Annotated in this window: 49 protein-coding genes (2 of these 49 only partly in view); 26 read left to right on the forward strand and 23 right to left on the reverse strand. The window is 63.6% G+C overall.

Features of this window, described 5'->3' with window-relative positions; all coding sequences use genetic code 11:
* Positions 1-18, forward strand: partial view of an HNH endonuclease gene (locus PD284_RS07980; protein ID WP_274627681.1) — the 3' end only. 540 nt of this gene lie to the left of the window's left edge; 18 of the gene's 558 nt are visible here — the last part of the coding sequence; the start codon falls outside the window, past its left edge; the stop codon is at positions 16-18.
* Positions 19-161: 143 nt separating this feature from the next.
* Here the strand turns inward: PD284_RS07980 and PD284_RS07985 are convergent, their stop codons facing one another.
* The 5 genes from PD284_RS07985 to PD284_RS08005 all read right to left on the reverse strand — a co-directional run bounded on the left by PD284_RS07985 (position 162) and on the right by PD284_RS08005 (position 2,932).
* The gene (locus tag PD284_RS07985) at positions 162-689 is read right to left on the reverse strand and encodes an inorganic diphosphatase (protein ID WP_274627682.1); all 528 of its coding nucleotides are present in this window, start codon (positions 687-689) and stop codon (positions 162-164) included.
* 352 nt (positions 690-1,041) lie between these two features.
* Positions 1,042-1,197, reverse strand: a complete 156-nt coding sequence (locus PD284_RS07990) for a hypothetical protein (protein WP_274627683.1) — start codon at positions 1,195-1,197, stop codon at positions 1,042-1,044.
* Between the two features lie 191 nt (positions 1,198-1,388).
* Positions 1,389-1,781 (reverse strand): low affinity iron permease family protein, encoded by a 393-nt coding sequence (locus tag PD284_RS07995; RefSeq protein ID WP_274627684.1) that lies wholly within the window; start codon positions 1,779-1,781, stop codon positions 1,389-1,391.
* Between the two features lie 21 nt (positions 1,782-1,802).
* The gene (locus PD284_RS08000) at positions 1,803-2,324 is read right to left on the reverse strand and encodes a YciE/YciF ferroxidase family protein (protein WP_274630568.1); all 522 of its coding nucleotides are present in this window, start codon (positions 2,322-2,324) and stop codon (positions 1,803-1,805) included.
* Positions 2,325-2,455: 131 nt separating this feature from the next.
* On the reverse strand, positions 2,456-2,932 hold the full coding sequence (locus PD284_RS08005; RefSeq protein WP_274627685.1) for a KGG domain-containing protein: 477 nt from the start codon (positions 2,930-2,932) through the stop codon (positions 2,456-2,458).
* 170 nt (positions 2,933-3,102) lie between these two features.
* Here PD284_RS08005 and PD284_RS08010 point away from each other — a divergent pair, with 170 nt between their 5' ends.
* The 8 genes from PD284_RS08010 (at position 3,103) to PD284_RS08045 (ending at position 13,103) form a co-directional block, all read left to right on the forward strand.
* Entirely contained in the window at positions 3,103-3,831 is a 729-nt protein-coding gene (locus tag PD284_RS08010; protein WP_274627686.1) for a Crp/Fnr family transcriptional regulator, read from the forward strand.
* Positions 3,832-3,994: 163 nt separating this feature from the next.
* Positions 3,995-6,106: a catalase gene (gene katE, locus PD284_RS08015; protein WP_274627687.1), complete on the forward strand. Its 2,112-nt coding sequence runs from the start codon at positions 3,995-3,997 to the stop codon at positions 6,104-6,106.
* An 18-nt stretch (positions 6,107-6,124) separates the two neighbouring features.
* Positions 6,125-6,733, forward strand: a complete 609-nt coding sequence (locus PD284_RS08020) for a cysteine hydrolase family protein (RefSeq protein WP_274627688.1) — start codon at positions 6,125-6,127, stop codon at positions 6,731-6,733.
* 29 nt (positions 6,734-6,762) lie between these two features.
* Complete coding sequence (locus PD284_RS08025; RefSeq protein ID WP_274627689.1) at positions 6,763-7,401, forward strand: DUF6766 family protein; 639 nt, start codon at positions 6,763-6,765, stop codon at positions 7,399-7,401.
* Between the two features lie 127 nt (positions 7,402-7,528).
* Positions 7,529-8,599, forward strand: coding sequence for a hypothetical protein (locus PD284_RS08030; RefSeq protein WP_274627690.1), 1,071 nt, complete (start codon positions 7,529-7,531; stop codon positions 8,597-8,599).
* 273 nt (positions 8,600-8,872) lie between these two features.
* On the forward strand, positions 8,873-11,503 hold the full coding sequence (ligD, locus tag PD284_RS08035; RefSeq protein WP_274627691.1) for a DNA ligase D: 2,631 nt from the start codon (positions 8,873-8,875) through the stop codon (positions 11,501-11,503).
* Entirely contained in the window at positions 11,497-12,510 is a 1,014-nt protein-coding gene (locus tag PD284_RS08040) for an ATP-dependent DNA ligase (RefSeq protein WP_274630569.1), read from the forward strand. The genes ligD and PD284_RS08040 overlap by 7 nt, the downstream gene beginning before the upstream one ends.
* Positions 12,507-13,103 (forward strand): DNA-3-methyladenine glycosylase, encoded by a 597-nt coding sequence (locus tag PD284_RS08045; protein WP_274630570.1) that lies wholly within the window; start codon positions 12,507-12,509, stop codon positions 13,101-13,103. The genes PD284_RS08040 and PD284_RS08045 overlap by 4 nt, the downstream gene beginning before the upstream one ends.
* 120 nt (positions 13,104-13,223) lie before the next feature.
* Here the strand turns inward: PD284_RS08045 and PD284_RS08050 are convergent, their stop codons facing one another.
* Both PD284_RS08050 and PD284_RS08055 read right to left on the reverse strand, forming a co-directional pair.
* Entirely contained in the window at positions 13,224-14,546 is a 1,323-nt protein-coding gene (locus PD284_RS08050) for a glucoamylase family protein (RefSeq protein ID WP_274627692.1), read from the reverse strand.
* Positions 14,547-14,803: 257 nt separating this feature from the next.
* Positions 14,804-17,254 (reverse strand): phosphoketolase family protein, encoded by a 2,451-nt coding sequence (locus PD284_RS08055; RefSeq protein ID WP_274627693.1) that lies wholly within the window; start codon positions 17,252-17,254, stop codon positions 14,804-14,806.
* A gap of 583 nt (positions 17,255-17,837) precedes the next feature.
* Here PD284_RS08055 and PD284_RS08060 point away from each other — a divergent pair.
* Entirely contained in the window at positions 17,838-18,137 is a 300-nt protein-coding gene (locus tag PD284_RS08060; RefSeq protein WP_274627694.1) for an Hpt domain-containing protein, read from the forward strand.
* A 21-nt stretch (positions 18,138-18,158) separates the two neighbouring features.
* On the opposite strand, the gene PD284_RS08065 is transcribed toward PD284_RS08060, so the two are convergent.
* The 10 genes from PD284_RS08065 to PD284_RS08110 form a co-directional block, all read right to left on the reverse strand.
* A complete protein-coding gene (locus tag PD284_RS08065) occupies positions 18,159-19,568 on the reverse strand; it encodes a glycosyltransferase family 2 protein (RefSeq protein ID WP_274627695.1) in 1,410 nt (469 codons plus the stop codon).
* A 14-nt stretch (positions 19,569-19,582) separates the two neighbouring features.
* Positions 19,583-20,623 (reverse strand): HEAT repeat domain-containing protein, encoded by a 1,041-nt coding sequence (locus PD284_RS08070; RefSeq protein ID WP_274627696.1) that lies wholly within the window; start codon positions 20,621-20,623, stop codon positions 19,583-19,585.
* 2 nt (positions 20,624-20,625) lie between these two features.
* Complete coding sequence (locus PD284_RS08075; RefSeq protein ID WP_274627697.1) at positions 20,626-22,368, reverse strand: YaiO family outer membrane beta-barrel protein; 1,743 nt, start codon at positions 22,366-22,368, stop codon at positions 20,626-20,628.
* Complete coding sequence (locus PD284_RS08080; protein WP_274627698.1) at positions 22,368-22,760, reverse strand: response regulator transcription factor; 393 nt, start codon at positions 22,758-22,760, stop codon at positions 22,368-22,370. The genes PD284_RS08075 and PD284_RS08080 overlap by 1 nt, the downstream gene beginning before the upstream one ends.
* Before the next feature lie 35 nt (positions 22,761-22,795).
* The gene (locus PD284_RS08085; RefSeq protein ID WP_274627699.1) at positions 22,796-24,415 is read right to left on the reverse strand and encodes a hypothetical protein; all 1,620 of its coding nucleotides are present in this window, start codon (positions 24,413-24,415) and stop codon (positions 22,796-22,798) included.
* Between the two features lie 4 nt (positions 24,416-24,419).
* The gene (locus PD284_RS08090) at positions 24,420-24,806 is read right to left on the reverse strand and encodes a response regulator (protein ID WP_274627700.1); all 387 of its coding nucleotides are present in this window, start codon (positions 24,804-24,806) and stop codon (positions 24,420-24,422) included.
* Between the two features lie 8 nt (positions 24,807-24,814).
* Positions 24,815-27,253 carry an ATP-binding protein gene (locus tag PD284_RS08095; protein ID WP_274627701.1) on the reverse strand — a complete coding sequence of 813 codons (2,439 nt, stop codon included), beginning with the start codon at positions 27,251-27,253 and terminating at the stop codon, positions 24,815-24,817.
* Positions 27,254-27,491: 238 nt separating this feature from the next.
* A complete protein-coding gene (locus PD284_RS08100) occupies positions 27,492-29,375 on the reverse strand; it encodes a PAS domain-containing sensor histidine kinase (protein WP_338036640.1) in 1,884 nt (627 codons plus the stop codon).
* A gap of 140 nt (positions 29,376-29,515) precedes the next feature.
* On the reverse strand, positions 29,516-30,904 hold the full coding sequence (locus PD284_RS08105) for a glutamine synthetase family protein (protein WP_274627702.1): 1,389 nt from the start codon (positions 30,902-30,904) through the stop codon (positions 29,516-29,518).
* Between the two features lie 136 nt (positions 30,905-31,040).
* The gene (locus tag PD284_RS08110; RefSeq protein WP_274627703.1) at positions 31,041-32,417 is read right to left on the reverse strand and encodes an aspartate aminotransferase family protein; all 1,377 of its coding nucleotides are present in this window, start codon (positions 32,415-32,417) and stop codon (positions 31,041-31,043) included.
* A gap of 118 nt (positions 32,418-32,535) precedes the next feature.
* Between PD284_RS08110 and PD284_RS08115 the strand changes: the two genes are divergently transcribed.
* Positions 32,536-32,988: a hypothetical protein gene (locus tag PD284_RS08115; protein ID WP_274627704.1), complete on the forward strand. Its 453-nt coding sequence runs from the start codon at positions 32,536-32,538 to the stop codon at positions 32,986-32,988.
* A 126-nt stretch (positions 32,989-33,114) separates the two neighbouring features.
* Here PD284_RS08115 and PD284_RS08120 read toward each other — a convergent pair whose 3' ends face one another.
* On the reverse strand, positions 33,115-34,089 hold the full coding sequence (locus PD284_RS08120; protein ID WP_274627705.1) for a WD40 repeat domain-containing protein: 975 nt from the start codon (positions 34,087-34,089) through the stop codon (positions 33,115-33,117).
* Between the two features lie 32 nt (positions 34,090-34,121).
* Positions 34,122-35,204 carry a CobW family GTP-binding protein gene (locus PD284_RS08125; protein WP_274627706.1) on the reverse strand — a complete coding sequence of 361 codons (1,083 nt, stop codon included), beginning with the start codon at positions 35,202-35,204 and terminating at the stop codon, positions 34,122-34,124.
* A gap of 187 nt (positions 35,205-35,391) precedes the next feature.
* On the opposite strand from PD284_RS08125, the gene PD284_RS08130 reads away from it, so the two are divergent.
* From PD284_RS08130 to PD284_RS08155, 6 genes are all read left to right on the forward strand, one after another.
* Positions 35,392-36,558, forward strand: coding sequence for a fumarylacetoacetate hydrolase family protein (locus PD284_RS08130; RefSeq protein WP_274627707.1), 1,167 nt, complete (start codon positions 35,392-35,394; stop codon positions 36,556-36,558).
* A 188-nt stretch (positions 36,559-36,746) separates the two neighbouring features.
* A complete protein-coding gene (locus PD284_RS08135) occupies positions 36,747-37,217 on the forward strand; it encodes a MarR family winged helix-turn-helix transcriptional regulator (RefSeq protein ID WP_274627708.1) in 471 nt (156 codons plus the stop codon).
* An 86-nt stretch (positions 37,218-37,303) separates the two neighbouring features.
* Positions 37,304-38,236, forward strand: coding sequence for a DMT family transporter (locus PD284_RS08140; protein WP_274627709.1), 933 nt, complete (start codon positions 37,304-37,306; stop codon positions 38,234-38,236).
* Positions 38,237-38,304: 68 nt separating this feature from the next.
* Complete coding sequence (locus tag PD284_RS08145; protein ID WP_274630572.1) at positions 38,305-39,327, forward strand: LacI family DNA-binding transcriptional regulator; 1,023 nt, start codon at positions 38,305-38,307, stop codon at positions 39,325-39,327.
* Positions 39,328-39,356: 29 nt separating this feature from the next.
* On the forward strand, positions 39,357-40,331 hold the full coding sequence (locus PD284_RS08150) for a 2-hydroxyacid dehydrogenase (protein WP_274627710.1): 975 nt from the start codon (positions 39,357-39,359) through the stop codon (positions 40,329-40,331).
* Between the two features lie 76 nt (positions 40,332-40,407).
* Positions 40,408-40,812, forward strand: coding sequence for a hypothetical protein (locus PD284_RS08155; protein ID WP_274627711.1), 405 nt, complete (start codon positions 40,408-40,410; stop codon positions 40,810-40,812).
* On the opposite strand, the gene PD284_RS08160 is transcribed toward PD284_RS08155, so the two are convergent.
* Positions 40,813-41,586 carry a gamma-glutamyl-gamma-aminobutyrate hydrolase family protein gene (locus tag PD284_RS08160; RefSeq protein ID WP_274627712.1) on the reverse strand — a complete coding sequence of 258 codons (774 nt, stop codon included), beginning with the start codon at positions 41,584-41,586 and terminating at the stop codon, positions 40,813-40,815.
* 292 nt (positions 41,587-41,878) lie between these two features.
* Between PD284_RS08160 and PD284_RS08165 the strand changes: the two genes are divergently transcribed.
* Together PD284_RS08165 and PD284_RS08170 are read left to right on the forward strand one after the other, a co-directional pair.
* Positions 41,879-42,985 carry a TRAP transporter substrate-binding protein gene (locus PD284_RS08165; RefSeq protein WP_274627713.1) on the forward strand — a complete coding sequence of 369 codons (1,107 nt, stop codon included), beginning with the start codon at positions 41,879-41,881 and terminating at the stop codon, positions 42,983-42,985.
* Positions 42,986-43,157: 172 nt separating this feature from the next.
* On the forward strand, positions 43,158-44,264 hold the full coding sequence (locus PD284_RS08170; protein ID WP_274627714.1) for a TRAP transporter substrate-binding protein: 1,107 nt from the start codon (positions 43,158-43,160) through the stop codon (positions 44,262-44,264).
* Positions 44,265-44,384: 120 nt separating this feature from the next.
* Here the strand turns inward: PD284_RS08170 and PD284_RS08175 are convergent, their stop codons facing one another.
* From PD284_RS08175 to PD284_RS08185, 3 genes are all read right to left on the reverse strand, one after another.
* The gene (locus tag PD284_RS08175) at positions 44,385-46,193 is read right to left on the reverse strand and encodes a TRAP transporter large permease (RefSeq protein ID WP_274627715.1); all 1,809 of its coding nucleotides are present in this window, start codon (positions 46,191-46,193) and stop codon (positions 44,385-44,387) included.
* A complete protein-coding gene (locus PD284_RS08180; RefSeq protein WP_274627716.1) occupies positions 46,190-46,774 on the reverse strand; it encodes a TRAP transporter small permease subunit in 585 nt (194 codons plus the stop codon). Before PD284_RS08180 ends, PD284_RS08175 begins: the two co-directional genes overlap by 4 nt.
* Positions 46,775-46,901: 127 nt before the next feature.
* Positions 46,902-47,807, reverse strand: coding sequence for a branched-chain amino acid ABC transporter permease (locus PD284_RS08185; RefSeq protein WP_274627717.1), 906 nt, complete (start codon positions 47,805-47,807; stop codon positions 46,902-46,904).
* A 95-nt stretch (positions 47,808-47,902) separates the two neighbouring features.
* Here PD284_RS08185 and PD284_RS08190 point away from each other — a divergent pair, with 95 nt between their 5' ends.
* The 7 genes from PD284_RS08190 to PD284_RS08220 form a co-directional block, all read left to right on the forward strand.
* Positions 47,903-48,520, forward strand: a complete 618-nt coding sequence (locus PD284_RS08190; RefSeq protein WP_274627718.1) for a CGNR zinc finger domain-containing protein — start codon at positions 47,903-47,905, stop codon at positions 48,518-48,520.
* On the forward strand, positions 48,507-49,034 hold the full coding sequence (locus tag PD284_RS08195) for a hypothetical protein (RefSeq protein ID WP_274627719.1): 528 nt from the start codon (positions 48,507-48,509) through the stop codon (positions 49,032-49,034). Before PD284_RS08190 ends, PD284_RS08195 begins: the two co-directional genes overlap by 14 nt.
* A 136-nt stretch (positions 49,035-49,170) precedes the next feature.
* Positions 49,171-52,650, forward strand: coding sequence for an indolepyruvate ferredoxin oxidoreductase family protein (locus tag PD284_RS08200; RefSeq protein ID WP_274627720.1), 3,480 nt, complete (start codon positions 49,171-49,173; stop codon positions 52,648-52,650).
* 128 nt (positions 52,651-52,778) lie between these two features.
* Positions 52,779-55,094, forward strand: a complete 2,316-nt coding sequence (locus PD284_RS08205; protein WP_274627721.1) for a putative bifunctional diguanylate cyclase/phosphodiesterase — start codon at positions 52,779-52,781, stop codon at positions 55,092-55,094.
* Positions 55,095-55,315: 221 nt separating this feature from the next.
* Positions 55,316-56,095, forward strand: coding sequence for an N-acyl amino acid synthase FeeM domain-containing protein (locus PD284_RS08210; RefSeq protein WP_274627722.1), 780 nt, complete (start codon positions 55,316-55,318; stop codon positions 56,093-56,095).
* Positions 56,096-56,155: 60 nt separating this feature from the next.
* Entirely contained in the window at positions 56,156-56,830 is a 675-nt protein-coding gene (locus PD284_RS08215) for a Crp/Fnr family transcriptional regulator (RefSeq protein WP_274630573.1), read from the forward strand.
* A 368-nt stretch (positions 56,831-57,198) separates the two neighbouring features.
* A protein-coding gene (locus tag PD284_RS08220; protein WP_274627723.1) for an AMP-dependent synthetase/ligase crosses the window boundary here: on the forward strand, positions 57,199-57,671 show its 5' end (the start). It continues 1,513 nt past the right edge of the window; only the first 473 of its 1,986 coding nucleotides appear in the window; it begins with the start codon at positions 57,199-57,201; its stop codon lies off the right edge, out of view.

Below are 57,671 nucleotides of genomic sequence, written 5' to 3' on the forward strand. Positions count from 1 at the left end.
GTCGAGCTGGAGCCCTAGGCGCTTCTGCCACCTCCAGCGTGGCGGCGAGGCGCGTCTGGCTTCCCGCTTTTGCGGCCTTCACCGACTGGTGCCTCCATGGCAGATTGTTGGCCGCGGGTCATTCCGCGATCCAGGTCGCTGCCACGTGGGTGTATCTGGTTTCATGACGTTTGAAACGCCGAACATCCCTGCTCCAGTGATTGGGCAGCGGCGTCCGCATCGCCCCAGCCTTCGAAGTCCAGTTGCTTGCCGGCTCCGTGAACGGCAGCCCGAAAGAACTGCTCGATCTCGCCCTGGACACGCGGCGTGATGCTTTCCGTGACAGGTGCGTAAGGGGCTGCCTGCTTGCAGGGCGCAAGCATGTACCGGTCGTTGGTGATGACCGTGCCGTCGGCATTGGTTTGTCGGACGCGGAGAACGCCCAGCAGCCTGCATTCGATGATGACGCCGGGCGCGGTTGCTGATTCGTGGATCACCAGACCATCGAGCGGATCGCCATCCTCGCCCTTGGTGGATGGAATGAAGCCCCAGTCATAGGGATATACCGTTCCTAGCGGAAGCGGCCGCACGTAGATGAACGCTTTGACCTCCGGTTTGTAAGCGAGCTTGCACGTTGATCCGCGCGGCGTCTCGACGACAAAACGGACGCGGTCCTCGTTGCGTGCTGGAAGTGTGAGAAAGTCGCGCATTGGCAGTCCGGCGCTAGCCTCCGAAATCAGGGCAGAAACTCACGATGTCAGTGTCTGTTCCCTCGGGGAGCGGAGGCGGCGGCCCGACCCAGACGTCATGCCGAGAGCATCTTTGGCCGAATTGACCTACGTCAGGTGAATGTTTGTCCGGTAGCTGAGCCAGCACTGCCCGCTAGTTCATCCCGCAAGCTGGCGCTCGCTTTTCCGTAAGGCCCGCGCGGCTTCCCTATGCTTGGCGCTGCTGCGCGCGTGAATGATGTTTCTGGCTTCGACAGCAGCCAGCGCCGAATTCTGGGCAGAGTTGAGCTTTCCCTTCATGAGCGCCAGCGCGCAACAGTGACGATATGCTTGTTCATATCCGCGCGGGAGCATTTGATTTCCCCGCACGCGAACGCCCAGGTTCCCTGGGCACTACAGATGAACCCTCAATACTGTCGACCAGCGCCAACGCCACGGCGCGCGCCTCATAGGTCTCTTCGTTCAACTGCTTCGCGATGACGATCTGCATCAGTGAGTTCAAGATCTCGCATTGTAGGCCACGGCTAAGAGGACCGTATTCTCGCAGGATCTGCTCTGCGATCTCATTCGCTTCCCCTGTATGGGAGGGAGCGCCCAACCGGATCCTCTCCCTGGCATGCCGCGATCCATCCGTCGACGCGATGTATTCAGGCTGTGCGAACAACATCACTGCTCCGCGGTTCAGTTCTCCGCCCTTCCGTGCCGGTCCCTCCTTCCGCCTCCTTCTCGAGCTGTTCGATCGCTTCTCCCTCCTTCCGCCTCCTTCTCGAGCTGTTCGATCGCTTCCGCGATACGCTTGGGATCTTCGTGTTCGAGACCGACGACCTCGTTGCGCGTCTCGCGCAGCGCAAGGATGACTTCGTCGAGTTTGGCGTGAAGCGCAGCGGTGTCGCGATAACCCTGGATCAGCACCACGCCGGTGATCACGATCGCCAGCATGGAGAGCGCATAGGTGACGACTTCAGTCCAACCGAGTGGAACAAGGGCCGTGCTGACCGCCAGGGCGATCAGCACGAAATAGAAACCAGGCGGCTTGGACAGGAAGTCGGCGGTGGAGAAGAGCGCCTTGTTCATGACCGTCGCCGCCAATCGAGGCTATGCAGCTTCCTGCATCGCCCGTTCGTTGACGCCGCCCTCGCCGAGGGTCGACAGCGCCTCGTCGGTCGCCTCTTCCTCAGCGAGCGTGGCCTTGAGAAGCTTGGCGGCGTCAGCCATCCCCATCTGCTCGGCCCAGGCGATCAGGGTGCCGTAGCGAGCAATCTCGTAGTGCTCCACAGCCTGTGCCGCCGCGACAAGCCCAGCGTCGAGCGCGGGCGTTCCACGGTACTCTTCGAGGACTTCGGTTCCCTCTTCGAGAATCCCGTCGATCGCGGGGCAAGTCTTGCCACGAGCCGCTCTCCCCAGAAGCTCGAAAACCTGTTCCAGCCTGTCGACTTGGCCTTCCGTCTCGGCCAGATGCTTCTCGAAAGCTGCCGACACTTCTTTTCCCTCGGCTGCCTTCGCCATTTTGGGAAGCGCCTTGAGGATCTTCTTTTCAGCGTAATAGATGTCCTTGAGACCATCCAGAAAGAGGTTGTCCAACCCCTTTGTGGCGGCGGTGCTGCTTTTGCTTGGCATGAGCTTTTCTCCGAAAAGGTGAGCTGTACTGCGGTCCATAACAGCCTTGGGCGCGGCAGGTTCCATCGCGATGCAGAGGTTGCTCTCCCGGCCCCACGGAGGTGGGGAATGGCCCCACCTCCGCTTGGGGTTCAGGACTGCCCGCCCTTGCGGCCGGCTTCGCGTGCGCGTTCGGGGTCATCGGCGAAGTTGCCGCCGCCCTGCTGATCCCGGCTTTGTCCACGATCGTCCTGGTTCTGCTGACCAGAGCGCTGATCGTCGTCGCCTTGCTGTGATCCGCCGCGCCTGTCTTCGCCTTGCTGTGATCCGCCGCGCCTGTCGTCGCCTTGCGACTGTTGCCCGCCCTCGCGCCCGGCCTCGGCCGCCAGCTCACGATCCTGCGAAAAGCTGCGCTTCTCGTCGGGGACGCTCTGCCCGCCCTTCCTGGCGATTTCGCGCTGCTTGTCCTCATCCATCCCGCCGAAGCCGCGATCTGAAGTTCCTTGATTTGTCATGATCCAGTCCCTTTCGTTCTTGCGACCCGGGTTTAGGTCGAAGCCACAGCAACGGGAGCGATGGGATGCGGTTCCTGCCGCCGGAGGATCTTTCTTTTTGCGCTTCAATGTCATTGTTTATTGACCTTGCGGATCTTCCTGGCCGCGAGGGCTCCGCTCGTCTGGCCTGAGGCCACCGGGCCCTGCCGGCCAGCCAATCCATTGCCGGCACAAGCGGTGCGCTCTAGATCAGGTTCGAACTGATGCGAGCGCGCCGTCGCCGCGCGTAGCTGAGGGCAGTCGTCATGTCCGTGGCCATTCGTCCATTGATCGATGCCTTGCAACGGTACGACGCTGTGACGGCCGAAGAGCAGGCTGTCATCGAAGCGCTGCCACGCACGGAACGCACCTATGCAAACGGCGCAGACATCGTGTCGGAGGGAGACCGACCGGTCCAAAGCTGTCTTGTGCTGGAAGGCTATGCCATCCGCACTCAAGTTCTCGAGGATGGGGAGCGCCAAATCACGGCCATTCACATTGCCGGCGATTTTGTCGACTTGCCCAGCCTGTTGTTGAAGACGATCGATCATGGCGTCGCCCCGCTGGGGCCATGCCGGGTGGCGTTGTTCCCCCATGACGCCCTGCGTCAGCTGACCGACCATCAGCCGCATCTTACCCGCCTGCTGTGGCTCTCAACGTTGGTCGATGCCGCCATCCATCGAAACTGGATAGCAGGCATGGGTCGACGCCTGGCCATCGATCATCTCGCGCATTTTGTGTGCGAACTCTATACGCGGCTCCAGAGCCGAGGCCTTGTGGATGGTTTTTCGTTCCCCTTTCCGGCGACGCAAGCGGAGCTGGGGGACATCCTCGGCTTTTCGACGGTTCACGCGAACCGGACACTCCAGGACCTTCGCAAGCTGGGCCTTGTTCGTTGGGAAGCGGGCAGGATCACGGTTGAAGACTACGACGAACTGGCGGCGCGATCCGGCTTCAACCCCGCCTATCTCAACCTGCAGCGCGAGCCGCGTTAGCCGGCTGTTTTCCGACATCCCTCCGGCCAAGCCTCATCTCGTGCCTTGGCCGATGCCCCATGTGTCGCCACGCAGCACGCCGTGAGGCATTCCGGGAACGAAACCCCCTGCGCCGCATTGTGAAAACACGCGCCCTTGCGCCTCTCTCCTGAAGGAAACAGACATGGCCAAAACGTCGATGCGGTCGCCTGACGGGCGAGCAACCATTCACGATCAGAGATTGGAACGTGGCCAAGGTGGAGAACTCCATCAGGTGGCGGAGGGCGACGTCCCGGTGATGACCACCGCCCAGGGCGGCCCGGTCGCTGATGATCAGAACACCTTGAAGGTCGGCGCACGCGGGCCGACGCTCATCGAGGACTTTCATTTCCGCGAGAAGATCTTCCATTTCGACCACGAACGCATCCCTGAGCGCGTCGTGCACGCACGCGGCTACGGGGCGCACGGGTTCTTTGAAACCTACGAGTCCCTGGCCGCTTACACGCGGGCCGACATCTTCCAGCGCCCCGGCGAAAGGACCCCGGTTTTCGTCCGTTTCTCTACGGTGGCCGGCTCCAAGGGTTCCTTCGATCTCGCCCGCGACGTACGCGGCTTCGCCGTCAAGTTCTATACCAAGGAAGGCAACTGGGATCTGGTCGGGAACAACATTCCCGTCTTCTTCATCCAGGACGCCATCAAGTTTCCCGACGTCATCCATTCGGTGAAGCCGGAGCCTGACCGCGCCTTCCCCCAGGCGCAGTCGGCGCATGACAATTTCTGGGACTTCATCAGCCTGACGCCGGAATCGATGCACATGATCATGTGGGTGATGTCGGACCGGGCAATCCCGCGCTCCTTCCGATTCATGCAGGGCTTCGGCGTTCACACCTTCCGGCTGGTCAACGCCAAGGACGAATCCACTTTCGTGAAGTTCATCTGGAAGCCGAAGCTCGGCATGCAGTCCGTGGCCTGGAACGAAGCGGTCAAGATCAACGGAGCCGACCCCGACTACCATCGGCGCGACCTGTGGGAGGCGATCCAGTCGGGCAACTTCCCCGAATGGGAACTGAATCTGCAGCTCTTCGACCAGGACTTCGCCGACAGCTTCGATTTCGACGTCCTCGATCCCACCAAGATCATTCCCGAGGAGGTGCTCGAGCCCATTCCGGTCGGGCGTCTGGTTCTCGACCGCATGCCCGACAATTTTTTCGCTGAGACGGAGCAGGTCGCGTTCATGACACAGAACGTTCCCCCTGGCATCGACTTCTCGAACGATCCGCTGCTGCAAGGCCGGAATTTTTCCTATCTCGATACCCAGCTGAAGCGGCTCGGAAGCCCAAACTTCACCCACATTCCGATCAACGCGCCGAAGTGCCCGTTCCATCACTTCCAGCAGGACGGTCACATGGCGATGCGCAATCCAGTCGGCCGTGCAAACTACCAGCCGAACTCATGGGGCGAGGGGCCAAGGGAAAGTCCGCTTCACGGGTTCTCCACGTTCGCGAACCCCGAGGAGGGGCCGAAGGTTCGCCTGCGGGCGGAGAGCTTCGCCGACCACTACAGCCAGGCGCGGCAGTTCTTCATCAGCCAGACCGACGTCGAGCAGCGCCATATCATCATGGCGCTGACTTTCGAGCTCAGCAAATGCGAGAACCCGGCCATCCGCGAGCGCATGGTCGCGCACCTGCTCAACATCGATGAGACCCTCGGCAAGGCGGTGGCCGACAGGCTGGGCATCGCAGAACTGCCCGAGCCGGCCGACGCCGCAGTCCAGACGCGCGACGACCTTCCTCCGTCGCCGGCCCTGAGCATCCTCGAGAACGGGCCTGGCAGCTTTGAGGGCCGTAAGGTCGGAGTGCTGGTCAGCGAGCAAGCAGACGCCAGCCTGCTGAAAGAATTGCAGGCGGCGATCGAGGCGGAGGGCGCCGTCATGGAAGTGATCGCAGCCAAGGTGGGCGGCGTCGAGGCTTCCGACGGCAGTTGGATTGCCGCCAGGCACATGATCGACGGCGGGCCGTCGGTGTTGTTCGATGCGGTTGCACTGGTGCTGACCGGGCCCGGGGCCGAGCGCCTGGTGAACGAAGCCACCGCCCGGGATTTCGTGGCCGACGCGTTCGCCCATTGCAAGTTCATCGCTTTCACGACCGAGGCGACGCCGCTGATGGAAATGGCGGGAGTCGATCCGGAGGCGGATGAGGGCATGATTCCGCTCGACGATGGGGGAGCCGTCGCCGAGTTCATGCAAGCCTGCCGGGAACTGAGATTGTGGTCGCGGGAAGGCAGCGTCAAACTCTAGAGATCCGGGGGGCGACGCATGGCAGCGCGCGGACTTGTCCACGGGCCGCTTGGCGGCAACTGCATCCACCTCTGCGTGGACATGCAGCGCCTGTTCGGGCCGGGCGGCCCTTGGCCCGTTCCCTGGGTGGAAAAGGTGCTTCCTGCAATCGAGGAACTGACCGGCAGGCATCCCGACAGGACGATCTTCACACGCTTCATCCCCGCCGTCCGGCCGGGCGAGGGGCCGGGGATGTGGGCGCGCTACTATCAACGCTGGGCCGCGGCGACCCTCAGCAACATTGATCCGGCCCTGGTGGAACTGGCGCCTTCGCTGGCGCGGTTCGTGCCGCCTGCGAAGGTTCTCGACAAGCGCGTCTACTCGCCCTGGACAGAGGGCGGCCTGGACGCGCTCCTCCACGGCTCAACAATCGATGCGCTTCTTGTCACCGGCGGCGAAACCGACGTGTGCGTGCTGGCGACAGTGCTGGGCGCCATCGACCGCGGCTTCCGGACGGTGATCGTAACCGACGCCATCTGCAGTTCCGCCGACCAGACGCACGATGCACTGATGGAACTCTATCGTTCGCGTTTCAGCGAGCAGGTAGAGGCGGTCACGATGGAGGAAGTTATTGATGGTTGGCGCTAAGTGACGCTGACGGGGAGGGAGATGACATCATGAGAACCCTGTTTCGGGACAACGGGCTGACAATCGTCCTCGCGGCCTTGTTCCTTTTTTCCGTGACCGGGATGATCTGGTCGGGCCATATGGCCCACAACCAAGAGCTCCAGCAGCATGGGTCGGAGCCCATAGGGCTGCTTGCCTATGTGACCAGCGGCGCCTTCCTCTCGGCGCTGTTCGAGAACTGGGAAAGCGAATTCCTGCAGATGTCGGCCTATGTGATGCTGACCGCCGTGCTGTTCCAGCGCGGCTCCGCAGAGTCGCGCGATCCAGACGATCCCCACCGGCCCGGCGACGAACTCCCTGCGGCAACCCGCGCGCGCAGTCCGATATTGTCATGGCTTTATTCCTATTCGCTGGGCCTCGCCCTTGCCGGGCTCTTCGTAATCTCCTTCGTCTTGCACTGGTGGGCGAGCTTCGCTGCGGCAAACGAGGAGGCCTTGCGCCACGGCGGCGAAATTCAGAGCCTAGACAGCTATCTTCTCGATGCTCAGCTGTGGTTTGAGTCTTTCCAGAATTGGCAGTCCGAGTTTTTGTCGACTGCGGTCCTGGTCGTGCTGTCGATCTTCCTGCGCCACAAGGGTTCTCCAGAGTCAAAACCCGCCGGCGCGGCCAACGCCGAGACCGGCGCATAGGCCGCCTGGTCTGCGTCAACCGAAGCGGCCAGCAGCGGTCTTCATCGAGGCGGGCTCAAGAAGCACTGTTCGATTGCTGCCGACCCGAGGGGCGGAACAATGAGACGCTGGCCATCCGGCAGCCGCCATGGATACGCGTGTGGGGAAATCAGGTGAGGAGGTGATCGAAACACGGCGGAACAATGTCCGCACCGGCCGGTTATTGCTGTTCAACGAGAGGAAATACCCCCATGCATGGCATAATTTACCTCGTCGGCCTCGTGGTCGTCATCCTGTTCATCCTGTCCGCCCTCGGCCTGCGTTGATGGAGGGCGAAATGACAGTCACTCAAACCGGGCCTTTGGAGGCTGTGGTCACGGACGAAGCCGCGGCCCGCTCTTACGTGGATTGGCCGGCCATCATTGCCGGGGTCGTGGTGGCAAGCGCCATCTCCTTCGTGCTTCTGACGTTCGGTTCGGCCATCGGGCTATCGATGGTGTCTGCTCGGGAAGGGGAATCTGCATCCCTTTTCTGGATATCGGTTGTCGGCGGCCTCTGGATTCTCTGGGTGCAGGTGAGTGCATCCTTGAGCGGCGGCTACCTGACCGGCCGGATGCGGCGGCGAGTGGGTGATGCGACTGAAGCAGAGTCCGACATCCGGGACGGCTCAAACGGATTGGTCATGTGGGGCCTTGCCACCCTGGTAGCAGCCGCCATCGCCTGGTCCGGTGCAACAGGAGCCGCAAGCGTCGTTGGGCAGACCGCAGGAGCCGCGGCTTCGACCGTCGGCCAAGCCGCGGACGCTCTCGATCCTTCCGCGCTCCTTGCTGACCGAGCGGTGCGCGGGCGGCCCGACGCACCGGCTGTCACGGAGGCGGACAGGCAATCCATCAGCCGCACTCTTCTGGCTGCCGCCACCGGCGATCAAATCGATCCGGCGGATCGCGACTACCTGGTGACGTTCATTGCGTCGAGGACGGGTCTTTCCCCGGAAGAAGCTTCGGCTAGGGTTGATCAGCTTGTGGAACAGGCGCGCTCCATTGAAACACAAGCGCGTGAAGCGGCCGAACGAGCACGGCAGGCTTCAGTCGTTGCCGCGTTCCTCACGGCTGCGGCTCTGGCGCTCGGCGCTGCAGCGGCCTATTTCGCCGCGACGGTCGGAGGAAATCATCGCGACAAGGAGACCGTCATGGAAGGTTGGTATCGGCCGTGGCGGTAGTCACTTTCCACTAAACCGAAGCTGTGATCGGATTATGCGGGGGCTGGCCATCGGAGCCAGCCTCTCGGCAAGCCAGATGACTGACCGTCGCCCGCTCTCGCCCATGGGGACACCAAGCGCAGACAGGGGAGGTGCACGGCGCCTGCGCCGGCGTCCTGCCAAAGCACAGTACGGAAGGGACGTCCGTGCATTGCCCGACACCTCACGCGATTCCGAATCCTGGAACCCGCTGCTCCACTCACGCATTTCACGCAGTTGAAGGCGAGGTGGAACGTGGCCCCTGACAAGCTGTCGACCTACAAGGCAAAGCGGGACTTCGAGACGACGCAGGAGCCGAGCGGCAGCGTCGACGTCAAGGCGTCCAACCTACTGCGGTTCGTGATCCAGAAGCATGACGCGACCCGCCTCCACTACGATCTCCGGCTCGAACTGGACGGCGTGTTCAAGTCCTGGGCCGTGACGAAGGGCCCGTCGCTCGATCCCCACGACAAGCGGCTCGCCGTCGAGGTCGAGGACCATCCCCTGGACTACGGAGACTTCGAGGGCACCATTCCCAAAGGCCAGTATGGCGGCGGCACCGTCATGCTGTGGGATCGCGGCCACTGGGAACCGGAAGACAAAGGGTCGGTCGAGCAGCAGCTCAGGAAGGGAGAGCTAAAGTTCCAGCTCGAAGGCAGGCGCCTCAAGGGCAGCTTCGTCCTGGTCCGCATGGACGGTGACCGGTTCAAGGGCAAACGCAACAACTGGCTGCTGATCAAGCACCGCGACGCAAGCTCGGTCGAGCAGGACGGCGCCGCGATCCTCGAGGACAACGCCACGTCGGTCGCCTCCGGACGGACCATGGAACAGATCGCTGCCGGCAAGGGCCGCAAGCCGAGGCCCTTCATGCTGGATACCCATGCTGTGGAGGCGGACGCCGTCTGGGACAGCAAGACCGGGCTCGCCGCGGACGAGCGGAAGGCAGGCAAGCGCGGCGCTGCCCAGCCGGTAAAGCGCTCGGGCGTACCGGACTTCATCGATCCCCAGCTTTGCCAGACACTGTCCAGGCCGCCCGGCGGCAAGGGTTGGCTGCACGAGATCAAGTTCGACGGGTATCGCATCCAGATGCGCGTCGTCGACGGCGAGGTTACGCTCAAGACCCGCAAGGGGCTCGATTGGACCGAGCGGTACCGTGCCATTGCGACGGTCGCGGCAGAACTCCCCGACGCCATTGTCGATGGCGAGATCTGTGCGCTCGATCACAATGGCGCGCCGGATTTCGCAGCGCTCCAGGCAGCCCTCAACGAGGGCAGGACCGGAGAGCTCGTCTACTTCGCCTTCGACCTTCTCTTCGACGGCGAGGAGGATCTGAGACCCCTGCCGTTGGTGGAGCGCAAGAAGCGGTTGGAGGAATTGCTGTCGGCCTTCGATGGGAACGGCAACATCCGCTTCGTCGAGCACTTCGAGACCGCTGGAGATGCCGTCCTGCGGTCCGCTTGCCGCCTCTCTCTGGAAGGCATCATCTCCAAGGAAGGCACATCGACCTACTCTTCCGGGCGGTCGAAAAGCTGGGCAAAATCGAAATGCAGGGCCGGCCACGAAGTGGTCATCGGCGGGTACGCAACCACGGGTGGGCGTTTCCGGTCGCTCCTGGTCGGGGTCCATCGCGGCAAGAACTTCGTCTATACCGGCCGCGTCGGGACGGGATTTGGGGGAGGCAAGGTCGAGACCCTGCTTTCCGCACTGAAGCCGTTGAAGACCTCCCGCACGCCATTCACGGGCCAATCCGTTCCGAAACGCGGGGATGAGATCGTCTGGGTCAAACCCGAGCTCGTGGCCGAGATCGAGTTCGCCGGGTGGACAGCGGACGGTCTCGTCAGGCAGGCAGCTTTCAAGGGACTGCGGGAAGACAAACCCGCCGGTGAGGTCGAGGCGGAAAAGCCCGCCGATGCGGACACCGAGCTGCTGGAGCCGTCGCCTGCCGAACGGCGTTCGTCGGGGCGCAACGCCGGCAAAGCAAACGTCATGGGTGTCCTGATCTCGAGCCCGGACAAGGTTCTTTGGCCCGCCGCAGGTGACAACACGGCGGTGACGAAGGAAGAGCTGGCGCGCTACTACGAGGCTGTGGGCTCCTGGATGATCAATCACATCCGCGGCCGTCCATGTTCCATTATCCGCGCTCCTGACGGCGTCGGCGGAGAGCAGTTCTTCCAACGCCATGCCATGCCCGGCACGTCCAGCCTGCTTGAACTGGTTCAGGTTTTCGGCGATCGCAAGCCATACCTCCAGATCGACAGGGTCGAAGGCCTGGCAGCGGTCGCCCAGATCGGCGCCGTGGAGTTGCATCCGTGGAACTGTGAGCCGCAACAGCCGGAGGTCCCCGGCCGTCTGGTGTTCGACCTCGATCCGGGACCGGAGACGCCGTTTTCAAGCGTTGTCGAGGCCGCGCAGGAACTGAAGGAGCGGCTCGAGCAACTGGGCCTCGTCGGCTTCTGCAAGACGACCGGTGGAAAGGGGCTGCATGTGGTCACGCCCCTGAAAGTCGGGACGCGCCGTAAACTCACGTGGGATGAGGCCAAGAGCTTTGCCCATGCCGTTTGCGTCGCCATGGCAGCGGATAGCCCTGACCGCTACCTGACCAAGATGGCGAAGAAGCTTCGGCATGGGCGCATATTTCTGGACTACCTGCGCAATGACCGGATGGCGACAGCGGTGGCGCCGCTCTCGCCACGGGCGCGCGAGGGCGCGACGGTCTCGATGCCGCTGACGTGGAGCCAGGTCAGACGGAACCTCGATCCCAAGCGTTTCACGCTGCGCTCGGTGCCGGGCCTGCTCTCGAAAACCGAGGCCTGGGCGGACTATTGCGACGGGGAACGTCCGCTCGAGGAGGCGATCGCCGGCATTCGGCGGGGGAGGGGATCGTGACGCCGGAAGACAGGGCGTTCCCGTTGCCTGTCGAGACTGCGCCAATGGAAGCAAGACTGGCGGACGCGATCCCGGAGGACGATGCGGCATGGCAATACGAGCCGAAGTGGGATGGGTTTCGCTGTCTGGCCTTCAAATCCGGGGAGGAGGTGGACATCCGAGGCAAGTCCGGCAAGCCGCTGGGCAGATATTTCCCTGAACTGATCGACCTGCTGCGTCGTTTCCCAACTCCCCGCTTTGTCGTGGACGGGGAGATCGTCATCGAGCTATCCGGCGGCACTTCCTTCGAAGCCCTTCAGATGCGGCTGCATCCGGCCGAAAGCCGCATCCGAAAGCTCGCCGCTGAGACGCCTGCCAGGCTGATCCTCTTTGACATGCTCGCCGACACTGCCGGCAAAGACTTGAGGGACCAACCATTGTCCTTCAGGCGCAGCGTGCTGGAAAAGTTCGTCAGTTCATTGGCGTCGAAGGATGTCGAACTGTCGGTGATGACGCTGGATGCAGACGAGGCCGAGAGGTGGCTGACAGCGGGACATGCAGGGCGCACCGACGGCATTGTCGCGAAAAGACGAGATGGGCGATACCTGTCGGGGGTCCGCGAAATGGTGAAGGTCAAGCCGGTGCGCAGCGCCGACTGCGTGGTCGGAGGCTTTCGCTATCTCGCCGACAGGAAAGAAGTGGGTTCACTGCTGCTGGGCCTCTATGACCGCGAGGGCAAGCTCGACCACGTCGGCTTCACGTCCACGATCCGCAACGAAGAGCGCGGTGATTTGACGAAACGCCTGGAAAAGCTGCGGCAGCCGCCGGGATTCACGGGAGACGCGCCCGGCGGCCCAAGCCGCTGGAGCACCGAGCGAAGTGCCGCCTGGGAGCCGTTGCGGCCGGAACTTGTCGTCGAAGTGCGGTTCGACCAAGTGACGGGAAATCGGTTCCGCCATGGCACGAAGCTGCTGCGCTGGCGACCCGACAAGGCTCCCCGACAATGCACCTTCGAGCAGATCGCATGAGCTCTCGTCGCTCTGTCTTCGACGTTGCGCAGTCGACTGGCCACTTTGCGCGCTTCTGGGATCGGGCGCCCCATGAGGTGGCGACCGAACTCATCGGATCCGAATTCTGTGTAGCCGGCGTAGGCGGCAGAATCGTCGAAACAGAGGCTTATGCGGCGGACGATCCCGCCTCGCACAGCTTCGGTGGCGAAACACGCCGCAACGCCGCCATGTTCGGACCTCCCGGTCACGCCTACGTATATCGTTCCTACGGCCTCCATTGGTGCCTGAACTTCGTCTGTCGGCGCGGAAGCGCCGTCTTGATGCGAGCCCTCGAACCACTTCACGGTGTCGATCGCATGGTTGAGCGCCGCGGACTGACGGAGCGCCGTCTCCTTTGTTCGGGACCGGGGCGCCTCGCGCAGGCACTCGGCATAGACGGCGCCTACGATGGCCTGTCCCTTGAGGATCAGCGATTTACCTTTGTTCGCTCCGTCTCGGATGTGCCCGTGGTCTTCGGCGCCCGGATCGGCATTTCCAAAGCCCTCGACAAAGCCTGGCGTTTCGGGCTCGCCGGTTCCCCCTATGTGAGCAAGGGCTTCGATCGAGAATGATTGCAGGAATTTCCGCGCTCAGGGTCGAAGCACCAAGGCGGGGTGAGATCACGCGCGGCTATAGCCCGCAATCACGCGGTTGAGAAAGCGCCTCGCGGCTCCTGGGAGTGTTTGGCCGACCTACTGTAGCCATCCCCCCGAAAAGCCGGCTCGGCGCAGCCCTGCCAGAACCGGCGGGCAGCGACGCATGATGTTCCAAGGAAGGCCGGTCCGATAGTTTTCGATCATGAGAATCACTGGACCCTGATCGATGCCGAAATGATAGGGGCTCACCCACCAGCCGGTCCGGCTCCCTTCTACTGCAAATGTCTGGTTGAACGAAGGCTTGAAACCGTAAAGCCGGCTCGCGCCCAAGTGCATGAAGGCACAATGCCTGACGGTCGGAACGACTATTTCCGGGGCGAATGGCAGCGAGGCGACGACAACCCAAGGCGAGACCGTCCCGTCATCGGGACCCCACGGAACTCCGCGGGCGATGTAATCGAAGAACTCCCGCTCTTTTCCGTCGATCGTCCTCTTGCACCAGCCTGGCCCATCGCTGGCTGTGAACCCCCAGCAATGTTCGCCGTAGCCGACGAATTCCATCGGATTGCGGATAGCATATTCCTGCTGCACAAAGGTGGCCTGCCGACTGTTCTCGAAATAGTCCGACTGGCGCTCTCGCATGAACGCGTCCTGGATGCCCTTGAAATCGATCCACATGTGCGACAGCTGGTGCGTGAAAAGCGGCCCGCAATACAATAGTTCGTGTCCGTAGATTTCTCTCCATCGATAGGTAGCGGTATAAGCGGTGTAACTCTCGGGCGGCAGCGGATGGGTGGGAGATCCGAGACCGAGAATGTAGAGCAGCAAGCCCTCGTCATATCCGCGCCAGCGATAAGGAATGAATCCGGTCTCCGGACGCCAGCCGTGGGTCAGCGTCGCCTCGCCATCACGGGCCCAGTTCCAGTCGGCGCGCTCGTAGAGACGGTTGGCAAGTTCCCGGATTTCCGCTTCATCGGCGGTGTCTTGATCGAAATAGGCGGCGACCGTCAGCGCTCCTGCAAACAAGAATGCGGAGTCGATCGTGGACAATTCGCACTGCCACACCCGGCGCCCGGTTTCGATATCCAGGAAATGATAGAAAAAGCCCTTGTAGCCGGTGGCGTCGGGTTCAGGGCCCTGGGGGCATTCGATCAGATAGCGCAACCGCTTCCGGGTGATCTTCGAAGCAAATTCGCGGATGATGATGCCACGCTCCACCGCCACCGGAATCGTCGCCAGAGCCATGCCGATTGCGGCGATGCTTACCGGAGCGTTCGGCTCCGTCTTGTCACGAACCAGTCCGTTATCGGGGTTCGTCTCGTGCAGATAATACAGCAGGGTCGTGAACTGCAGCCAACCCAGTTCCTCATCGGTCGGCGGCTGAGCAAGGTCGGTTTCCATGGAGAGGAGGCCGCGCATTTGGATCAACCGAGGATCGGACAGGGTCGAGGATTCGTCCCTACGTTTTGAAGCGGAATATTCGGATCGAGGACCCGCGGCGCGTCGCATCCGTGCGCCAGCGCCTGACCTCGCAGCCGGGGCATGTGCTGGCGATCGGCGCCGTAGCCGGTCCCCAGCACATGGTAGCTGCCGCTGGAGAGGAAGGCGACGGTGGGAAATGGAATGGTCATCAGCGGACTGCCATACTCGTTCCTGCCTGCCGGGTAGCGTTGCCTTCAGATATTGTCTCCTTCAGTCGAGGTTTTCCTGGGCGCGTCGGCCACGTCCCCGAGGCCCCATTTCCAGCCGCTGATTTCGGGCATGTCGTCACCGTATGTCTCGATGTAGTGCCTGTGGTCGATCAGCTTTTCGTGGATGGCCTGCTTGAAATAGGCGGCCCGGGATCCGAGTTGGGGCAACCGGTCGATCACGTCCTGCACCAGGTGGAAACGATCGATCTCGTTCAGCACGACCATGTCGAAGGGCGTCGTGGTGGTGCCTTCCTCCTTGTATCCGCGAACATGCAGGTTGTTATGGTTTGTCCGCCGATAGGTCAGCCGGTGGATCAGCCAGGGATAGCCATGGAAGGCGAATATGACTGGCTTGTCCTTGGTGAACAGGGCGTCGAAGTCGCCATCCGACAAGCCATGAGGATGTTCGTGGGAAGGCTGCAGCTTCATCAGATTCACAACGTTGACCACGCGCACCTTGAGTTCCGGCAGATGCTTGCGGATCAACTCAACCGCAGCGAGCGTCTCGAGTGTCGGAACGTCGCCGCAACAGGCCATGACCACATCGGGTTCGAAACCCTTGTCGTTGCTGGCCCACTCCCAGATGCCGATACCCGCGCTGCAGTGCTTGACGGCCTGGTCGATGGTTAGCCATTGCGGCGCCGGCTGCTTGCCGGCCACCACGACATTGACGTAGTCGCGGCTGCGCAGGCAGTGGTCGGTGACCGACAGGAGCGTGTTCGCGTCCGGCGGCAGGTAGACCCGGATCACCTCGGCCTTCTTGTTCACGACGTGGTCGATGAAGCCCGGGTCCTGGTGGCTGAATCCGTTGTGATCCTGGCGCCAGACGTGGGAGCTGAGGAAATAATTGAGCGAGGCAATCGGCCGGCGCCATGGGATTTCGTGACACACCTTCAGCCACTTGGCATGCTGGTTGAACATTGAATCGATGATGTGGATGAAGGCTTCGTAGCAAGAGAAGAAGCCGTGACGCCCGGTCAGCAGGTAGCCTTCGAGCCAGCCCTGGCACTGGTGCTCGCTCAGCACCTCCATGACGCGACCGTCCGGCGCGAGATGGTCGTCATCCGGGTAGATCTCCGCCATGTAGCATCGGTTGGTGACCTCCAGCACGTCCTGCCATCGGTTGGAGTTGTTTTCATCGGGACTGAACAGCCGGAAGTTCTTCGCTTCCAGATTGGCCGCCATCACGTCCCGGAGAAACTTGCCCATTATCCGAGCCGATTCGGCGGTGGCTCCGCCAGGGCTCGAAACGGTCACTGCGTACTTGCGGAAATCGGGCATCTTGAGATCGCGCAGCAAGAGCCCGCCATTGGCGTGCGGGTTGTCGCTCATGCGGCGATGACCGGTCGGGGCCAGCGACGCCAGTTCGGGGCTGAACCGGCCGTGATCGTCGAACAGCTCTTCGGGCCCGTAGCTCTTCATCCATCCTTCCAGGATCCGGATGTGCTCGGGCTTGTCCATTTCGCCCATCGGGACCTGATGCGCGCGCCAGTAGTCCTCGCATTTCTTGCCATCGATCTCGGCAGGGCACGTCCAGCCTTTGGGGGTGCGAAAGACGATCATCGGCCAGGCCGGACGCTTCACATTGCCGTTCTCCCGAGCGTCTGCCCAGATGCGCTTGATTTCCGCAGTGGCGGCATCGAGCGCTTCAGCCAGTTGTTGATGGACGTCCGCCGGATCCTTTCCCTCGACAAAATAGGGGGCGTAACCCATGCCCTCGAAGAATTTGCGCAGTTCATCCTGCGGGATGCGGGCGAGGAAGCAGGGGTTGGCGATCTTGTATCCGTTGAGGTGCAGGATGGGCAGGACGCATCCGTCGCGGGCGGGGTTCAGGAACTTGTTGCTCTGCCAGCCGGTCGCAAGGGGGCCGGTCTCGGCCTCGCCGTCGCCGACGACGCAGGCCACGATCAGGTCGGGATTGTCGAAGGCGGCCCCGTAGGCGTGGCTGAGGGCATAGCCCAGTTCACCGCCTTCATGGATGCTGCCGGGCGTTTCCGGGGCGACATGGCTGGGAATGCCGCCGGGGAAGCTGAACTGTTTGAACAGTTGCTTCATGCCCTCCGTGTCCTGGCCGACGCTTGGATATACCTCGCTGTAGGTTCCTTCGAGAAAGGCGTGGGCGACGATTGCCGGTCCACCATGGCCGGGGCCAATGATGTAGATCATGTTCAGGTCGTCGCGTTTGATGAGCCTGTTGAGATGAACATAGAGCATGTTCAGCCCGGGGGTCGTGCCCCAGTGACCGAGCAGGCGTGGCTTGATGTGTCGGCGCTGCAGCGGCTCCTTCAGCAGTGGATTGTCGAGAAGGTAGATCTGGCCGACCGCAAGGTAGTTGGACGCCCGCCAGTAGGCGTCCATCAGTCGAAGCTCTTGTGCCGACAGCGGGCCGCGCGCAGACAGGTTCTCCTTAGCCATTGCATTGCTGGATGAAGCCATCGGACCCTCCCATCGAAGTCGAGACTGTTACCGCGAGCACGATATTAGGTTCGGTGCTTGCACGTTGTTTGGCAACGCTCAGCCCCGCTTTGGGCAAGCGCGCCGTCCTCGATTGGTCGGCTCTGACTCGATGGATAGTGGGGAATGGTCCGCCACTGTTCGCGATACCATTGTCGGGTATTTCAGGGCCACCGATTGCAATGTCGCATGAAAGGCGCTGGAGGCATAGAAAAAAGCCCAACCCCGATGCAAACGCCTCAGTCAATCATTTCGCAGCCTGACGGCGAAAGCTGGGGGTTGCCGGCGCTCGGCGCGGAATTGCCGGTCTGCTCTGCGTGTGGGGTCGAGCCCCGAAGCAGGCGAACTGCACGAACCGTTGCGGCAAAGCGCCGGCGGTGAGGATTTCTCCGGACCCAGGCCGTGGCGGATCGACGGGGAACCGGGATGTCAACAGGGCTAAACCAACGCTGGAAACCGGTTCAGAACTGAATAAAATCCAGGCTCAACATCGTCACACCTCGCCTGTTTCGCAAAATGAACGCGAGCGATCATCTCACTCGAGACACCAGGAAGCCGCAATATCGTGGATGACCCGTTCGATGTGCTGAGGCGTCGCTTTGTCGCGCGATGCCAGGGGGAACTGGCGTCGCTCGAGAGGATCGCGCGGGAGGGCGCTGCGGCGCTCGATGACAGCCGCCGCGATCAGCTGGTGAAGACGGTGCATTCGCTGGCCGGCGCCGGCGGCATGTTCGGCTTTTCGGGCTTGAGCGAACGCGCCTCGATGGTGGAAACCCTGCTGGGCGGGGACAGCGAAGCGACACCGGCGCAAATTAAGGCCGCGCTGGATGAATTGGTGCTGGAGCTGCAGCGGATCACGGGCTGACTGCGCGGCCGTCTGCGAGGCCTACTTCTTGGCGCTGGACAAGCCCGTCCTCGTCATCTCGCCCCAGCTCTGGTCGTCGCGCAGATACTGCCAATACCCCTTCACTCGCCAGATATTGTTGATCTGCCGGTACCCGAAATTCTCGATCACCGCGGCGACCGTCAGGATGGCGAGGTCGCGGGCGCGGGGAATGCGTTGCAACTCCGCCTCCTCCAGGATCAGCGAGCAGACGCTGACACAGACGCCATAGGTGAAGACCAACGCCGTGAAGGCCAAAAAATACTCGACGGACAGGATGCCTAGCAGCCAGAAGAGTGGCATCAGGATGTAGCCTAGGACTTCCATGATCGGCCCCAGCACGTCGACGACGAGCATGTGGCCGAAGCCGAGAAAGCCGACGCGCCCGTATCTCGGATTGAACAGCATCGAGCGGTAGCGGAAGAAGCACTCCAGCGCGCCGCGTTGCCATCGTGAGCGCTGCCGCGCCAGGACACCCAGGGTCTCCGGCGCCTCGGTCCAGCAAACGGGCTCGGGAACGAACTCGATGCGGTATTTGCGTCGACTGTCGATCATGTGCCGGTGCAGCTTGATGACCAGATCGAGGTCTTCGCCCATCGATCCCTTGGTGAAACCGCCGACCGCCACGACCTCGGCGCGGCGGAACACGCCGAACGCGCCCGACACCAGCATCAGCGTGTTGATACGGCTCCACGCCAGTCGCGCCATGAGAAAGGCGCGCAGGTATTCCACGACCTGAAACAAGGGCAGCAGCTTTGTCGGGAGGTGAACCTCAGCGACGCGCCCGCTCTCGATGCGCGAGCCGTTTGCGATCCGGATGGTGCCGCCCACGGCAATGGTCCGCTCCGGATCGTCAATGAAAGGCTGCACGGCCCGCATGAGCGCATCGGGCTCCAGGATCGAATCGCCGTCGATGACGCAGAAAATCGGCGCACGGCAGACGTTGACGCCAGCGTTCTGCGCGTCGGCCTTGCCGCCATTTTCCTTGTCCACGACGAACAGCCGTTCGGCCACCAGCGACGAATACAGGCCGCGGATCGGCGCGTGGGCAAGCGCTTCCTCATAGGGGCGCTGGAATTTCACGAGCCCATAGGCCTCGATCAGGCGCTGCAGCGTCTGGTCCTTCGAGCCGTCATTGACGACGATCACTTCGAAATTCGGGTACTCCAGCGCAAGCATGGAATGCACGCTTTCGACGACGTTCATTTCCTCGTTGTAGGCAGGCACAATCAGCGCAATCGGCGGGGCAACGTCGCCATACCGGCGCCACAGCAGAGCGGACCTGGCGATCGGCGGTCTTTTCGACAGAGCGTACCCAGCCACGACGAGTTGCAGCAGATAGACCACCGTCTGGATCATGCCGGCCCCGATCACGATCCAGGAGATTGCCGTCGCGATCCCGACGACCTCCACGCTCCATCCTGAAATCACGATGCAAAGCCCTCGTTGAGGACGAGCGAAGCAGTGCGCTGGCTTCGCGAGGTCTGGCTGGAGGCGATCTCGCGCAGCATCTCGTCTCCCTGCGGCGCGATGAGGCGCATCGCCTTGGCTGCCGCATAGCGAACAGTCCACGCGTCGTCGTCGAGCAGACGCGCGAGAGGGTCGATCAGCTCCGTCGTGCCTATGCGCCCTGCCGCTTCCGCCGCGTCGGCGCGCACTTCCCAATCCTTGCTGGCCATTGCCTCGGTGACGATGTCTCCCGAATCCCGGTCGGCCAGCCGTCCAAGCGCCCGGATCGCGGCTCCTGAAACGTCGCTGGAAGGATCCTTCGCCGAACGCCGGAAGAAATCTGCAAGTTCGTGGTCCTGCGCAGGCGACAGCGCCTCGATGGCCGCGGCCCTGACGAAGGGTGATCCGTCCTGCTTGGCCGCTAGATCCTTGAGCTCTCCCATCCGCTCCGCCGGAACGCGCCGGAAAAGCTCAACCAAACGCCTGGAACGCTGACCGCGCACGCCGATCTTGCGCAGCACGCCGGGCAGCGGCGGCATGGCTCCCAGGTCGCAGAGCGAAATTGCTGCCGCAATCCGCACCTCGCGGGAACGGTCGTTGTCGAGCGCGGTAAAGAGATGCGCCGTTCCTGTGTCGGGGGAAAAAGCCGCCAGCATCTCGGCGGCATGGATGCGGGCCGCCTCGTTGCCCTTCATCAACTGTGTGGCGATATGGATCGGCAGGCCGGATTCAGCGAAGATCTCGATGATCCGCGCATATTCCTCCCCCCGCAAAAGGCCCAGGAATTCGAACCCGCCGTCTATGGCAATGCGCGGCGGCACCGATCGGATGACGCTGTTCAGGGTTTCGGCATCCTTGTCCTCAGAGAACGCAATGAGCGCCTGAAGCAGCCGCTGTCGCATCCTTGCGTCCTCCTTCGCACGACGCTGGAGAACGACCCGCCGCAGGATGAGGAGCGTCATGACGAGGAGCGAAATAGCGCTGAGCACGATCGACATAATCCACACGAACGACAGCATGCTCAGAACCTCACGGCGAGGCCGAGGCCAAATATGTTGCGCTCGAAAGTCGGGCGCTGCTCGTTTGCGTAGCTGCCCAGCAGGGTCAGATCGTCCGAGATGTCGAAGGAAACGCCTCCAAAGGCGGTGCGCGTCTCGATCAGCGTCGCCTCGGAAATCTCGGGCGCATCGCTATAGCCGCCGAACAGTCGCAGCCGGTCGGTCACTGTCAGGTCGGCGCGCAGCACATAACCGTCGGCGACCCTGCCCCGATCGTTTTCGGAATGGACCCACCGGGCCGAAAGGCCAAGGCGCTCGTCGAAGAAATATGCCTGCACCCAGGGCGAGATCGTGGTGTTCTCGGTCGCGTCGAACAGATCGTATCGCGCATCGAGGTTGAGGAAGACGGGTCCGATCCCGCCCACGCTCTCGATCGCCCGCCAGGACGCGCCCGCACCCGCAGAGAACTTCGCCAGGAAATCTGCCTGGGGCGTGCCTGCTATCACTCCATAGGCCGAGAAAGACGGCGCAAAAGCGTGATCGATGCGGCCTTCGATCTGAGCGTCGGTCCGCCCGAACCGGGTGGCCACGCGCATGCGCGCCCCAAGGACGGTGTCGGGCGTCGCTCGATAAGACAGGCCTATGCCGCTGTCCGTCCAGTTTCCGAGACCGGCTGAAAGTTCACTCAGCTCGCTGCCGATATCCAACCGCCATTTTTGTGGAGGCGCTGCCGCAAGCCTCTGCGCGATCTCTACCGAATCCGGTTGCAGCAGGAGCGCATTCTCGTAGGCCTGGCGAGCGCTGACTTCGTCGCCGCGGGCGCGGCGCACATCACCCAGGCCGACGAGCGCTTCGGCGTTTGCCGGGTCGGCCGCCGCCGCCGAGGCGAAGGATTCCTCCGCACCTGCATAGTCGCGCTCCAGCATCGAGATACGCGCATCTACAACCATGGCCTCGGTGTTGCCTGGCACGTCAGCAAGCACCCCATCGATCATCTGACGAGCACGCGCCACGTCCCCCCGCCAGATCGCCAGCCGGACCTTGCCGAGTCGGGCGTCGAACTGATCGGGATCAATGGCGAGCGCGGCGCTGAAGAAACGGTCCGCCTCGTCGAACCTCTGCTGGAACCCGGCGACCAGACCAAGGGCCACCAATATGTCTGTGTTTCGCGGCGAGATCGACAAAGCACGGCGGTAGAGACTTTCCGCCTGTGCGAACTGCCCAGCGGTCCGCAGCCGACGCGCTTCGTCGAGCAAAGGAGCAACGGCGTCGGACCTCGCTGTTGTCGCCTGGCCCTCCGCGCGACGAGGCTTCGCCGCAGTGGCTGCCGCGGCCGCGTCGCGCTCTGTCTCGAGCGCAGCGCGCACGGTCGTCAGAAGCGCTGCCGCTTCCTGATTGCCGGGCTGCTGCGTCACGAGCGGCTCGACGAGCGCCCGCGCAGCGGCGGGATTGCCGCTCCTGAACTCGACCTGCGCCAGTCCGAACTTCGCGTCGGCGTAGTCCGGCGCGATGGCGAGCGCATTGGAAAAGGCGGTGCGCGCCGCCGCCAGGTTGCCAAGTCCCAGCTCGGCGAAACCCAGTTGCACGAGCGTATCGGAATTTGCGGGCTGCAGCGACAGCGCCCTTCTCAGCAGCGTCGATGCGTCCTCGAAACGCTGTTCCTGTCGCGCCTTGACCCCCTGTGAGTAGAGCTCGTCGACCGTCTGCGCATGCGCATCGACGGCCAGCGCCATACAGAGGCCCGCGGCGAGGCACTGCAACCGCATCAGGAAGCGTCGCCCTTGCGCGCGAGGACGCGCGACAGCCGGGCCAGCAACTCCTCGGGGATGAACGGCTTCACCAGATAGTCGTCGGCGCCTTTCTGCAGAGCCGACGCGATGTCCCTTTCGTGCTTCCTCGCCGTCAGCATGATCACTGGCACCGCGCAAAGGCGCTGATCGCCCTTCAATCGCACAAGCACTTCGAAACCGTCGGACTTTGGCATCATCGCATCCAGCACAACCACATCGGGTCGCTCGGATTGGGCCATTGCCAGCGCTTCTGCGCCGTCCGCCGCCTTGATGACATCATATCCCTTGGCTCTCAGCCTGAAATCGATCAGCTCCCGCAGGAGCGGATCGTCATCGCAAATCAGAACCTTCGCCTTTGCACCATCCACGTCGCCTTCTCCGGTTTGCTCCCTCCCGGCGCATCCTAGCCCCCCGGGTTGATCAGTCCATGCACCAACAGTCCGTCGAAGGAAGCCCAGGACGACAGGGTTCGATCGAGCCGCTCCCTGGCTACAACCAAGGCAGGGCGATCATCCATGAAGCTGATTCGCGACGGTGGCGCCACCGTCTCATGACTGAACGAATATGTCGGCCTGGCATGTGAAGCGGGGACCTCCGCCTCCAGCATCCGGACCATCGGCTCCCTGGCATCGCGATCGATATAGAGAATGCCTTTCTCGGCACGCCGGAAGGTCTGGTGGATCTCGACCGGCAGTGGACCATTCTCCAGCGCTATGGCGATCGGCTGCCGTCGTTCGACGCCCCAGTTCAGCCAGGCCTCCGCGATGCTCTCGACCTCGGCAAGGTCGGTTCTGTACGCCATGACCGTCACCCCGGAGATCGCTCCCTCCACCATCTGCAAGGCCGCTTTGCCAGCCGGATCGTCAAGCATCCAGAAGGGCACGACGATCGCAATCGTTCGCCCAAGCGCCTCGGCAAGCTCATTGATCGTCGTCGCCCATCCGGTCCAACCGGCGAACGGGTCGGCGACGTGCTGCGGCATCAGATACGGCTCGATGTCGTACTGGATCGAACGCAAGCCCGAGCCGTCTTCGATGAACCGGCGGAGGACACGCGCCCGTTTCAGCGCATGAGCCCGGCCGGTTTCCGTCGCCATCTCGGCATCTCCTTCGACGGCGTGGATGGCGACGCCGGAGGCGGCAAGGACGTCGATGAGACGCCGCAGTCCGGCGTCGTCCGCAACCGCTCCGCCTTCGATACGGACCTGCAGGTACAGATTTGCGATCCGCTCCCTTCGCACCAGAGCTGCAAGGCGCTCCGGATCATCAAGCCACGGCCGTGCGTCCCAGAGCCAGGTTCCAGCGTCCGCCGGCTCGCGGTCTTCATGCGGGACGATGCGAACAGCCGAAATGGAGGCCGACGCAGCCTCCTTGGGGCAATTGATCACCAGTTCGCGGGCTGCATCGCCGCCATTCCATTCGCTTGCAGGGATTGAGGCCAGCGTCGGGCCAGACGCGCCGACGGCAGGCGGGGCCGGCGCATCGGCGCCTGCCGCAACGACCGCGAACGCAAACCCCGGGACCGCCCGACCTTCCACAACGAGGTCGCCCCGCATGGCCCGCGGAAAGCGAAACGCCGCCGCATGCAGCGCCACTCCAGCCGGCTGTTCGCCGGCCTTGCAGCTGAGCGTCACCGCCTCTCCGACGCGCGAGAGCTTTGCCCGCTCCTCAAGCCCGAAACTGCGGGCTTCGAGAATGGGAAGCAGGTTCGCGTCCAGGGGAAATGGATCTGGAGCGGGTGCATCGCCTGGTGAAGGCTTCGGAACGGCCACTGATCCCGGCACGAAGCGGCCGTCCTTCATCACTCCGGTCAGGACGAGCGTGTCGGGCGGGGAGTCGTATCGGGCGATCGGGTGCGACCACACCACTTCGGGGGATTGCGCAGAAGCGGCGACTATGATCGGCGATCCTTCAACCTGGCTCGTACACGTGGCCGTCCCGCAGGCCTGTGCGGCCGTCGCCAGCAGCAGCATGGCCCAGGAGGCGAGCGGTCCGGTGACCGCAGGCAGGCCACTCCTTCCCATCCACTCACTGCGAGCGCCCATTCGAGCGCAGCAATTGCATGACATCGGAGGCCAGCCGCATCGGATCGAACGGCTTGGGGATGACGCCGACTGCGCCCATGGCGAGGTAGCGCTCGACCTGATGGGTCTGGGTCCGCGCCGTGATGAAGGCCACGGGGATGGCTGACGTCTGGTCGCCCGCCGCCAGGCGTCTCAGCGTTTCCGGCCCATCCATTTCAGGCATCATTACATCGAGCAGGATCAGGTCCGGCTGCCATGCCGCGGCCTTGTCGAGCGCCTGCGCTCCCGAAGAACAGAGATGCACTTCGAATTCGGGTTCGAGCTCCAGCGACATCTGGGCGATCTCGCGAATATCGTCTTCGTCGTCCACATACAGGATTCTCGCCGCCATCTCTGTCTTTACTCGCCACCTATCGGAATTGAGAACCTACCGACACCGGCCGCTGGGAGGAAGCTCTTGATGACTTTCGCCACGTCCAGCTCCGATGCCTTCGTCTTGGTCATGACTGCCTTAACGCTGGCTCCCAGCCTCTGATCCAACTCCGCGGCCGAGAAGACGATCACCGCCGTCTCGGCGGGCAGGTCGGTGAGCAAGTCCAGCCCGGAACCGTCAGGCAGGCCGACGTCGAGGATAACCAGATCGAATTGGCTCTCCGCGGCCAGAAACTGCGCATCCTTGAGCGTCTTGGCGAAGGTGACCGAAACGTCCGGCCCCAATCCTGCCGACATCACCGCCAGGACGCTTTCGTCATCCTCGACGTGGAGGACCCGGGAGCGTCTATCGTCCGCACGCCTGGCGATCTTGCCCAGTGCGGCGTGCAGCCGCTCGGGATCCACGGGCTTTTCAAGCCAGTCGATGATGCCGACGGCCGATCCGTTGAGCGCCCGCTTCGCCTCGTCGGCGACTGCCGAGATCACGATCACGGGAATGTCGGGGAGGGCAGACGATTTGCGAATGTCTCGGAACAACGTGATGCCGGACTCGCCGGCGAGCCTGATGTCCAGCGTCAGAGCGACATAGTCGCGCGTCTGCAGGAGCATCTTCGCCGAGGCGATGTCGGGGGCAACATCGCTGGAAAAGCCGTCGGCATCCAGGAGGGCCGCGATCATTCCGGAAATGTCGGCGTCATCCTCACAGATCAGCACACGGTTGCGTTCGTCGGAATGTGGCTGGCTGGACGGCGTCGCGGACGCGACCGCCTGCCCCGACGCTTCGGGAAGATCGATGTGGAAGGCGGTGCCGTGGCCTTCCTGCGTTTCGAAGGCGATCGCGCCACCTAGTTTCTCGATGATTGCCTTGGCGATGCTCAGGCCAAGGCCGGTGCCGCCCTTGCCGCGCGTGCTGGATGCATCCGCCTGCTCGAACTTTCCGAAAACACGGGCGCGGAAAGCCTCCGGAATCCCGGCGCCGCGATCCACCACCGAGATCCGCAGCACTCCGCCGCTGCGGCGCGCGAGCCTGACGGTTACCGTATCGCCGACCGATGAGAACTTGATCGCGTTCGACAGAAGATTGCTCAGGACCTGGTGCAGCCGGTCGGGATCGATCGTAGCGCCGGCGCGGGGCGCGTCATCGACAAGCAGCAGCCTGACCTTCCGTTCGGGCATGTAGTTGGAGCTTGCGGCGATGGCCTGCTCGACAATGGGCCGAACGGCCATCGGCCGTAGTTCAAAAGCCACTTTCCCGGACTCGATCTTCTCCATATCCAGGATGTCGTTGATCAGGAGAACCAGCCGTTCGCTGTTGGTATGCGCAATCTTGACGAGGTTGCCGGCCTTGGCGGGCAGTTCTCCCGCAACGCCCGCCGCAATCAGGCCGAGCGAACCGCGTATCGACGTCAGCGGCGTGCGCAGTTCGTGGCTGACCGTCGAGATGAACTCGTTCTTGAGCTGGGCGACGCGCTTCTGGTCAGAGATGTCGCGGTTGTAGGTGATGATCCCCACCACCCGACCTGTCTCGTCGGTAAACGGGGCCTTCACGGAGGTGAGCCACCCCTGGCTTCCGTCGGGAAACAGCGCCGGCTGTTCCAGACGCTGGACCTCGCCGCTTTGAAGCATGTCAATCTCGTCCTGCCTGAACCTCTGCGCCAGTTCGGTCGGGTAGAAGTCGAAATCGGTCTTGCCGATCAGCTCTTCTGCCGAGCCGGCGCGCATCAGGGAGGCGGTCGCAGGATTGGCTACAATGAAGCGCCCGTCGAGATCCTTCACGTTCAGGCAGTCGGGAAGCTCCCGCACCATGGCCCGGTAGATCAGATTGGCGGTCGCGAGCTCTCGTCGCCTTTGCATCCGATGAAGCAACGTGCCGATCATCAGGGCGCTGACAAAGGCCAGCGAGGTCAGCGGGAGGACGGCGCGAGGGAAGAGGACGACCCGGGCTCCTTCGGGCAGCACCAGCAAGCCAAAGTACGCGCCAAACGCGACGGCAACGCCGAAACCGAAGATGTGGGTCATGGTCTTCTGACGAGACCGCACCAACCAGTAGCACGCCAGGCCGATGACCGAGGCGATCAGGATGCCGGTGACGCCGACGGCCACACCCGGGCCGCCGAGATAGAGGCGACAGATCAGGGCTGCGGACGCCGCAACGACAATTGCCGGCAGTCCGCCAAAGAATGCGGATGCCGCGAGCAGCGGCATCCGCAGATCGAAAAGGAAGCCATGCATGGGTTCCGCGATCGCCATGGAGATTGCCGCTCCCACGCCCATGATCAGGCCGAGGAAGACCGACTGCGTCGACCTGGAAAAATGCGCAGTGCGATCCGACAGAAGATCCCAGGCGACCACGAGGATCGAAACCAGGGCAAGGTTTGAAAGAAGCGTTTCCCAAATCGCGGCCATGCCGGGCTCCAGATGGTGTTCCCCTCACGTAGCGGACTAAAGCCTACCGACCTCTAAAGATCGAGGACACTGTCCTCCGGCCCGCTGGACCAGCCGCAGTTCATGCTTCAAAAGGCCGGGGGGCATGCCGTCTGCGCTCGGCGCTCATTGGAGCCGGATCTCCGGCCCGTCTCCCGCATCGCAAGGAAGAGCTCAGTTGGATCGAGGTTGCCCTGCGATCAGATTGCGCGGCTGATGATCAGGCCGATTGGCTTGCATCGACTTGACCCGGTGCATCCGTGCGCTCCCTGATCGGAGTGATCCAGCCATCGCGCAACGGCGCGTCGATTTCGCAGACAAGCCCCTTTGCTGCATAGTCGATCCGAACCTCGCCACCCAGCTGCACGGACAACAATCCTTCGACCAGCCGAGACCCAAAGCCCTTGTGGCTTGGAATGTGCACGGCCGGACCGCCGCGCTCGGTCCAGGAAAGCGAAAGCCGCGGGCTGTCGTCATCCATGATGCTCCACCGGATGCTGACTTGCCCTGAGGGAACGGACAGGGCGCCATACTTGGCGGCATTGGTCGCGAGTTCATGTAGCGCAAGCGAGAAGGGAAGCACCACTTCGGATGGCAACCGCAACCGAGGCCCGCCGATCTCGAAGTTTCCCCTGTCGTAGGGGGATAGGACTTCAGCGATGAGAGCCGAGAGTTCGGCTCCGCTCCAGCTCTCGGCCGTCAGCAGGTCATGCGCCCTGGCCAGCGCGAGAAGACGTGCATCGAACGCCGCTCTCGCGAGCCTATGTTCCTCGTCCCGGAATGTCTGCATGGCTATTGCCCGCACCGTGGCAAGTACGTTCTTCACCCGGTGCTTCAGTTCGTTCATGAGGACGCGCTGAAGGCGCTCCGCTTCCTTGCGGGCCCTGATGTCGCGCGCGATTTTCGATGCACCCACGACCTTTCCGGCGGCGTCTCGAACGGGCGAGACCGTGAGCGAGACGTCCACGTTGGTCCTGTTCTTGTGCAGACGTTGCGTATCGTAGGGATCGACGCGCTCTCCGCGACGAATCCGGGCAAGTATCGCGTGTTCTTCCTGTGACCTGTCTGCCGGAAGAATGATCGAGACCGGTTGCCCGATGACCTCCTCGGCTGAAAAACCGTAAAGACGTTCGGCTCCCTCGTTCCAGCTGGTTATTCTTGCATCGAGGTCGATGCTCATGATGGCGTCGTCCGACGAGGCAACGATCGCGGCGAGTCGCAGCAGCATTTCCTCCGCCTGCTTGCGTTCGGTGATTTCGATGACGACACCCGGAAACCGTTCGGGCTGCCCTTGGTCGTCATACAGGCACTCACCGCGGGCTTCGATCCAGCGGATCTGACCGTCACGGTGGAGCAGCCGATACTCCTGGACATACTTCGCGCCTGTCGCAATCGTATGGTCAACGGCCGCCCCGACCCGCTCCCGATCTTCAGGATGGATGCCGACCATGTACTCTGCGATCGGAGCGCCCTTCTCGCCCTTGTCGGGATCGACCGAGAACATCGCCGCAAACCGATCGTCAGAATAGAATGTGTCGGACTTGATGTGCCAGTCGAACGTGCCGAGCATTCCTGATGCGTCCAGCGCATAGGACAAGCGCTCCTGCGTTTTGGTAAGCTCCCGCTGGGCAAGGACCCGCTCGGTCGTTTCATTCACTATGCAGAACACCCCCCGCACCAGCCCCGCTTCGTCGCGAACCGGTGAGTAGGAAATGTCGAAGAACACGTCCTCGGGATAGCCCCGCCGCTCGATGTAGAAGGGGCGGTCCTTCGCGTACATGGTTTCGCCCCGCTCGAAGACCCGCAGCAGCAGGGGCTCCAGGTCGTCCCATAGTTCCGACCAACTCTCCCGGGCAGGCCGACCGAGCGCCCGGGGATGCTTGTCTCCGATCGTCGGAGCGTATGCGTCGTTGTAGAGGGCCAGGAACTCCGGCCCCCAGAATATCACGATCTGAGCTTTGGAAGGCAGAACCAGATCCACCGTGACCCGCAGGCAGGACGGCCATTCGGCCATCGACCCCAAACTGGTGCTTGCCCAGTCATGGGTCCGGATGAGTTCCGCCATGTCGGCAGTCGGGCGCGAAGTCTCGATATCCACCACCACCACGAACCCCTTACTTCACTAATGGACTCATGTAGCACAGTTCCAGGCCGTAACATGCGATGACGGGCGTTTTCGGTGTGTGTGGCCAAGCTGGATCGCGCCGCCGAGGCCGAGACTTCGAGACCGGGTAGGCGAGGGCCTCACACCTCGTGCAGATAGAGGTGGTAGTCGAGCTCGCTCACCGTCCGCGCGACGCGCAGGTATTCGCTCTCCTTGATGGCGGTGAAGGTGCGGTGAAGGTCTGTACCGAGCGCCGTCTTCAGGAAGTCGGACGCCTTGGCCGCCTCGATGGCGCTGCGCCAGTCGGCCGGCATCAGGCCGCGCGATGCATCGGCCGCCTCGTAACCGTTGCCGGTGGTCTCCGGACCGGGATCGAGCCGCTCGTCCATACCCTTGGCGATGCCGCCAAGCACTGTTGCCGCGACGAGATACGGATTGGCGTCGACGCCGGACGGACGATGCTCGATGCGCCGGTTCTTCGCGTCACCCGCCGGCACGCGTAGCGCAACCGATCGGTTGTTGACGCCCCAGGTCGGCGCGATCGGGGCGTAGGATTGCGAAACGAAGCGCCGCCACGAATTGGCGTGGGGCGCAAACACCAGCATGGATTCGGCCATGGTCGCGGAAAGGCCGCCGAGGGCGTGCAGCAGGTTGGACGACCAGGCACCCTCCTTCGCTTCGGTGAACACGTTTCGCCCGGCATCGTCGAGAAGGGAGACGTGCAGGTGCATGCCGGAGCCGGCATACTTCTCGATCGGCTTGGCCATGAAGCAGGCGGTGACGCCGTGGCGGCGGGCCTGCGCGCGGACCAACCGCTTCAGCATGATCAGGTCGTCGGCGGCGCGCAGGATGTCCTTGCGATAGTTGAGGGTAAGCTCGTACTGCCCCGGAGCATATTCCGAGATGATCGTCTCGGCCGGTATGCCCTGCAGGCGTGCTGCGGCGTAGATGTCCGAGAAGAGCGGCTCCATGCCGTGCAGGTGGTCGACGGAGTAGACCTCGGTCTTGCCGCTGGCGCGACCGTCGAGGATGGCGCGGGCGGGCTGGCCCTTGCCGTCGGAGTCCCGGTCGTTCGACAAGAGGAAGAATTCGAGTTCGAAGGCGCCGGCGGGGTGCAGGCCCTTCGCCGCGAACTCTTCGACCTGCCGCTGCAGGGCGTGGCGCGGGTCCGAGGTCATCGGCTGGCTGTCGAGATGGTACATGCCCATCAGGACCTGTCCGCGCGCCGGGCTGGTGCCGTGCAGGGGCGTGAGCGTGCCGGGGATGGGCCATGCGCGGAGGTCGCCGTCGCCGGAATCCCAGATCAGGCCGGTCTCGTGCACGTCCTCGCCGGTTATGTCGAGGCCAAGGATGGAGATCGGCATGTGCCGGCCGTTCTCGTAGACCGCCTTCAGTTCGTGCCGGCGGATGATCTTGCCGCGGCCCACTCCGTTGGTGTCGGTCAGCACTATGTCGAACGCTTCGATGTCGGGATGCGCGTCGAGAAAGTCGGCCGCTTCCTGGAGGGTCGAGCCGGAAGGTGAGGTCATGATGTCAACTCGCGAAACAACCCCCTGACCCGGCCTCCGCGTCGCCAGCCAGTTTCCTATCCCGGTGGGAGAAAGACAGAAGCCAGGCGACGGAGGCCGGGTCAGGGGGCCTTGGGTACTCAGCCTCGCATTGACATCATACGGCCAGCATTTCTGCAACCTCGCCGAACGCCGCGACCAGCCGGTCGACCTGTCGTCGCGTGGTAGCCGGCGAAACGAGCATCATGTTGTGGAACGGGGCGATCAGTACGCCGCGGTTGACCAACGCGACATGGATCGCGGCCTCCAGGTCCGGACGATGCGCGGCCTCCGCCTCGCTGCCGTTGCGCAGCGGACCCGGCGCGCAGATGAACTCGACGCGGGCGCCGACGCGGGCCACGTGCCACGGGAGGGCGTTGGCTTCGATTGCGCGGGAGAGCCCTGCCGTGAGCCGCGCGGCGAGCGCGTCCATATGCGCATAGTTCGCCTCGGTCATCACCTCTTCCAGCGTTGCCCGCATGGCCGCGAACTGCAGCGGATTGGCCGACAGCGTCGTGCCCATGCCCGAGTAGCCGGGCTCCTTGGCCAGATTATAGGCACGATAGCGCGCCGCAACCTCGTCGCTCATGCCCCAGATCGACGCCGGCACGCCGCCAGCGACCGGCTTGCCCAGCACGAACAGGTCCGGTTCGAGGCCGTGCCTGCGCGTATAGCCGCCGACGGCGGTCGAGACCGTGTGGGTCTCGTCGATCAGGAGCAGCGTGCCGGTGTCGCGCGTCAGCCGGCGCAGGCCGTCGTGGAAACCAGGATCGGGCAGCACCATGCAGCTGTTGGTCAGCACCGGTTCGGTGATCACGCAGGCGACGTCGCCTTCGGCAAGTGCAGCTTCCAGCGCCGCAAGGTCGTTGAACTCGACGATTTTCGTATTCCGGGTCAGGTCGCGGAACTCACCGGCAAGCCCCGGCCGATTGGCCGGCCTGCCGTCGACCAGCCGTACCATCGTCTCATCCACCGAGCCGTGGTAGCAGCCGTTGAAGACTAGGATCTTCGGCCGCCCAGTGATGGCCCGGGCGACGCGCAGGGCAAAGCGGTTGGCGTCGGTGGCCGTCGTGGCGATCTGCCAATGCGGCAGGCCGAACCGCTCAACCAGCAGCGCGCCCAGCGCGAGCGCGTCCTCGGACGGCAGCATGTAGGTCAGGCCGCGGCCCGCCTGTCGCCGTATCGCCCGCGCGACCGGAGGCGGGGAGTGGCCGAACATCGAGCCGGTGTCGCCGAGGCAGAAATCGTCCAGCCGGTTGCCATCGATGTCGACGATGGTGGCGCCCCGCGCGCGGTCGACGACGATCGGGAAGGGCGTGGGCCAGTCGGTCATCCAGTGCATGGGCACGCCGCCGAAGAAGCCGGCGATGCCGTTGCCGATGGCCGCTTCGGATTTCGGCCGGGCACGCCGGAACGTCTCAGCTTCGCGCTTGCGCAACTCACGCACCTTGCGGTCGAGCGCCGCGCCCGCCGCCGAATTGTCTGCCATGTCCATGCCCGTCTCCAGTCGCTGCATTGTAACGGGGCGGGCGCGGCCGCTGCAATCGGCAGACATCGAGCGGAAACAGGACTATGGGAGAGGGCGCACGACGATCTGTTTGAGGGGGCCCTGCATGCGCGCATCGATCTTCGCCATCGCCATTCTATCCGGAGTCTTGCCGGCCGCCGCCTCGGGCGGGCTGGACTGCGGCGCGAAAGACAAGAAGGTCGAGTTCAACCTGCATGCCGGGGTCTCGCGCGGCATGGGAAGCGCGATCTTTGCGTTCGAGAGCACCGTCAAGATCAACGATCAGTCGATCGCGGAGGATCTTCGCAAGACCGGCTTCTCGAGGGAAGACGTTGCCCAATACTGGTTGGACGGCAAGGACCTGCGGCTCAACCTCTACCGCGAGCGCGAGGGCGACAAGCCGCACGGCTATGTCGAACTCGTGATCTATACCCAATCCGAGGGCGACGAGATCGGATATGGCGGAACCTATGAACTGACCGTCTATGACGGCGTCGGCGACAATGCCGAGCCCAAGGAGGCGACGTTCAAGGGCGAGGTGGGTTGTTCAGTGGAGTGACATAGCGGGAGGCGCGCTTGGCTAAGCGGCTCTTGGGCGGTCCCGCTGCCTCCGGCAGCTCCCGCCCGTTCGACGCCTTTCATCGTGCCACCGGCACGATGAATTCGCCTTTGACGGACCGACGTCTTACCCAGCCACGTCCACCACGCCGCAGTCACCCGCCTCGCTGCCGAAGGAAATGCGGCGACCCTCGTTGTCCCATGCCATGGAAGTGATGGCGCCCTTGCCGGGACGGCGCAGCAGCACCTCCTTCTGGTCGGCGAAGCGGGCGGCGAGCACCATGCCGTCGGCATAGCCGATCGCCGCGACCTCTTCCGTCGGGTGGCAGGCGACCGACGTCACCATCATGTTGCCGCGGGTGCCGAGCTCCAGCGGGGCCTTGCCCATCGGGCCGTCCTTGCCGGTGAAGGGCCACACGATCGCTGCCGGCGCGCCCGAGCTCGCCAGCCACTTGCCCTTGGCGCTCCACGAAAGGCTTTTCACCTTGGCCGGATAGCCGGACATGCGCATGTGCTTTCCGTCCGCGAGCTTCCATCCGTGCAGCGCGTTCTCCTGCATGGTGGTGACCAGGAACGCGCCGTCGGGCGAAAAGGTGACGCCGGTATGCGCGCCCGCCCATTCTAGCTCGGCCGGCTTGCCGGCGGCGGCGGGGAAATGCAGTGTCGCGCCGTTGTATCGCGCGACCGCGAAGCGCAGGCCCTTGGGCGAGAAGGCGAGGCCTTCCACCGAGCGCGGATGCTGGAATTCCTTGATCGTCCCGTCCGGCAGGCGGCAGAAGGCTGAGCGCCCGACCGCGTAGGCGACGGAGCCCTGCGGCCCGCCGGCGACGCTGGTCACCCATTTCCTGCCGGCCTCGGCCAGCGTTTCAGATGTGCCGTCGGCCTTGGTGGAGACGACCTTGCCGTCCTCGCCGCCGGTGATCAGCCGGCCGGCGGCGGCGTCGAAGTCGGCGGCGAGCAGCCCGTCATGCGCGGTTTCGGATTTGTGGCCGTGATCGAGCCGATGGATGGTTCCATCGGCCAAGCAGAAGAAGGGAACCTCGCCGAGGAAGCCTGCGGCGAGGCAGTGACCGTCGAGGTCGAGAGGGGCGACTGTGGGCATGGCTGGCTGCTAGCTCTGAGGATGCCGATTGGTCAAGCCGCCTGGCAAGCCTCGAAGCTCTGGCGCAGCTTGGTCTCGTCCAGATCGCGGCCGATGAAGACCAGGCGGCTCTCGTGCTTCTCGCCGTCCTTCCACGCACGCTGGTGGTCGCCTTCGATGATCATGTGGACGCCCTGCAGCACGTAACGGTCCGGATCGTCCTTGATGGCGATGATGCCCTTCAGGCGCAGGATGTTGGGCCCCTGCATCTGGGTTATCTTCTCGATCCAGGGGAAGAACTTCTTCGGATCCATTTCGCCGCCTCGCAGCGACACGGAACGCACTGTCACGTCGTGGATCGCCGCCACGTCGTCATGGTGATGGTGGTCGTGGTCATGATGGTGATGATGATGATCGTGGTGGTGATCGTGGTCGCAGTCCGGCCCGCACGCATGGTCGTGATCGTCATGATGATCGTCGGCATCCAGGAAGTGCGGATCGTTCTCCAGCGCCCGCGACAGGTCGAAGGCGCCACGGTCGAGCACTTCCGACAGGGCGACGCCGGAGCGCTGCGTCCGATGGATCTTTGCGGTCGGGTTGATGGCGCGGACGGTGGCCTCGACCTGGGCGAGTTCTTCCGGCGTCACGAGGTCGGTCTTGTTGAGCACGACCACGTCGGCGAAGGCGATCTGGTCCTCGGCTTCCCGGGAATCCTTCAAGCGAAGCGGCAGGTGCTTGGCATCGACCAGCGCCACGACAGCGTCGAGCTTGGTCTTGGAGCGCACGTCGTCGTCCATGAAGAAGGTCTGGGCGACCGGCACGGGGTCGGCAAGGCCCGTCGTTTCCACCACGATCGCGTCGAAGCGACCCGGACGGCGCATCAGGCCTTCCACGACGCGGATGAGGTCGCCGCGCACCGTGCAGCAGACGCAACCATTGTTCATCTCGTAGATCTCCTCGTCGGATTCGACGATGAGGTCGTTGTCGATGCCGATCTCGCCAAACTCATTGACGATCACCGCATAGCGCTTGCCGTGGTTCTCGGACAGGATGCGATTGAGCAGGGTGGTCTTGCCCGCGCCGAGATAGCCGGTCAGCACGGTTACGGGGATTTGGTGCACTGAAGCGTCGGCCATGGGTTCCGATCTCGAATGGGAAGTTGCCTCCATATAGGGGGCTTCGACGCCGATTGCACGGGGTCTCTCGCCGCCCCGAGGCACTGGCCGATGTGACCATGGCATAGCAGGCGGTATCTTGAGGTCACCGACGCCAGCCGCTATTCCGGGGAGGCCGTGCTGTCGAGCGCCAGACTGGGAGGAATGCGTGACCGAACTGCGTCTTGCCGCCACCGATATCCTGCCTACGGATGGCCCCGGTCAACTCGTCGGCCGGGTCTGGTCCAATGAACGCGGCGGACCATGTCCCGTCGTGCTTGACCGGAATGTCCTGCGCGACCTGTCGCCGATTGCCCCCACGATGTCCGGTCTGCTCGAACTGGCGCCGGACGCCATCGGCGACATCGGCAGGCTGCCGACCCTCGGTGGGCTCGACGATTTCCTGAGTGGCGGTTTCGACAAGGGCTCTGCAGGTCAGCTGCTGGCGCCGTGCGACCTGCAGGCGGTCAAGGCGGCGGGCGTCACATTTGCAGGCAGCATGCTGGAGCGCGTCATCGAGGAGCGCGCCAAGGGCGAGCCAGAGCGGGCGGAAGCCATCCGTCGCGAACTCGCCCCGGTGGTGGGCGAAAGCCTGCGCGGCGTCGAGCCCGGCTCGGAAAAGGCGGCGAAGGTGAAAGCGCTGCTGCAGGAACGCGGGCTCTGGTCGCAATATCTCGAAGTGGGCATCGGCCCGGATGCCGAGGTCTTCACCAAGGCGCAGCCCATGTCCTCGGTCGGCTGCGGGGCGAGGGTCGGCGTCAACGCCATGTCGAGCTGGAACAATCCCGAGCCGGAAGTCGTGCTGGCGGTCAATTCGCGCGGCGAGATCCGCGGCGCGGCGCTCGGCAACGACGTCAACCTGCGCGACGTCGAGGGCCGTTCCGCGCTGCTGCTCGGCAAGGCCAAGGACAACAATGGCGCCTGCGCCATCGGCCCGTTCATCCGACTGTTCGATGCAGGCTTCGGGCTTGCCGATGTGGAGGCCGCCGCGGTTTCGCTGCAGATCATCGGACAGGACGGCTTTACCCTCGAAGGCGAGAGCCTGATGAGCACGATATCGCGGCCGCCGGCGGAGATCGTGCGCCAGACGATCGGCAAGAGCCACCAGTACCCCGACGGGTTCATGCTCTTCCTGGGCACGATGTTCGCACCGGTGAAGGACAGGCACGCGCCAGGCCAGGGCTTTACCCACGAGATCGGCGACGAGGTGAGGATCTCCTCCCCGAAGCTCGGCGCGCTGATCAATGTCGTCGATCGCTGCGACGTCATCGATCCCTGGGTCTTTGGCACGCGGGCGCTGATGGAGAACCTGGCCGGACGGGGCCTTCTGCGCTGACCCTCGCCCAATGGTGAAGACGGTGGAAACGCCGTTCTTCACTACTGCCGCATTTGTCATCTAGCTGTTACAATGCTCTGCCATTAGCCGGACGACGTCAGGCTGATTGCCGGCAAAAATTATCCCTGAGTCCAGTTGGGACCAGATGATTTGCCGGATTGGCCGATCCGCAGGTCGAGGGGATGCCGATGGCGAAAACGGATCGAAGCGCGACGATGAACAGGCTGCACGCGGCAGCACGGCTGTCACGCACGGCGCTGGCGGCACGGCTGCTCGATCACGGTTTCTATGCCGGCCAGGACCAGATCATGCTGACGCTGTCGCATGCGGATGGCCAGACCCCCGGCCAGTTGGCCACCAAGCTGGGCGTACGTCCGCCGACGATCACCAAGACCATCAACCGGCTTCAGGCGCAGGGCGTGCTCGACAAGCGCGCTTCCGAGCAGGATGCGCGGCAGGCGCACATATATCTCACCGAGCGCGGCCGGGAAGCCATCCGCGCAATCGAGAAGTCGGTGCGCAAGACCGAGAAACAGGCTCTCAAGGGACTGGACAAAAAAGAGCAAAAAACCCTCGCAAAGCTGCTGGCGCGCGTGGAAGGCAACCTTTCGATCAACGGCGCGGCGGTGATCGAGGACGAGGGCGACACCGAGGAATAGCCGGCCACGCGTTGATTGGGGTTGCGGCGCGGTGCAACGTGGTCCAAGAGCAGGTTGGTTGCCGCCTGCAAGAACTTCAGAGACCGTTGAACAAGCCATCGGAAAGAGCCACGCCGGTTTCGGCGATCCTGCTCGTCTTCACGTCGGGGATCCTGTTCTCCCTGCTCGACGCCAGCGCCAAATTCATGGTCATGTCGGGAATGTCGGCCCCATTCGTGTCCTGGGTCCGCTTCGCCGTACATGTGGGCGTGGTCTTCCTCCTTTTCAGAGGCTGGGCTGACCCGGCCATCTTCCGCTTCAGGTCGCTGCCGGCGCAGATATTGCGCGGCGTCTTCCTGTTCGGCTCGACCTTCTTCAACTTTTTCGCCCTGAAGACGCTGCAACTGGCCGAGACGCAGTCGATTGCGTTCTTCGCGCCGATGGTCATCACGGCGCTTGCCGGGCCGCTGCTGGGTGAGTGGGCGGGCTGGCGACGCTGGGTTGCCGTGCTGGTCGGCTTTGTCGGCGTGCTGGTCGTCACTCGGCCCGGCCTGCAGTCGTTCGAGATCGGACACGTCTACGCGCTCACCGCGACGCTGTGCTACAGCTTCTATGTCATCATGACCCGGCAACTGGGCGCCAGGGAAACGGCGCAAAGCCTGATCTTCTACTCTGCGCTGGCGCCTGCCGTGCTGATGGCGCCGGCCGTTCCATTCACGGCGTCACTGCCACCGGACGTTCTCCACTGGGTCATCCTGGTCGGTCTCGGCTTCCTCGGCGGCTTCGGCCACCTGCTGCTCATCAAGGCGTACCAGCAGGCGACGGCGACCGCTCTGGCGCCCTATCCCTATGTGCAGATCGTCTGGATGACCGCCCTCGGCTATCTCATTTTCGACCAGCTTCCAGATGCATGGACCCTGGTCGGCGCGGGCATCATCGTCAGTAGCGGTCTCTATATCCTGCACCGCGAGCATAGGCTGCGCCTGCGCGATCGCTCGCTGCCGAACGCCGAGGATGAAACGATCGCAAAAGGGCTTTGACATGCCGGGGATCGATGGCATAAGCCCGATTTAAACAGTTTAAATCAGTTGGGCCGGGAGGATGGGGTCTGGCGCAGAAGATCAAGCTTTCGACGATTGCAGATGCGCTCGGCGTGTCGACCGCGACCGTATCGCTCGCGTTGCGCGACAGCCCGCTGGTCGCGGAGACGACGCGCGACAGGATCAAGGAGCACGCCCGCGCGATCGGCTATATCTACAACCGCCGCGCGGCCAGCCTGCGAACCTCGCGATCCGGCATCGTCGGCGTCGTCGTGCACGACATCATGAATCCCTTCTATGCCGAGATCCTGCGCTCCATCGAGATGGAGCTCGACCGCAGCCGGCAAACCTTCATCCTCTCCAATCACTATGACGAACTGGAGAAGCAGCGGAACTTCATCGACACGCTGCTTCAGCTCGGCGCCGACGGGGTCATCATGTCGCCGGCCATCGGCACGCCGCCGGAAGACATCATGGTGGCGGAGCAGAACGGCTTGCCGGCGGTGCTCGTGGCGCGCTCGGTTGAGGGAGCAGATGTGCCGGCCTTCCGCGGCGACGACGCCTATGGCATCGCGCTCGCCACCAACCACCTTATTTCGCTGGGCCACCGCCGCATCGTGATGATCGGCGGCACCGACCAGACCTCGACCGGGCGCGACCGCTACCAGGGCTATGTCAACGCCATGGAGGCGGCGGGCCTGGAACTGAAGCCCGGCTGGCGGCTGCCGGGCCCACGCACCAAGCAGGCCGGGTTCGAGATCGCCAGCCAGTTCCTGGCGTTGAAGGACAAGCCGACGGCGGCCGTCTGCTGGAACGACCTGGTCGCCATCGGCCTCATGAACGGCATCGCCCGCGCCGGCCTGCAGCCGGGATCGCACATATCGGTGACAGGCTATGACGACCTCGAGGAGGCGGCCATCGCGACGCCGGCGCTGACCACGGTCTGGAACGGCCAGCGCGAGGTCGGACGGCGTGCCGCCCGCATCCTGCTCGATCGCCTGAGCGGCGCCGCGGTGAAGACCACGCTGGAGCTTATCCGTCCCGAACTTCACATCCGCCAATCGACCGGACGCCCGGTCGAGCGGAGCTGAGTTTTTCCCAACCGATCGGATCGCCACACATGTCCAAGACCAAGTCGATCGCCATTCTCGTGCCGGGCAACCTCAACGATCACGCCGTCAAGCGCGTCGAGGCGGAATTCGAGATCGTCCGCATCGAGCGGCCGTCTGCCTCTCTGGTGACGCCGGAGATCGCCGCCAGGGTGCGCGGCATCGCCTCCATGGCGGGCGCAGACGCGGGACTGATCGACGCGCTGCCGAAGCTCGAGATCATCGCCAATTACGGTGTGGGCTACGATGCGGTCGACGCACGGCATGCCTCGACGAAGAAGGTCATGGTGACAAACACGCCGGACGTCTTGACCGAAGAGGTCGCCGACACCGCTCTCGGCCTGCTGCTCAATACGGTGCGGGAATTGCCTGCGGCCGAGAACTGGCTTCGTCAGGGGCGCTGGGTGAAGGACGGCAACTATCCGCTGACCGGACTGACTCTACGCGGCCGCCGGGCCGGCATCTTCGGCATGGGCCGCATCGGCCTTGCGATTGCTCGCCGGCTGGAGGCGTTCGGGCTGCCGGTCGAGTACCACAACCGCAGCAAGGTCGAAGGTGTTTCCTATCCTTACCATCCGACGCTGGAGAGCCTTGCCGAATCGGTCGATACGCTGATCTCGGTTGCGCCCGGCACCCCGTCGACGGCGAAGGCGGTCAACGCCGAAATCCTCGGGGCGCTGGGATCGAACGGCGTCTTCGTCAACATCGGACGCGGCAGCACGGTGGATGAGGAGGCGCTGGCCAAGGCACTGCGCGACGGCACGATTGCCGCTGCGGGCCTCGACGTGTTCGCCGACGAGCCGCGCGTCCCGCAGAGCCTGCTCGAAGCGCCCAACGCCTCGCTGCTGCCCCATGTCGGATCGGCGTCGGTCCATACGAGGCGCGCCATGGCGGATCTCTGCGTCGACAATCTCGTTTCCTGGTTCACCGAGAAGAAGGCGGTGACGCCGGTGCCGGAGACGGCAAAGGTGACTGCCGGGGCATGACACCGGCCTCGCGCTACGCGGGGCAACCAAGTGTTAACCATGTTTTGCACACATTTGGCGTGTTTGGAGCCAGCCAATGCGTGCAGTTTCTACATTGGGAATGATTGCTGGATCGATGGCCGTGCTCTGGGTCGTCGCTTCGGCAACGGACGGTAACACGACCGCGGGCGAGGCAGTGCTCGATCCGGCTGGGCTATCGCCCGCCACTTACCGCATGTCGTCGGTGAAGGCGCAGACCTCCTGCAACGTCGCCAAATCGCGCGGCCACGGCGGCGTCGCGGTGCTGGAGCCTGAGCCCGGCTGCGAGCAGGTACTGCCCGGCGTGACGCGCGCCGCAGTCTGGCGCGAGCGGTCCGACGGATCCGTCGAATTCGAGGCGAGGGACGGCGAAGCGCTCGTCGCGTTCTCGGTGGCTGACGGTGTCGCCTACGAATCCTTCGCGCCGCGCGAAGCGCTGATCACGCTCACGGAAATCGAGTAGCTATTCGGCAGCCTGCGCGAGCACGCCCCTGCCTTGCGCGCGCGCCCGGGCCGCGGCGCCGAACGCCTGGAAAATCTTAAGCGAATTGCCGTCCGACTTGACCCAGTATTCAGGGTGCCACTGCACGCCGACGGCGAAAGCGCGGGCGTCCTTCACCGAAACGGCCTCGATGGTGCCGTCTTCAGCCACCGCCTCGACCTGCAGCCTCGGGCCGAGCCGGTCGATGGCCTGGCGGTGCACGGAGTTGATCATGATGTCGCCGGCCCCGAACACGCCGGCCAGGCAGCTGCCCGGCTTGATGGTGACCGCCTGACGGATGGCGAAGCGCTCGTCCTGCTTGTCGCTTTCCGGCGCACGATGGTCCATGACGCCTTCTCGCTCCTGGATCTCCGTCGCCAGCGTGCCGCCGAGCGCTACGTTGAGCTCCTGGATACCGCGGCAGATGGCGAGCAGCGGCACGCCGCGCTCGATCGCCTTGCGGATCAGCGGCAAGGTCGTCGAATCGCGGAGCGGATCGTAGGGGCCGTTGGCCTCGGAGGCCTCGCCGCCATAGAGCGAGGGATGAACATTTGACTTCGAGCCGGTGACCATGACGCCGTCCACCCGCTTCAGCAAGCCATCCAGGTCCAGCCGCTCGCCAAAGGAGGGCACCAGCAGCGGCAGCACCCCTGCGCCGGAGATGGCGGCCTCGAGATACTGACGCGGCGCCGCGTGCCACGTGTAGTTCTCGAATTCCTTCACGTCGGTGGAGACGGCAACGAGAGGCTGTGACATCGAATACCTTGCCTGAAATGGCCGCGCGCGCAGCGGCTGGACGCCAAATCTAAGGCTTCGCCGCGGCTTTTCCAACGGGGAAGCTGCCGAAATCATGCGGTCCACAAGCACAGCCTACAACTATAGTCTGAGACATGCTTGCGGAAAGCTAACTATCGGGAAGAAATAGCGATTCGTCATCGGTCTCTGGCTGGACAGGGAACCATCGCACGTTATGGTGCCGCTTCGTCCCGGCCAAACTCGAAGTCTGCGAAGGGCCAGCGGCCGAATTGATCCAGCAAGGAGGAAATTAATGGATCGTCGCTCATTCATCCGGAAGGCCGGCGCGACCGGCGTCGGCGCTGCCGCCGCCACCGCGCTAGCCGCACCGGCCATTGCCCAGTCCAACCCGAAGGTGACCTGGCGTCTTGCCTCGTCTTTCCCGAAATCGCTCGACACCATCTATGGCGGCGCCGAGGTGTTCTCGAAGATGCTTTCGGAAGCGACCGACGGCAATTTCACCGTGCAGGTTTTCGCCGCTGGTGAGATCGTTCCCGGATTGCAGGCGGCCGACGCCACCACTGCCGGCACCGTCGAGGCCTGCCACACGGTGGGTTACTATTACTGGGGCAAGGATCCCACGTGGGCGCTGGGCGCGGCCGTTCCTTTCGCGCTCAACGCGCGCGGCATGAATGCATGGCTCTATCACGGCGGCGGCATCGACCTCTACAACGAGTTCCTGGGCGGTCAGGGCCTCGTCGGCTTCCCGGGCGGAAACACCGGCGTGCAGATGGGTGGCTGGTTCCGCAAGGAAATCAACACCGTGGCCGACCTTTCCGGCCTCAAGATGCGCGTCGGCGGCTTCGCCGGCAAGGTGCTGGAGAAGCTCGGCGTCGTGCCGCAGCAGCTTGCGGGCGGCGACATCTATCCGGCCCTCGAGAAAGGCACGATCGACGCTGCCGAATGGGTAGGACCTTATGACGACGAAAAGCTGGGCTTTCAGAAGGTCGCGCCGTTCTACTACTACCCCGGCTGGTGGGAAGGCGGGCCGACCGTCCACCTGATGTTCAACAAGGCGAAGTTCGAAGAGCTTCCGGCCAACTACAAGTCGCTGGTCCGCACGGCTGCTCAGGCGACCGACGGCGACATGCTGGCCAAGTACGACTACAAGAACACCGGCGCCATCAAGAGCCTGGTCGCCAACGGCGCGCAACTGCGCCCGTTCAGCCAGGAGATCCTGTCAGCCTGCTTCGACAAGTCCAACGAGGTCTATACCGAGATGACCGGCTCGAACCCCGGCTTCAAGAAGATCTGGGATTCGATCACCGCGTTCCGCAAGGACTACTTCCTCAATGCGCAGGTGGCCGAATACAACTACGACACCTTCATGATGATCCAGCAGCGCGCCGGAAAGCTCTAACTATTTCATACATGCGCTGCAAGAAACGGCCCCGGATTTCGGGGCCGTTTTGATTCTGAAATCCGGTTTGCCGACAGTCGTGGACGAAATGTCGCAGGCGTGTATTCTTCGGTGGCGCCGGTGAGTCAAAATAATCGGCCCCGGTGCGATTGATCCAGAACCGGAGGAAACCATGGATCGCCGCAAATTCATCAGGAAAGCCGGATGGGCCAGCGTCGGTGTCGCTACAGGAGCGACATTGAGCGCACCCGCAATAGCTCAGTCCATGCCGAAGGTCAGTTGGCGCTGCACGTCGTCGTTCCCCAAGGCGCTCGACACCATCTTCGGTGCGGCGGACACCATGGCGGACTACGTCCGCGAATCGACCGACGGAAATTTCGACATCCAGACATTCGCAGCGGGGGAGATCGTGCCCGGCCTGCAGGCGGCAGATGCGGTCTCGGCCGGAACCGTGGAGTGCTGCCACACCGCCTCCTACTACTTCTGGGGCAAGGACCCGACCTACGCGCTCGCCACCGCCGTGCCATTCATGTTCAACGACAGGCAGATGAACGCCTGGCTCTATTATGGCGGCGGCAACGACCTGCTGAATGAGTTCTATGCGACGCAGAACCTGTTCGGGCTGGCCGCGGGCAACACAGGGGCGCAGATGGGCGGCTGGTACCGCAAGGAGATCAACACGGTCGACGACCTCAAGGGCCTGAAGATGCGCATCGGCGGCTTCGCCGGCAAGGTCATGGAAAAGCTCGGCCTGGTTCCGCAGCAGATCGCCGGCGGCGACATCTATCCGGCGCTCGAGAAGGGCACGATCGACGCCGCCGAATGGGTTGGCCCGTATGACGACGAGAAGCTCGGCTTCTACAAGGTCGCCAAATACTATTACTATCCCGGCTTCTGGGAGGGTGGCCCGACGCTGCACACGCTCATCAACCTGTCGAAGTGGAACGAGTTGCCGAAGCACTACCAGGCGGCCCTGCGGTCTGCCTGCGAGGCGGCGAATTGCGACATGATGGCGAGCTACGACCACAAGAACCCGGGGGCGGTGAAGCGGCTGGTGGCTGGCGGCGCGCAGCTCAGGCCATTCAGCCAGGAGATCCTGTCGGCCTGCTTCGATGCCGCCAATTCGACCTATGCCGAAATCTCGGCGTCGAACCCGGGGTTCAAGAAGGTGTTCGACAGCCAGGTGGAGTTTCGCAAGGACGCCTATCTGTGGGCACAGATCTCGGAATACACCTTCGACACCTTCATGATGATCCAGCAGCGGGCGGGAAAGCTGTAGCGAACGCCCGGAGGGGTATCCCGACGAAAGAAGACAAGGGCGCAATACGCCCTTGTCCTTTTCAAGCGAAGTCTCTCGCGCGCCGGCGCATCGAGGATCGCCGGCCACACCGGCGACCCGTCAGTTGAAACTCGGCGGCTTTGACAGGTCCGGTTGCGGCGCGGGCGCCGGCTGGGCCGGTGCCGTGGTCCCGAAACTCGGCGGCGCGGAGAGGTCGTTGGCGGGCGGGTTGGCCGCTCCGCCACCCTCCGCCGGCGGCTGTCCGCCGATAGGCGGCAGGCCGAGGCCAGGCAGGCCGGGCTGGCCCGGAGCGCCGCCGCCGAACGGCGGCACGACGATCTCGACGTCGGCCGGGTTCACGACGGGTCCCTTGTAGTGCATCACCATCTGCGGGAAGGCGATGGTGAGCCCCACCATGATCACCTGGATGCAGACGAAGGGAACCGCACCCCAGTAGATCTGGCCGGTGGTCACGGGCTGGATCGTCTTCTTGGTGATCTTGTCCAGATAGGGTATCCGCGCCGCGACCGAGCGCAGGTAGAACAGCGCGAAGCCGAAGGGCGGGTGCATGAAGCTGGTCTGCATGTTGATACCGAGCAGCACACCGAACCAGATCAGGTCGATGCCGAGCTTGTCGGCGGCGGGGGCCAACAGCGGCACGATGATGAAGGCCAGCTCGAAGAAGTCGAGGAAGAAGGCCAGCAGAAAGACCAGTATGTTCACGACGATGAGGAAGCCGACCTCGCCGCCCGGCAGCGACACCAGCAGGTGCTCGACCCAGAGATGGCCGTTGACGCCGTAGAAGGTGAGCGAGAACACACGGGCCCCGATGAGGATGAACATGACGAAGGCCGAGAGCCGCGTCGTCGACATCAGCGCCTGCTTGACCACCTCGAGGTTCAGCCGGCCCTTGGCGGCGGCCATGATCAGCGCGCCGACGGCGCCCATCGCGCCGCCTTCGGTGGGGGTCGCGATGCCCAGGAAGATGGTGCCGAGCACCAGGAAGATGAGCGCCAGCGGCGGGATCAGCACGATGATGACCTGCTGCGCCAGGCGGGACATCATGTTGAAGTTGAGGGCCTTGTCGACGATGGCGACGATATAGATGAAGACGATGCCGACGGTTGCGCCCCATATGTCGGCGTTCGGCCCTTGCGTCGGCGTCAGATAGACGTGGGCGGCATAGGCGATGGCCGCGCATGCGGCCAGGGCGACGACGAGCGACGTGACGCCATGCCCCAACGTACGAGCCTCCAGCGGCAGCGCCGGCATGGCGTTGCGGTTCCAGAAGCTCATCAGCAGGATGTAGCTCATGTAGAGGCCGGTCAGCACCAGGCCGGGAATCAGCGCTCCCGCATACATGTCGCCGACGGAGCGACCGAGCTGGTCGGCCAGCACGATGAGCACCAGCGAGGGCGGGATGATCTGCGCCAGCGTTCCAGACGCGGCGATGACGCCGCTGGCGACGCGCCGGTCGTAGCCGTAGCGAAGCATGATCGGCAGCGAGATCAGCCCCATCGCGATGACCGAGGCGGCGACCACGCCAGTCGTGGCGGCGAGCAGCGCGCCGACGATGATCACGGCATAGGCCAGGCCGCCGCGGATCGGGCCGAAGAGCTGGCCGATCGTGTCGAGCAGGTCCTCGGCCATACCGGATCGTTCGAGCACGATGCCCATGAAGGTGAAGAAGGGGATCGCCAGCAGCGTGTCGTTCGACATCACCCCCCAGAAACGCTCAGGCAGGGCGTAGAGCAGCGGCCAGTCCAGGCTGATGGTGCCGTTGGAGAGCGGCGCCAGCTCGACGCCGATGAAGAAGAACAGAAGGCCGTTGGCGGCCAGCGAAAACGCCACCGGATAGCCCAGCAGCATGAAGATGATGAGCGAGAAGAACATGATCGGCGCCATGTTCTGGGCGATGAACTCGATCACTGGCGCACCTCCTCGGCGATCGCCTTGCCTTCGAGTTCCGCGGCCTCATGGGCCGAGACGAACGGGTTGGGGTCCTCCATGTCCCCGCGCATCACCGCGATCTTCTTGATGATCTCCGAGACGCCCTGCAGCCCGAGCAGGGTGAAGCCGATCAGCAGCAATGCCTTGGCCGGCCACAGGATCAGGCCGCCCGCATTGGTCGATACCTCGCCGGAGCGGAACGACAGGCTCACATAGGGGACGAAGTAGTAGATCATCAGAAGGACGAACGGCATCAGGAAGAAGACGTGGCCGAACAGGTCAATCCAGTGCTGAACACGCCGGGAGAACATGCCGTAGACGATGTCGATGCGGATGTGTTCGTTCTGCTTCAGCGTATAGGCGGCGGCAAGCAGGAACGCCGCGCCGAACAGATACCATTGAAGCTCGAGCCACGCATTGGACGAGATGTTGAACGTCTTGCGAATGACTGCGTTGCCGGCGCTGACCAGTATCGAGACCAGGATCAGCCACGCCACCCACTTGCCGACGATTTCGTTAAGACGATCGATTGCTCTGGAAAGAGCGATGAGCCCTGCCATTGTTCCTCCGGCTTTCGCTGTTGTCTACCGGGGTTCCCCTGTTTTTCCGGCAGCCGCGACTGCAAAAGCGTATGAAGGCTGGGGCCCTCAAGGTCAACACGACTTCAGACGTAGACGCAGCGGCACATCAGGCCCGCTCGGTTTCGTCGCGTTCGTTCGGACGCAGAACGAGAAGCGTGACCAGTCCCGCGAACATGGCGGCGTCGCGCCATTCGATGGCGAAGTAGCCGGACCACAGCGCTTCCGCGATGCCGAAGATCATGGCGCCTCCTGCCGCCTGCAGAGGCGAGCGATAGCCTCCGACTGCGGTCACGAACAGGACCTTGAGGCCAAAAATCAGGCCCGTTCCGAAACTGATGTTCCCGAAGTAAAGGGCGGCAAGGATGCCGGCGACCGCAGCCGCCATCGAGCCGCCGAGGACGGCGCCACGGAAAACGCGGTCGGCGTCGACGCCGCAGAGCTCGGCTGCCGCCGAATCGTCGCATACGGCGCGCCACTGACGGCCGTAGCTGGACCTTTGGAGGAGCAGGGCAGCGACGCCGATGAGCGAGGCGATAAGCGCGCAATTGACCAGCTGGATCACGGTCAGGGTGACACGGAAACCGTCCGCGGCTGCAAAGACCACCGGGGCGGCCAGCATCGGCGGCAGCCAGAAGTCTTTCGTGTCGGCGCCGATTCGGACCAGTTCCATGAGAACGATCGAGACGCCAAGCGTCGCCGTCACGATGGTGTTGGGCGAACTCTTCGCCAGCGGCGCGAAGACCTTTCTGGAGAGGACCTCGCTGACCAGAACCGCGTAGAGCAGTGCGGCGGCGGTCCCGAGCGCGATGGTTGCGGGAAGCGTGAGGAACAGGACGTACCATCCGAACACGGCAACCAGGATAGCCGTCTGGCCACAGAATGCGAACACGGCGCCGTAGGCCAGGTTCGTACGCTTAAGCACGCCATTTGTCAGCGCGTAGCCAAAAGCCAGCAGGGCGTAGAGCGCGCCGCTGTGCAGACCGTTCATCACCTGCTGGAGGAAGTAGAGCATCGCGCCGATCCGACTGGGCGACCTGCCGAGCCGCGAAAAATGTGCACTTGATGATCTAACTTGTCAAATACGATTCACTAGTTAGAATTCACTGCATGTCGGTCATCTGGACTCCGCATCGCTTCACCGGCGGCGTGCTTGCGCTCGACACGGCGAATACCGTCGTGCTGCGCCACGACGCGTCACGCAGTTTCGACCGATTCGAAGATCCGGCCGAGATCGGGCGGTTCGCCGAGGCGGCGAGCAGCTTCCGTTCGGCCGAGCTGGGCGGGAGAAGGCTTGCCGCCCCAAATCCGACGCTCGTTCACGGCAAGGTGCTGGCGATCCGGGAAGCGACCGACGGCGCGCTGCGCGCGAACGCCGACGCAGGGTCGATGCCGTCCGGCGCGTTGCAGGCGATGCTCGCCTCATGCGTGGACGGCCTCGATGCCCACCGCTACGAACTCAGCCTTTCCGGCAGGCCCTTTGGCGATCCTTCGACGCCGATCGCGTTCGAGGCAGCGCTCTCCGTATCGGCGTTGTCGCTGCTAGCGCCCGAACGGCTCGGCCGGATCAAGATCTGCGGCAACTGCGGCTGGCTGTTTCTCGATTCGAGCCGCAACTCGAGCCGCCTATGGTGCGACATGGCGGTATGCGGCAACCGGCAGAAGGCGAGGCGGCACTACAAACGGCACAGGGGGCTGCAAGGGGAGGATGGTCATGGCGGCGCATAGGGCCGGAAAGCTGTTGTTCGGCATCGTCCTGCTTGGCGCCGTCGCGCTTGGCGGTTGCCGCGAATCGGCCGGGAAGGGCGACTATTTCGAGATCAGCGGCAGGCTGTTCTCGTTCAATTATCGGGTTGCGACGGCCGTCTACATCGTAACGCTGCGACCGCTGAAACCGATTCAGCAGGGTCAGGTCGCCGTCGCCACCTTCGAAAATCCCGCCGGCGGCGAACCGATCGTGGTCGAGCAGAAGGTGTGGGCCAATCTCGACAAGGTGACAATCGAGAGCCCGCCGCTCGAGTGCGTGGTGAAGGACCGACCGTATTCGGCATCCATCGTCATCAGCGGGCCGGATGGCCAGCAACTGCAGGCGCTCGAGACGACGATCACCTCCGACCTCGATCAGAGCGTCCTGCCTGACCGTCCGCTCGTTATCGGTCCTGTCTATGAACTCAATCCGGAGCTCGCAGGTCACCCCGATGGCAGGTTGCCGCAGGGCAGGGGAGTGACGTGTCCAAAGTGAGTCCGCCGTTGCATCCCGGCCGGACGGGCCTCCGTCCGCCGATTTCGTTTGACGCGCCCTGCGCTGGCGGGAAGACTGTACTCCTGACCCGCACGTGAGCCGCGTCGAATCGCGACTTTCGCAGAGGACCTTGCTGATGACGCTTCACGACGTCGCGCTTTCCGACAAATTCGACCTTGGGAAAGAGCGGATCTTCGTCACCGGAGCGCAGGCCGTGGTGCGCATGTTGCTCATGCAGCGCGAGCGCGACCGTCTGGCGGGGTTGAAAACGGGCGGCTTCATTTCCGGGTATCGCGGTTCGCCGCTCGGCGGCCTGGACATGCAGCTCTGGAAGGCCAAGGCCGAACTCGCCGCGGCCGACATCGTGTTCCAGCCCGGCCTCAACGAGGAACTGGCGGCAACAGCCTGCTGGGGCACGCAGCAGGCGGAACTCATGGGCGACGGCAGATATGACGGCGTCTTCTCCGTCTGGTATGGAAAAGGACCCGGCGTGGACCGCGCGGGCGACGTGTTCCGCCACGCCAATCTCGCGGGCTCGTCGCCCCACGGCGGCGTTCTGGCGCTGATGGGCGACGACCACATGGCCGAATCGTCGACCAACGCCCACGCGACCGAGTTCCATTTCGTCGATTCGATGATCCCCATCCTCAACCCCGCCGGGGTGCAGGAACTGATCGACTACGGCCTTTACGGCTATGCGCTGTCGCGCTTCGCCGGCACGTGGACGGCCATCAAATGCGTCAAGGACAACATCGAATCGACGGCTTCGGTCGATGCGTCCCTGTCGCGGCTTTCGATCGTGCTGCCGGAATTCGACATGCCGCTGGGCGGTCTGTCGATCCGCCATGAGATCAACATGCTCGGGCAGGAGGAACGCCTGCATGAGTTCAAGAGGCCCGCCATGGCCGCCTTCATCCGCGCCAACGACATCAATCGCATCGTCTATTCAGGCGGCCAGAGCCCGAAGCTCGGCATCATTACGGTCGGCAAGAGCTATCTGGACGTCCGCCAGGCGCTGGAAGACATCGGCGTCGACGAGCGCCGCGCCAACCAGATCGGGGTGCGTCTGTTCAAGGTCGGCTGCCCGTGGCCGCTGGACTACGAGCACATCAGGGAGTTCGCCTGCGGCCTCGACATGATCGTGGTGGTGGAGGAGAAGCGTTCGCTGATCGAGACACAGGTGCGCGAAAACCTCTACGGGCGCGCCGAGCAGCCGGTGGTCGTCGGCAAGCGGGACGAGCGCGACGCGTGGCTGTTCCCGGCAAAAGGAGCGCTCGATCCCAACGACATCGCGATCGCGCTCGGCGAACGCATCCTCAGGGTGATCGGCCCCTCGGAAGAGATCGCGGCCAAGGTGGCGCGGCTGAAGCAATACCAGGCCATGCTTACCGAAACCAAGGACGTCGGCGTCCGCACGCCGTACTTCTGCTCGGGCTGTCCGCACAATTCGTCCACCAAGGTTCCGGAAGGCTCCATTGCGGCGGCCGGGATCGGCTGCCATTTCATGGCGCTGTGGATGGACCGGTCGACCGTCGGCTTCACGCAGATGGGGGGCGAGGGCGCCCAATGGGTCGGCCAGGCGCCGTTCTCGACGCGCGACCACATTTTCCAGAACCTCGGCGACGGCACCTACAACCATTCGGGCGTTCTGGCTCTGCGCTTCGCGCTGTCCGCCAACGCCAACCTCACCTACAAGATCCTCTTCAACGACGCTGTCGCGATGACAGGCGGACAAGGCCATGACGGCGGCCTGACCGTCGACATGATCGCGCAGCAGGTGCGCGCGGAGGGCGTCGACCGCATCGCGATCGTCACCGACGAGCCGGGAAAGTATGCCGGGAAGGTTACGTTTCCGAACGGTGCGACCATCCATCACCGGGACGAAATGGACGGGGTGCAGCGCGATCTGCGCGAGGTCAAGGGCGTCTCCGTGCTGATCTACGACCAGACCTGCGCTGCCGAGAAGCGCCGCCGCCGCAAGCGCGGCACGTTCCCCGACCCGGACCGGCGGGTCATCATCAACGAACTGGTCTGCGAGGGCTGCGGCGACTGCGGGGTGCAGTCCAACTGCGTCTCCGTGCAGCCGGTCGAGACCGAATTCGGCCGCAAGCGCCGCATCGACCAGTCGAGCTGCAACAAGGACTTTTCCTGCGTCAACGGCTTCTGCCCATCGTTCGTGACGGTGCACGGCGCCAAGCTTCGCAAGGCGGCCGGCGTTGCGGGAGGGACCGATCCGCTCGAGGGCCTGCCGACGCCGAGTCCATTCGAGCTGGGCAGCGGCGGCTGGTCGGCGATCCTCAACGGCGTCGGCGGTACCGGCGTCGTGACGATCGGCGCCATCCTCGGCATGGCCTCCCATCTGGAAGGCAAGGGCGCGGGGCTCATCGACATGGCGGGTCTGGCGCAGAAAGGTGGCGCGGTGTTCACCCATATGCGGATCGCCCGGTCGCCCGACGATATCAATGCGATTCGCGTTTCTGCCGGGAAGGCGGACCTCATCCTGGGCTGCGATCTCGTCGTCTCCGGAAACAAGAAGGTGCTTTCGGCGGCACGCGAGAACCACACTCTCTTCGTCGCCAACACGGCGGAAGTCATGCCGGGCGATTTCGCGCGCACCGCCGACTTCTCGCTGCCGACCGAGCGCTTGAAGAAGGCAATTCGTGCGGCGGCGGGCGAAAGCAGGGCCCACTTCTTCGATTCGACCCGCGCAGCGACTGCCCTCTTCGGCAATTCCGTGGGTGCCAACATGTTCATGCTCGGCTTCGCCTTCCAGCATGGCGGCCTGCCGCTCTCCGCGGAAACCATCGAGCGGGCGATCGAACTCAACGGTCAGGCGGTCGCCATGAACATCGCCGCCTTCCGCTGGGGCCGTCGCGCCGCATACGAGCCCAAACTTGTCGAGGAACTTATCGGGCAGCAGTCCGGAGCAGCGGCGGACCGTGGTGTTGCCAAGTCTCTCGACGACATCGTCGCGCGCCGCGCGGACTTCCTCGAAGCCTACCAGAACAAGGCCTATGCCGAACGTTACCGCGCCCGAATCGTACGGCTGCGCGCGGCTGAAGAGAATGCCGCGCCGGGCTCCACTGCAGTGACCGAGGCTGCGGCACGAAGCCTGTTCAAGCTGATGGCGATCAAGGACGAGTACGAGGTCGCCAGGCTCTACTCGGACGGATCATTCATGCGGCAGATTGCCGGCGCTTTCGAAACCTACGAGCGCCTGGAGTTTCATCTGGCTCCGCCCATCCTCGGGCGCACCGATGCGAGCGGCAAGCCGCGGAAATCGGCCTTCGGGCCGTGGATGATGAAGGGGTTCAGGCTGCTGGCGGCGCTGAAAGGACTGCGCGGCAGCATCTTCGACGTCTTTGGACATACAGAAGAGCGACGCGAGGAACGTCGGCAGCTGGCGCAGTTCGAAGCCGACCTCGATCTCATCGGGAGCGCATTGACTGCGGAAAAGGCGGAGGCTGCAACCGCCCTGGCCTCGGTCCCGATGCTGATCCGGGGTTACGGCCACGTCCGCAAGGCGTCGGCCGTCAAAGCGCAAGCCGAACGCGCCCGCCTATTCGAACGCTTTGCGAGCCCGCGACAGACGGTGAGGTTGGAAGCGGCCGAATGACCTCCGGCGGGCCTGCCTCGGGCCCGTCCCATTTGGCCACGCTCGCCGTTCTCGCCTAAACGACGCTGTCGTCTAAGCAATTCTTAATTCCAGCATGGCATGCTGCGTATCCCAGGTGGGACGCTGGCGTGAGCAGATTCAGGGCGAAAGAACTTCCCGACGACATCTACATCCCGTTCGTTGAAACGCTGTTTCGCGACGGGTTCACGCTCGCTATCGGCATTTTCGCCCAGATCGCCCTCATCACGCTGGTCTGGTCCAAGACGGGCGACCTAGCTTATCTGGCCGTCGTGCTGTGTCTCGTCGTGATCGGCGTTGTGCGCGTTCTTCACATGCGCAAGTACAACACCTCGTCCGTCCGGCTGACGCTCGAGGAAGCCCGAAAGCGCGAGAAGGACTACATAATCTACGGCTCCATGCACGGAGCGATCCTCGGTGTCTTCGGCATGGTCGCGATCGTGATCGCGGAAGACAGTTTCGCCGAAATCGCGGCCGTGTGTATCTCGCTGGCGACAGCCACGGGAATCGCCGGGCGCAACTACGGCTCCCCGCGCATGGTCAACATCCTGATCATCGCGTTGATGAGTCCGTTGTGCCTAGGCTTCATCCTGCGGGGCGACTTCTATCATGTCACCTTGGGTCTCCTGACGCTGCCGTTCCTGCTTGCCATCCACCGCTATGCCGACACCGTCCGCGACGTGCTGTTCACGGCGATTTCGGCAGAGAAGCGTGCGACGCGCCTGGCGCAGCGATTCAACCGCGCGCTCAACACCATGCCCCACGGCCTCATCATGCTCGGTCCGGACGGGCGCGTGCTGGTGGCGAATGCCGAGGCGGCCAAGCTGATGATGTACAAGTCGGCCGATTCGCTTCTGGGGCGCAGCATTCACTCGTTGCTGCTCAGGGGCGTCGCGGCGGGCATGCTGGCGAAGGAGGATTGTCGCTACATCGAGGCGCAGCTGACCCGCGCCCTGCGCGAAGGCAGGGACCGCAAGGTCCTGGTGGCGCTCAACAACGGCGCCTACTACGAGTTCTCGGCGCGCGAGGGCAGCCAGGATCTGGGCGTGATCACCTTCGAGGAGGTGACGAAGCGCGTCGAGGCTGAGGAAAAGATCCGTACCATGGCGCGTTTCGACAGCCTGACGGGGCTCGCGAACCGCGCCTATTTCCATGAGATGGTCGTCGAAGCCATGTCGGGTGGAGACAAGGATCGCAAGTGCGGGCTCGTCCTGCTCGATCTGGACGACTTCAAGAGCGTCAACGATACGCTTGGTCATCCGGTGGGTGACGGCCTGCTCTATGCGGTCGGCGAACGCCTGACGCAGGTGCTGGATGAGCGGACGAAGATCGGCCGCTTCGGTGGCGACGAATTCGTGCTCTATTTCGATCGGATTGAGAACGAACAGGACCTGGCGACCAGAATGGATGTCCTGCTCGCCGGTCTGCAGGGCGAGATCGATGTCGGCGGCCATGCACTGCACATCCAAGCAAGCTGCGGCGCGGTCGTCACGGTTGCCGGCGAAGCCGATTTCGACTCGATGATCGTGAAAGCTGACCTTGCCCTCTACAAGGCCAAGGAGTTCGGCAAGAATTCGTGGCAGCTGTTCGAGACGTCGCTCGACGAAGAATTCCGCAGCCGCCAGCTGATGAAGGCGGAATTGCGCAACGCCATCGAAACTGACGGATTGCGCGTCGTCTACCAGCCGATCATCGACATGGATTCCATGCGCATCGCCAGCTGCGAGGCCTTGTGCCGGTGGGATCACCCTGAACTCGGCTCGATCTCGCCCTCCGTCTTCGTGCCTCTCGCCGAGGAGATGGGCGTCATTTCGAGCATCAGTTCATTCGTGCTCAACTCGGCCTGCGCCGAATGCGCGAAATGGCCGAACAAAATCAGCGTGTCGGTCAATCTGTCTGCAAAGGACTTCTGCAACCGCGACATAGTGGACCGGGTTCGCGCCGCACTGGCGAATTCCGGTCTGTCGCCGCAACGGCTGGAGCTGGAAGTCACCGAGACCGCCCTGCTGGACGACAAGGCGCTCACAGCCCACTATATCGAGGAGCTGAAAGCGCTCGGCGTCTGCATCGCGCTCGACGATTTCGGCACCGGCTACTCCAGCCTGAGCTATCTGCACAAGTTGCCCCTCAACAAGGTCAAGATCGACCGCAGCTTCGTCCTCGATCTCAGCCAGAACAGCCGCTCGCTCAAGCTGCTGAAGAGCGTGGTCTCGCTGTCGCGCACGCTCGGTCTTTCGGTGACCATCGAGGGCGTGGAAACGTTTGAGCAGCTGAAGATTCTCGCCCAGCATGTAAAGCCGGACCTGGTCCAGGGCTTTCTCTTCGGCTCGGCGCTCACCGCGCAGGGCATCGAAACCATGTCGGCGATCGTCTGGCATTTCGACAAGGACGTCACCTCCGCCAGCGCCGCGCGGCGGAAGAAGTAAGGTCCTGAGGCTCCCGCCTCCATCGAGACTGATCGGCCAAACAAGCTGTCTGCCTGAGATGCGCCCGCCGCCGGCTGCGAGGCGTGTCGAGCGCGTCCGAGGAAACCCACAGATCACTCCTGCGTTAAGGTTAACGCAAGGTAAATGGTTTAAATCTGATTGTTTCCTTTAACGGCGGTGGCCGCTTCTATAAGCTTTTTCTGTAATGGTGCGGGGAACCCATGGATAATCAGGGGGCGGTGTCCGGCGGAGACACTGAGAAATTGTCGGTATCGGCTTCTGGCCGCGCGTCTGATTTTGTTCGGCACGTCTTTGCGTTGCTGGAGAAGGCGGAATATAGGCGCTGCGAATCCGGAGAAGATCTCGAAGACATCTACAGGCTGCGCTACAAAGCCTATCGCGCCAATGACATGGTGCCGGACACGGACAACCGTCGCATTCACGACGAACTGGACGAGACGCCGAATGCCTACCGCTTCGGCATCTATATCGACGGTGTCTTGCTCAGCACCCTGCGCGTGCATCACGTGACACGCATCACGCCGCTGTCGCCCTCCACCAAGGCGTTCGGCGATATTGTCTACCCGATGCTGGAGGCCGGCGACACCTTCGTCTGCCCGAGCCGATTCGCCTCCGACCCTGAATGGACCCGGAGCTATCCGCATCTCGCCTATGTGGCCATGCGGCTGGCACCCATGGCCTGCTTCCACTTCGGCGCGCGCTATGGCCTGTCGACTGTGCGGGAAGATCATGCCGGGTTCTATAGGCGGATCTACTATTCCGAGCCGCTGAGCGAGCCGCGCAGCTATCCCGGGGTGTTCAATCGGGTCGTCCTCTATCGTACGGATGCACACCAGAACCAGAGCCGCTTCTTCACGCGCTTCCCGTTCTTCCGTTCGACCGAGACGGAACGCCGTATGCTGTTCGCCGAGCCAGCGCCAGGCGAACTGGCCCCCCTCACGGTCCTCCCCACCGCCAAGTTCCTTGCCCGGGCCGCCTGACTTGTCATGCGGTGAGCGGACTGTAAGTTCGCATCATAGATGACCATCAGACGGAACGGCATGGCAAGCAAGGCCGATCTCGTGCGGGCGCAAAGTTGGGCCTGCGATCTCAGCGACGCAGAAGTCGAGCGTGCAAGCCGGGGCTTCAGCGAGCGCTCCTTCGCTGCCGGAACCTATATCTGCCATCGCGGCGACCGGCTGGACCACTGGACGGGCGTGATCAGCGGCCTGATCAAGATCAGCGTCATCTCGCGCGCCGGAAAGGCGATGACATTCGCCGGGGCTGGGGCGGGGTCATGGTTCGGCGAGGGCTCGGTGCTCAAGGGCGAGCCGCGCAAATACGACGTGGTGGCGATCCGCGACACTCGGCTTGCGATGCTCAACAAGACGACGTTCGACTGGCTCTCCGAGAACAGCCTTGCCTTCAACCGGTTCCTGGTCCGCCACCTCAACGAGCGGATGGGACAGTTCATCGGCACGATCGAGTTCGACCGCATCCTGAAGCCCCAGGACCGGGTGGCGCGCAGCCTGTCCTGGTTCTTCAATCCCTTCCTTTCACCCGACATGGCTGGGCACCTGGAGATCACCCAGGAGGAACTCGGCCTGCTCGCCGGCGTCTCGCGCCAGATCGTGAACAAGAGCCTGCAGGCGCTGCAGGCGCAAGGCATGGTCGAGGTGTCGCACGGCCGGATCGTGGTGCTCGATCTCGAAGGCCTGACCCGCTACGAAAGCTGAGGCCTGCGCGAACAGGCAACGAGAAACGGGCGCGTCTCCGATAAAGGAAACACGCGCCCGCAGCACACATCACAATGCGCCGCCTTGTCTGTCAAGGTGCGTGTTGATCGTCGGCAGGAATTAAGAATAGTCTTGCGTCACTACCGAGGTTCCCACGACGAGGGGAGCCCGGCCCCGAAGAGGAACGGGGGCAGCAGGGAGGCGTGCGTGGTGGAACCGCGAGGTTTCTGCAGTGCCGGACCATGCACGGCGGCCGCAAGTGGCCGCCGGACTTCGGTGCCTGAGCGCGGGCCTCGACGCTCGCGAGTGAGCGTAGCCGGAGCCTGCGCGAACGCCTCGCCGACTGTCGCCTGGGGAGGAGTGTGATCATGGCTGCGACGGCGACTGCCGCCGGCATGACATTGGACACGTTTCCCAAATACCTCCTGCTGAATGCGGCCAGGTTCGCCGACCTGCCGGCCATGCGCCACAAGGACTACGGCATCTGGCAGAGCTGGACATGGGCCGACCAGCTCTGCGAGGTCCGGTCCCTGGCAGTGGGACTCCAGGCGATGGGGCTGAAGCGCGGCGAACAGATCGCCATCGTCGGCGCCAACCGCCCGCGTCTCTACTGGACCTTCGCTGCCGCGCAGTCCATCGGCGCCGTGCCGGTTCCCGTCTATGCCGACGCGGTGGCCGAGGAAATGGCGTATGTGCTGGACCACGCCAGCGTCCGCTTTGCGGTCGTTCAGGACCAGGAACAGGTCGACAAGATCAGGTCGTTCTCCGAGAAGATTCCGGCGCTTGCCGAGATCATCTACGACGAGCCGCGCGGCCTTGCCGGCTATGACCCGGTGGGACT

The organism is Mesorhizobium shangrilense (assembly GCF_028826155.1).
Classification (GTDB): Bacteria; Pseudomonadota; Alphaproteobacteria; order Rhizobiales; family Rhizobiaceae; genus Arvimicrobium; species Arvimicrobium flavum.

Excerpts from the sequence above, each read along its gene's own strand:
- PD284_RS07985 (WP_274627682.1), bottom strand. The coding sequence starts at position 689 with ATGCGCGACTTTCTCACACTTCCAGCACGCAACGAGGACCGCGTCCGT.
- PD284_RS07990 (WP_274627683.1), bottom strand. The coding sequence starts at position 1,197 with ATGCAGATCGTCATCGCGAAGCAGTTGAACGAAGAGACCTATGAGGCG.
- PD284_RS07995 (WP_274627684.1), bottom strand. The coding sequence starts at position 1,781 with ATGAACAAGGCGCTCTTCTCCACCGCCGACTTCCTGTCCAAGCCGCCT.
- PD284_RS08000 (WP_274630568.1), bottom strand. The coding sequence starts at position 2,324 with ATGCCAAGCAAAAGCAGCACCGCCGCCACAAAGGGGTTGGACAACCTC.
- PD284_RS08005 (WP_274627685.1), bottom strand. The coding sequence starts at position 2,932 with ATGACATTGAAGCGCAAAAAGAAAGATCCTCCGGCGGCAGGAACCGCA.
- PD284_RS08010 (WP_274627686.1), top strand. The coding sequence starts at position 3,103 with ATGTCCGTGGCCATTCGTCCATTGATCGATGCCTTGCAACGGTACGAC.
- katE (WP_274627687.1), top strand. The coding sequence starts at position 3,995 with ATGGCCAAAACGTCGATGCGGTCGCCTGACGGGCGAGCAACCATTCAC.
- PD284_RS08020 (WP_274627688.1), top strand. The coding sequence starts at position 6,125 with ATGGCAGCGCGCGGACTTGTCCACGGGCCGCTTGGCGGCAACTGCATC.
- PD284_RS08025 (WP_274627689.1), top strand. The coding sequence starts at position 6,763 with ATGAGAACCCTGTTTCGGGACAACGGGCTGACAATCGTCCTCGCGGCC.
- PD284_RS08030 (WP_274627690.1), top strand. The coding sequence starts at position 7,529 with ATGGATACGCGTGTGGGGAAATCAGGTGAGGAGGTGATCGAAACACGG.
- PD284_RS08045 (WP_274630570.1), top strand. The coding sequence starts at position 12,507 with ATGAGCTCTCGTCGCTCTGTCTTCGACGTTGCGCAGTCGACTGGCCAC.
- PD284_RS08050 (WP_274627692.1), bottom strand. The coding sequence starts at position 14,546 with ATGCGCGGCCTCCTCTCCATGGAAACCGACCTTGCTCAGCCGCCGACC.
- PD284_RS08055 (WP_274627693.1), bottom strand. The coding sequence starts at position 17,254 with ATGGCTTCATCCAGCAATGCAATGGCTAAGGAGAACCTGTCTGCGCGC.
- PD284_RS08070 (WP_274627696.1), bottom strand. The coding sequence starts at position 20,623 with ATGCTGTCGTTCGTGTGGATTATGTCGATCGTGCTCAGCGCTATTTCG.
- PD284_RS08075 (WP_274627697.1), bottom strand. The coding sequence starts at position 22,368 with ATGCGGTTGCAGTGCCTCGCCGCGGGCCTCTGTATGGCGCTGGCCGTC.
- PD284_RS08085 (WP_274627699.1), bottom strand. The coding sequence starts at position 24,415 with ATGGGAAGGAGTGGCCTGCCTGCGGTCACCGGACCGCTCGCCTCCTGG.
- PD284_RS08090 (WP_274627700.1), bottom strand. The coding sequence starts at position 24,806 with ATGGCGGCGAGAATCCTGTATGTGGACGACGAAGACGATATTCGCGAG.
- PD284_RS08095 (WP_274627701.1), bottom strand. The coding sequence starts at position 27,253 with ATGGCCGCGATTTGGGAAACGCTTCTTTCAAACCTTGCCCTGGTTTCG.
- PD284_RS08105 (WP_274627702.1), bottom strand. The coding sequence starts at position 30,904 with ATGACCTCACCTTCCGGCTCGACCCTCCAGGAAGCGGCCGACTTTCTC.
- PD284_RS08110 (WP_274627703.1), bottom strand. The coding sequence starts at position 32,417 with ATGGACATGGCAGACAATTCGGCGGCGGGCGCGGCGCTCGACCGCAAG.
- PD284_RS08115 (WP_274627704.1), top strand. The coding sequence starts at position 32,536 with ATGCGCGCATCGATCTTCGCCATCGCCATTCTATCCGGAGTCTTGCCG.
- PD284_RS08120 (WP_274627705.1), bottom strand. The coding sequence starts at position 34,089 with ATGCCCACAGTCGCCCCTCTCGACCTCGACGGTCACTGCCTCGCCGCA.
- PD284_RS08125 (WP_274627706.1), bottom strand. The coding sequence starts at position 35,204 with ATGGCCGACGCTTCAGTGCACCAAATCCCCGTAACCGTGCTGACCGGC.
- PD284_RS08135 (WP_274627708.1), top strand. The coding sequence starts at position 36,747 with ATGGCGAAAACGGATCGAAGCGCGACGATGAACAGGCTGCACGCGGCA.
- PD284_RS08150 (WP_274627710.1), top strand. The coding sequence starts at position 39,357 with ATGTCCAAGACCAAGTCGATCGCCATTCTCGTGCCGGGCAACCTCAAC.
- PD284_RS08155 (WP_274627711.1), top strand. The coding sequence starts at position 40,408 with ATGCGTGCAGTTTCTACATTGGGAATGATTGCTGGATCGATGGCCGTG.
- PD284_RS08160 (WP_274627712.1), bottom strand. The coding sequence starts at position 41,586 with ATGTCACAGCCTCTCGTTGCCGTCTCCACCGACGTGAAGGAATTCGAG.
- PD284_RS08165 (WP_274627713.1), top strand. The coding sequence starts at position 41,879 with ATGGATCGTCGCTCATTCATCCGGAAGGCCGGCGCGACCGGCGTCGGC.
- PD284_RS08170 (WP_274627714.1), top strand. The coding sequence starts at position 43,158 with ATGGATCGCCGCAAATTCATCAGGAAAGCCGGATGGGCCAGCGTCGGT.
- PD284_RS08180 (WP_274627716.1), bottom strand. The coding sequence starts at position 46,774 with ATGGCAGGGCTCATCGCTCTTTCCAGAGCAATCGATCGTCTTAACGAA.
- PD284_RS08185 (WP_274627717.1), bottom strand. The coding sequence starts at position 47,807 with ATGCTCTACTTCCTCCAGCAGGTGATGAACGGTCTGCACAGCGGCGCG.
- PD284_RS08190 (WP_274627718.1), top strand. The coding sequence starts at position 47,903 with ATGTCGGTCATCTGGACTCCGCATCGCTTCACCGGCGGCGTGCTTGCG.
- PD284_RS08195 (WP_274627719.1), top strand. The coding sequence starts at position 48,507 with ATGGCGGCGCATAGGGCCGGAAAGCTGTTGTTCGGCATCGTCCTGCTT.
- PD284_RS08200 (WP_274627720.1), top strand. The coding sequence starts at position 49,171 with ATGACGCTTCACGACGTCGCGCTTTCCGACAAATTCGACCTTGGGAAA.
- PD284_RS08210 (WP_274627722.1), top strand. The coding sequence starts at position 55,316 with ATGGATAATCAGGGGGCGGTGTCCGGCGGAGACACTGAGAAATTGTCG.
- PD284_RS08215 (WP_274630573.1), top strand. The coding sequence starts at position 56,156 with ATGGCAAGCAAGGCCGATCTCGTGCGGGCGCAAAGTTGGGCCTGCGAT.